60 protein-coding genes and 1 tRNA gene (2 of these 61 running past the window's edge) are annotated in these 57,081 nt (G+C 42.0%); 44 read left to right on the top strand and 17 right to left on the bottom strand.

Features of this window, described 5'->3' with window-relative positions; genetic code table 11:
* On the top strand, nt 1-1,482 hold the 3' portion of the coding sequence (locus AC4HAI_RS05170) for a D-alanyl-D-alanine carboxypeptidase family protein (RefSeq protein WP_491110713.1). It extends 519 nt beyond the left edge of the window; only the last 1,482 of its 2,001 coding nucleotides appear in the window; its start codon lies beyond the left edge, outside the window; it ends in the stop codon at nt 1,480-1,482.
* Nucleotides 1,483-1,496: 14 nt separating this feature from the next.
* Nucleotides 1,497-2,066, top strand: a complete 570-nt coding sequence (locus AC4HAI_RS05175) for a hypothetical protein (RefSeq protein ID WP_491078488.1) — start codon at nt 1,497-1,499, stop codon at nt 2,064-2,066.
* A gap of 656 nt (nt 2,067-2,722) precedes the next feature.
* Here the strand turns inward: AC4HAI_RS05175 and AC4HAI_RS05180 are convergent.
* Together AC4HAI_RS05180 and AC4HAI_RS05185 are read right to left on the bottom strand one after the other, a co-directional pair.
* A complete protein-coding gene (locus AC4HAI_RS05180; RefSeq protein WP_491078487.1) occupies nt 2,723-2,890 on the bottom strand; it encodes a hypothetical protein in 168 nt (55 codons plus the stop codon).
* Nucleotides 2,891-3,130: 240 nt separating this feature from the next.
* On the bottom strand, nt 3,131-4,153 hold the full coding sequence (locus tag AC4HAI_RS05185; protein WP_491079755.1) for an IS30 family transposase: 1,023 nt from the start codon (nt 4,151-4,153) through the stop codon (nt 3,131-3,133).
* Between the two features lie 460 nt (nt 4,154-4,613).
* Here AC4HAI_RS05185 and AC4HAI_RS05190 point away from each other — a divergent pair, with 460 nt between their 5' ends.
* Both AC4HAI_RS05190 and AC4HAI_RS05195 read left to right on the top strand, forming a co-directional pair.
* On the top strand, nt 4,614-5,222 hold the full coding sequence (locus tag AC4HAI_RS05190) for a hypothetical protein (protein ID WP_491110714.1): 609 nt from the start codon (nt 4,614-4,616) through the stop codon (nt 5,220-5,222).
* Between the two features lie 247 nt (nt 5,223-5,469).
* Nucleotides 5,470-5,658 (top strand): hypothetical protein, encoded by a 189-nt coding sequence (locus tag AC4HAI_RS05195; RefSeq protein ID WP_491079372.1) that lies wholly within the window; start codon nt 5,470-5,472, stop codon nt 5,656-5,658.
* Between the two features lie 142 nt (nt 5,659-5,800).
* On the opposite strand, the gene AC4HAI_RS05200 is transcribed toward AC4HAI_RS05195, so the two are convergent.
* Nucleotides 5,801-6,688 (bottom strand): LPXTG cell wall anchor domain-containing protein, encoded by an 888-nt coding sequence (locus AC4HAI_RS05200; protein WP_491110715.1) that lies wholly within the window; start codon nt 6,686-6,688, stop codon nt 5,801-5,803.
* Between the two features lie 568 nt (nt 6,689-7,256).
* Between AC4HAI_RS05200 and AC4HAI_RS05205 the strand changes: the two genes are divergently transcribed.
* The 10 genes from AC4HAI_RS05205 to AC4HAI_RS05250 all read left to right on the top strand — a co-directional run bounded on the left by AC4HAI_RS05205 (nt 7,257) and on the right by AC4HAI_RS05250 (nt 17,585).
* Nucleotides 7,257-7,577, top strand: coding sequence for a hypothetical protein (locus tag AC4HAI_RS05205; protein WP_491110716.1), 321 nt, complete (start codon nt 7,257-7,259; stop codon nt 7,575-7,577).
* Between the two features lie 443 nt (nt 7,578-8,020).
* Complete coding sequence (locus tag AC4HAI_RS05210) at nt 8,021-8,275, top strand: hypothetical protein (protein WP_491110717.1); 255 nt, start codon at nt 8,021-8,023, stop codon at nt 8,273-8,275.
* A gap of 350 nt (nt 8,276-8,625) precedes the next feature.
* On the top strand, nt 8,626-11,295 hold the full coding sequence (gene adhE, locus AC4HAI_RS05215; RefSeq protein WP_491110719.1) for a bifunctional acetaldehyde-CoA/alcohol dehydrogenase: 2,670 nt from the start codon (nt 8,626-8,628) through the stop codon (nt 11,293-11,295).
* 162 nt (nt 11,296-11,457) lie between these two features.
* The gene (locus AC4HAI_RS05220; RefSeq protein WP_491079367.1) at nt 11,458-11,793 is read left to right on the top strand and encodes a hypothetical protein; all 336 of its coding nucleotides are present in this window, start codon (nt 11,458-11,460) and stop codon (nt 11,791-11,793) included.
* A 173-nt stretch (nt 11,794-11,966) separates the two neighbouring features.
* Nucleotides 11,967-14,141, top strand: a complete 2,175-nt coding sequence (pnp, locus tag AC4HAI_RS05225; protein ID WP_491110720.1) for a polyribonucleotide nucleotidyltransferase — start codon at nt 11,967-11,969, stop codon at nt 14,139-14,141.
* A 134-nt stretch (nt 14,142-14,275) separates the two neighbouring features.
* Nucleotides 14,276-15,016: an SseB family protein gene (locus AC4HAI_RS05230; protein ID WP_491110721.1), complete on the top strand. Its 741-nt coding sequence runs from the start codon at nt 14,276-14,278 to the stop codon at nt 15,014-15,016.
* 53 nt (nt 15,017-15,069) lie between these two features.
* Nucleotides 15,070-15,654, top strand: coding sequence for a serine O-acetyltransferase (gene cysE / locus AC4HAI_RS05235; protein ID WP_491079364.1), 585 nt, complete (start codon nt 15,070-15,072; stop codon nt 15,652-15,654).
* A 20-nt stretch (nt 15,655-15,674) separates the two neighbouring features.
* Nucleotides 15,675-15,839: a hypothetical protein gene (locus tag AC4HAI_RS05240; protein WP_491079363.1), complete on the top strand. Its 165-nt coding sequence runs from the start codon at nt 15,675-15,677 to the stop codon at nt 15,837-15,839.
* Between the two features lie 8 nt (nt 15,840-15,847).
* Nucleotides 15,848-17,191, top strand: coding sequence for a cysteine--tRNA ligase (gene cysS / locus AC4HAI_RS05245; protein ID WP_491110722.1), 1,344 nt, complete (start codon nt 15,848-15,850; stop codon nt 17,189-17,191).
* Entirely contained in the window at nt 17,184-17,585 is a 402-nt protein-coding gene (locus AC4HAI_RS05250) for a Mini-ribonuclease 3 (protein WP_491110723.1), read from the top strand. The genes cysS and AC4HAI_RS05250 overlap by 8 nt, the downstream gene beginning before the upstream one ends.
* Before the next feature lie 55 nt (nt 17,586-17,640).
* Here AC4HAI_RS05250 and pbp3 read toward each other — a convergent pair whose 3' ends face one another.
* A complete protein-coding gene (gene pbp3, locus AC4HAI_RS05255; RefSeq protein WP_491079377.1) occupies nt 17,641-18,900 on the bottom strand; it encodes a D-alanyl-D-alanine carboxypeptidase PBP3 in 1,260 nt (419 codons plus the stop codon).
* 178 nt (nt 18,901-19,078) lie between these two features.
* Nucleotides 19,079-20,437 (bottom strand): aspartate kinase, encoded by a 1,359-nt coding sequence (locus AC4HAI_RS05260; protein ID WP_491079360.1) that lies wholly within the window; start codon nt 20,435-20,437, stop codon nt 19,079-19,081.
* Nucleotides 20,438-20,565: 128 nt separating this feature from the next.
* On the opposite strand from AC4HAI_RS05260, the gene AC4HAI_RS05265 reads away from it, so the two are divergent.
* From AC4HAI_RS05265 to AC4HAI_RS05340, 16 genes are all read left to right on the top strand, one after another.
* Nucleotides 20,566-21,213, top strand: a complete 648-nt coding sequence (locus tag AC4HAI_RS05265) for an HAD family hydrolase (protein WP_491079359.1) — start codon at nt 20,566-20,568, stop codon at nt 21,211-21,213.
* 159 nt (nt 21,214-21,372) lie between these two features.
* Nucleotides 21,373-22,164, top strand: coding sequence for an enoyl-CoA hydratase (locus AC4HAI_RS05270; protein WP_491079358.1), 792 nt, complete (start codon nt 21,373-21,375; stop codon nt 22,162-22,164).
* Nucleotides 22,165-22,387: 223 nt separating this feature from the next.
* The gene (gene fabT / locus AC4HAI_RS05275) at nt 22,388-22,822 is read left to right on the top strand and encodes a fatty acid biosynthesis transcriptional regulator FabT (protein WP_491079357.1); all 435 of its coding nucleotides are present in this window, start codon (nt 22,388-22,390) and stop codon (nt 22,820-22,822) included.
* A complete protein-coding gene (locus tag AC4HAI_RS05280; RefSeq protein ID WP_491079356.1) occupies nt 22,822-23,796 on the top strand; it encodes a beta-ketoacyl-ACP synthase III in 975 nt (324 codons plus the stop codon). Before fabT ends, AC4HAI_RS05280 begins: the two co-directional genes overlap by 1 nt.
* A 62-nt stretch (nt 23,797-23,858) precedes the next feature.
* On the top strand, nt 23,859-24,083 hold the full coding sequence (locus tag AC4HAI_RS05285; RefSeq protein WP_491079355.1) for an acyl carrier protein: 225 nt from the start codon (nt 23,859-23,861) through the stop codon (nt 24,081-24,083).
* Nucleotides 24,084-24,311: 228 nt separating this feature from the next.
* The gene (gene fabK, locus AC4HAI_RS05290) at nt 24,312-25,280 is read left to right on the top strand and encodes an enoyl-[acyl-carrier-protein] reductase FabK (RefSeq protein WP_491079354.1); all 969 of its coding nucleotides are present in this window, start codon (nt 24,312-24,314) and stop codon (nt 25,278-25,280) included.
* A gap of 61 nt (nt 25,281-25,341) precedes the next feature.
* Nucleotides 25,342-26,274, top strand: coding sequence for an ACP S-malonyltransferase (gene fabD / locus AC4HAI_RS05295; RefSeq protein ID WP_491079353.1), 933 nt, complete (start codon nt 25,342-25,344; stop codon nt 26,272-26,274).
* A complete protein-coding gene (fabG, locus tag AC4HAI_RS05300; RefSeq protein WP_491079352.1) occupies nt 26,274-27,005 on the top strand; it encodes a 3-oxoacyl-[acyl-carrier-protein] reductase in 732 nt (243 codons plus the stop codon). The genes fabD and fabG overlap by 1 nt, the downstream gene beginning before the upstream one ends.
* Nucleotides 27,006-27,056: 51 nt before the next feature.
* The gene (gene fabF, locus AC4HAI_RS05305; protein ID WP_491079351.1) at nt 27,057-28,289 is read left to right on the top strand and encodes a beta-ketoacyl-ACP synthase II; all 1,233 of its coding nucleotides are present in this window, start codon (nt 27,057-27,059) and stop codon (nt 28,287-28,289) included.
* 33 nt (nt 28,290-28,322) lie between these two features.
* On the top strand, nt 28,323-28,784 hold the full coding sequence (gene accB / locus AC4HAI_RS05310) for an acetyl-CoA carboxylase biotin carboxyl carrier protein (protein WP_491110768.1): 462 nt from the start codon (nt 28,323-28,325) through the stop codon (nt 28,782-28,784).
* Nucleotides 28,781-29,203, top strand: a complete 423-nt coding sequence (fabZ, locus tag AC4HAI_RS05315) for a 3-hydroxyacyl-ACP dehydratase FabZ (protein ID WP_491079349.1) — start codon at nt 28,781-28,783, stop codon at nt 29,201-29,203. Before accB ends, fabZ begins: the two co-directional genes overlap by 4 nt.
* 185 nt (nt 29,204-29,388) lie before the next feature.
* On the top strand, nt 29,389-30,756 hold the full coding sequence (locus AC4HAI_RS05320) for an acetyl-CoA carboxylase biotin carboxylase subunit (RefSeq protein ID WP_491079348.1): 1,368 nt from the start codon (nt 29,389-29,391) through the stop codon (nt 30,754-30,756).
* An 8-nt stretch (nt 30,757-30,764) separates the two neighbouring features.
* Nucleotides 30,765-31,628 carry an acetyl-CoA carboxylase, carboxyltransferase subunit beta gene (accD, locus tag AC4HAI_RS05325; RefSeq protein WP_491079347.1) on the top strand — a complete coding sequence of 288 codons (864 nt, stop codon included), beginning with the start codon at nt 30,765-30,767 and terminating at the stop codon, nt 31,626-31,628.
* Entirely contained in the window at nt 31,625-32,395 is a 771-nt protein-coding gene (locus AC4HAI_RS05330) for an acetyl-CoA carboxylase carboxyl transferase subunit alpha (protein WP_491079346.1), read from the top strand. Before accD ends, AC4HAI_RS05330 begins: the two co-directional genes overlap by 4 nt.
* A 54-nt stretch (nt 32,396-32,449) precedes the next feature.
* Complete coding sequence (locus AC4HAI_RS05335; RefSeq protein WP_491079345.1) at nt 32,450-33,073, top strand: HI_0552 family protein; 624 nt, start codon at nt 32,450-32,452, stop codon at nt 33,071-33,073.
* Nucleotides 33,074-33,215: 142 nt separating this feature from the next.
* The gene (locus AC4HAI_RS05340) at nt 33,216-33,416 is read left to right on the top strand and encodes a hypothetical protein (protein WP_491110726.1); all 201 of its coding nucleotides are present in this window, start codon (nt 33,216-33,218) and stop codon (nt 33,414-33,416) included.
* 433 nt (nt 33,417-33,849) lie between these two features.
* Here AC4HAI_RS05340 and serS read toward each other — a convergent pair whose 3' ends face one another.
* From serS to AC4HAI_RS05390, 10 genes are all read right to left on the bottom strand, one after another.
* Nucleotides 33,850-35,124 carry a serine--tRNA ligase gene (serS, locus tag AC4HAI_RS05345; protein ID WP_491079344.1) on the bottom strand — a complete coding sequence of 425 codons (1,275 nt, stop codon included), beginning with the start codon at nt 35,122-35,124 and terminating at the stop codon, nt 33,850-33,852.
* 322 nt (nt 35,125-35,446) lie between these two features.
* Nucleotides 35,447-35,818 (bottom strand): DUF956 family protein, encoded by a 372-nt coding sequence (locus AC4HAI_RS05350; RefSeq protein ID WP_491079343.1) that lies wholly within the window; start codon nt 35,816-35,818, stop codon nt 35,447-35,449.
* Between the two features lie 72 nt (nt 35,819-35,890).
* Entirely contained in the window at nt 35,891-36,808 is a 918-nt protein-coding gene (locus tag AC4HAI_RS05355) for a PTS system mannose/fructose/sorbose family transporter subunit IID (protein ID WP_491079342.1), read from the bottom strand.
* Between the two features lie 14 nt (nt 36,809-36,822).
* On the bottom strand, nt 36,823-37,635 hold the full coding sequence (locus AC4HAI_RS05360; RefSeq protein ID WP_491079341.1) for a PTS mannose/fructose/sorbose transporter subunit IIC: 813 nt from the start codon (nt 37,633-37,635) through the stop codon (nt 36,823-36,825).
* A gap of 20 nt (nt 37,636-37,655) precedes the next feature.
* Nucleotides 37,656-38,648: a PTS sugar transporter subunit IIB gene (locus AC4HAI_RS05365; protein WP_491079340.1), complete on the bottom strand. Its 993-nt coding sequence runs from the start codon at nt 38,646-38,648 to the stop codon at nt 37,656-37,658.
* 297 nt (nt 38,649-38,945) lie between these two features.
* A complete protein-coding gene (locus tag AC4HAI_RS05370) occupies nt 38,946-39,320 on the bottom strand; it encodes a DUF956 family protein (protein WP_491079339.1) in 375 nt (124 codons plus the stop codon).
* Between the two features lie 17 nt (nt 39,321-39,337).
* Entirely contained in the window at nt 39,338-40,258 is a 921-nt protein-coding gene (locus AC4HAI_RS05375; RefSeq protein WP_491079338.1) for a PTS system mannose/fructose/sorbose family transporter subunit IID, read from the bottom strand.
* Between the two features lie 16 nt (nt 40,259-40,274).
* Nucleotides 40,275-41,075, bottom strand: a complete 801-nt coding sequence (locus tag AC4HAI_RS05380; protein ID WP_491079337.1) for a PTS mannose/fructose/sorbose transporter subunit IIC — start codon at nt 41,073-41,075, stop codon at nt 40,275-40,277.
* Between the two features lie 19 nt (nt 41,076-41,094).
* On the bottom strand, nt 41,095-42,102 hold the full coding sequence (locus AC4HAI_RS05385; protein ID WP_491110727.1) for a PTS sugar transporter subunit IIB: 1,008 nt from the start codon (nt 42,100-42,102) through the stop codon (nt 41,095-41,097).
* Between the two features lie 255 nt (nt 42,103-42,357).
* Nucleotides 42,358-43,170 (bottom strand): Cof-type HAD-IIB family hydrolase, encoded by an 813-nt coding sequence (locus tag AC4HAI_RS05390; RefSeq protein ID WP_491079335.1) that lies wholly within the window; start codon nt 43,168-43,170, stop codon nt 42,358-42,360.
* A gap of 283 nt (nt 43,171-43,453) precedes the next feature.
* Here AC4HAI_RS05390 and AC4HAI_RS05395 point away from each other — a divergent pair, with 283 nt between their 5' ends.
* The 4 genes from AC4HAI_RS05395 to lytR all read left to right on the top strand — a co-directional run bounded on the left by AC4HAI_RS05395 (nt 43,454) and on the right by lytR (nt 47,309).
* On the top strand, nt 43,454-44,875 hold the full coding sequence (locus AC4HAI_RS05395) for an NCS2 family permease (RefSeq protein WP_491079334.1): 1,422 nt from the start codon (nt 43,454-43,456) through the stop codon (nt 44,873-44,875).
* A 290-nt stretch (nt 44,876-45,165) separates the two neighbouring features.
* Nucleotides 45,166-45,624, top strand: coding sequence for a tRNA (adenosine(37)-N6)-threonylcarbamoyltransferase complex ATPase subunit type 1 TsaE (gene tsaE / locus AC4HAI_RS05400; protein WP_491110728.1), 459 nt, complete (start codon nt 45,166-45,168; stop codon nt 45,622-45,624).
* On the top strand, nt 45,599-46,108 hold the full coding sequence (locus AC4HAI_RS05405) for a GNAT family N-acetyltransferase (RefSeq protein WP_491110730.1): 510 nt from the start codon (nt 45,599-45,601) through the stop codon (nt 46,106-46,108). The genes tsaE and AC4HAI_RS05405 overlap by 26 nt, the downstream gene beginning before the upstream one ends.
* Before the next feature lies 1 nt (nt 46,109).
* Nucleotides 46,110-47,309 carry a glycopolymer--peptidoglycan transferase LytR gene (gene lytR, locus AC4HAI_RS05410; protein ID WP_491110731.1) on the top strand — a complete coding sequence of 400 codons (1,200 nt, stop codon included), beginning with the start codon at nt 46,110-46,112 and terminating at the stop codon, nt 47,307-47,309.
* A gap of 467 nt (nt 47,310-47,776) precedes the next feature.
* Here the strand turns inward: lytR and AC4HAI_RS05415 are convergent, their stop codons facing one another.
* Both AC4HAI_RS05415 and AC4HAI_RS05420 read right to left on the bottom strand, forming a co-directional pair.
* Nucleotides 47,777-48,067, bottom strand: coding sequence for a hypothetical protein (locus AC4HAI_RS05415; RefSeq protein WP_491110732.1), 291 nt, complete (start codon nt 48,065-48,067; stop codon nt 47,777-47,779).
* On the bottom strand, nt 48,064-48,483 hold the full coding sequence (locus AC4HAI_RS05420; RefSeq protein ID WP_491079328.1) for an HIT family protein: 420 nt from the start codon (nt 48,481-48,483) through the stop codon (nt 48,064-48,066). The genes AC4HAI_RS05415 and AC4HAI_RS05420 overlap by 4 nt, the downstream gene beginning before the upstream one ends.
* 114 nt (nt 48,484-48,597) lie before the next feature.
* On the opposite strand from AC4HAI_RS05420, the gene AC4HAI_RS05425 reads away from it, so the two are divergent.
* The 10 genes from AC4HAI_RS05425 to infB form a co-directional block, all read left to right on the top strand.
* On the top strand, nt 48,598-49,323 hold the full coding sequence (locus tag AC4HAI_RS05425; protein WP_491110733.1) for an ABC transporter ATP-binding protein: 726 nt from the start codon (nt 48,598-48,600) through the stop codon (nt 49,321-49,323).
* 2 nt (nt 49,324-49,325) lie between these two features.
* Nucleotides 49,326-50,381: an ABC transporter permease gene (locus tag AC4HAI_RS05430; RefSeq protein ID WP_491110735.1), complete on the top strand. Its 1,056-nt coding sequence runs from the start codon at nt 49,326-49,328 to the stop codon at nt 50,379-50,381.
* A 50-nt stretch (nt 50,382-50,431) separates the two neighbouring features.
* The gene (gene ccrZ / locus AC4HAI_RS05435; protein WP_491079325.1) at nt 50,432-51,226 is read left to right on the top strand and encodes a cell cycle regulator CcrZ; all 795 of its coding nucleotides are present in this window, start codon (nt 50,432-50,434) and stop codon (nt 51,224-51,226) included.
* Nucleotides 51,223-51,861, top strand: coding sequence for a tRNA (guanosine(46)-N7)-methyltransferase TrmB (trmB, locus tag AC4HAI_RS05440; RefSeq protein ID WP_491110737.1), 639 nt, complete (start codon nt 51,223-51,225; stop codon nt 51,859-51,861). Before ccrZ ends, trmB begins: the two co-directional genes overlap by 4 nt.
* A 36-nt stretch (nt 51,862-51,897) precedes the next feature.
* Nucleotides 51,898-51,984, top strand: a tRNA-Ser gene (locus tag AC4HAI_RS05445).
* Nucleotides 51,985-52,205: 221 nt separating this feature from the next.
* Nucleotides 52,206-52,688: a ribosome maturation factor RimP gene (gene rimP, locus AC4HAI_RS05450; protein ID WP_491079376.1), complete on the top strand. Its 483-nt coding sequence runs from the start codon at nt 52,206-52,208 to the stop codon at nt 52,686-52,688.
* A gap of 99 nt (nt 52,689-52,787) precedes the next feature.
* The gene (gene nusA, locus AC4HAI_RS05455) at nt 52,788-53,972 is read left to right on the top strand and encodes a transcription termination factor NusA (RefSeq protein WP_491110738.1); all 1,185 of its coding nucleotides are present in this window, start codon (nt 52,788-52,790) and stop codon (nt 53,970-53,972) included.
* Nucleotides 53,973-53,994: 22 nt separating this feature from the next.
* A complete protein-coding gene (gene rnpM / locus AC4HAI_RS05460; protein WP_491079322.1) occupies nt 53,995-54,291 on the top strand; it encodes an RNase P modulator RnpM in 297 nt (98 codons plus the stop codon).
* Nucleotides 54,284-54,586, top strand: coding sequence for a YlxQ-related RNA-binding protein (locus AC4HAI_RS05465; protein WP_491079321.1), 303 nt, complete (start codon nt 54,284-54,286; stop codon nt 54,584-54,586). Before rnpM ends, AC4HAI_RS05465 begins: the two co-directional genes overlap by 8 nt.
* Before the next feature lie 18 nt (nt 54,587-54,604).
* Nucleotides 54,605-57,081 carry the 5' portion of a translation initiation factor IF-2 gene (gene infB / locus AC4HAI_RS05470; protein WP_491079320.1) on the top strand. The gene runs 211 nt beyond the window's last position, so only the first 2,477 of its 2,688 coding nucleotides appear in the window; its start codon is at nt 54,605-54,607; the stop codon falls past the right edge of the window.

Raw genomic sequence — 57,081 nt, forward strand, 5'->3', positions numbered from 1 at the left:
TCCTACGATGCTGGTATCGTAGGGAAGGCTGAGTTTATGCACAATCAAACCCTCTATGCTGGAGCTGTCAATAATACCGATGGCTTATCTACTCTTAAAGCGATTGCAGATGGAGGATGGGCGACAGATCCGAACTACTATAATTCCTTGAAATCTGCTTACGAAATGATTGGACAAAAATATAAGTGGTTGGATAAAAAAGCCATTGACAAGTATGGTGAAAAACCTGCTAAAGCAGCCAGTAAACAATCGGATAAATCTTCAGATGATAATGAAGATGAGGAAGACAGTGAGGAGCCCAAAAAATCTGACTTACCCGATGTTGATTATAAGAGCTGGGAGTTAGTTGTTGTCAATCGAGACAATAAAAAAGATGAGATGAATCCGAAGGTTTCGCAAGTCGGAAATATTGAAGTCGATTCCCGCATTAAAGACGCGACCGAGCAGTTGCTTAAAAAAGCTCAAGAAATTAATCCTAAATTCCATTTGATTTCAGGCTATCGTAGCGTGGCGAAGCAAGAAGAACTCTACAATGGTTACGTTGACAAGGAAATGAAAGACCGTGGGATTTCTAAAGAAGAAGCTGAGAAAGTTGTCCAAGAGTATTCTCAGCCTCCTAGGGCTTCTGAACACCAGACAGGCTTAGCCATCGATATTTCTACTGTCGATTCCCTTAATCAAATGAGTAAAGAAGATGATCAAGCCTTAGAAAAGGCTGCTGCGGAACTCGGTTTTATTAGACGGTTTAAAGATGACTATAAATCTAGTACTGGCGTTGGATCGGAAGACTGGCATTATCGCTACGTCGGTAAAGAAAGTGCCCAATATCTCTACAAAAAGAAAAACAAATCACTGGAAGACTACGTCAAAGAATTAGAAGACTATGAAAATGGAGATGGGGGATCCAGCTCTAGTGATTGTGGTGATGGAGGTGAAGACTCTGATGAAGATGGCGGAGATGCAGCTGATGGTACTGGTAAAGTACCAGGGGATGCAACAGCTTGGGGCTATAAACCTGATGATTTGCCATCGAGTTTGAAGCAGTATGCTCACGATCCAAAAGATGCTGGCTTACAATATGGAGGACCAGGAGGATGGCTTGAACACTCTGGTCAATGTGTTGACTTGACAGAATCGCTTGGTAATGTCATCTGGGGACACGATGGTATTACATCGGGGAATGGAATTGATCAAGTTGCTTCTTGGGCACCTTTCTTTGGGAATTCAGAAAAGAAAACACCAAAAGAAGGCGCTATCTTTTCTTGTGGACCAGCACCATATGGTCATACTGGTATTGTCAGTCACGTGTTTGAAAATGGGGATCTCTTGGTTATTGAGCAAAATACACCTTTATCTGGTGCCGATCATTTTGGAAAATCCGATACTTGGAATTATCGTATTATACGTAAAGAGGAACAAAAAGAAAAAGGCTTTACCTTTGCTTATCCTGACAACAAAAAACCACAATGGAAGAAAAAATAAAGAAAGGTGTTAGTATGAAAAGAAACTCTCCAACAACTTATACAGCCATCATTATGGTATTAGTCATTATGATTTTGGGTGTATTAGCTTGGAATAAAGTTCATAACAATAAAAACCATCAAGCAGGGTCCGCCTACTCCCGAAATCAGCAAAATGGAGGGGGATCAGATTCTCTTAGCGAGAATGAAAAAAACTATTATAAGGCTAAGTCTACCCTTGAAAAAAACAATATACGAGTTCATGATGATAAGACAATCAAAAAAGTAAAATCATCAGTAAGAATTGCACAAAAAGCAGCAGATACTAAACATATAGCAGACTTTAAGGGAACGATCAAAAATCGACTGTTTATGACAGAACCAGCTATGGCTCAGACTTTTGCTATTATTTGTCATACCAATAAATATCGTATGGTCGCTATCGAAGTTTATAAAAGTAAGTCTAGTGATGTCTTACAATATATTATTAAGATGTCTAACCAAAAAGATGCTAATTGCTATGTTGTTGGTAACTATAATATCGATGCGGACTCTCTGCAAATAACATCTTACCATGGTGGAAATGTTGGGGCTACCTATGGCTAGTGTGCATCTTTAATGATTCCCCCTCCCTCCTTAGAAATATATTTATACAAAAAGGAAATAGTCGGATATGTGTATTCTTGTCTTTATCTTATATAGACGATTGGCTAAGCAAAAAGCATTTTGGATGCGTCATCCGAGATCTAAATATATTATAAAAGGTTGGTTTTACCTAGTAGGTAGTATGCTTATCTGGAATGTTGAGAGGAGGTTTTGGTTTAGTATTTTGTCGCACGTAACAGATTTTTCATCAGGAAATGGGAGAATAACGACTATCATAGATAGGTTGTGCCAAAGTGATATGGCCTTAGAGCAATTATTTATTGTATTGGCCATGATAAAAATGCTAAAATGGCATATACTTGAGGAGACTTCGCAGCAACCAAAATAGCTAAATCAGAGCGAAAGTAGGTGCAAGCATTGTAAACATTAGGTATCTAACTTTATTAAAAAGAGAAAATCATGTAAGACTTGAGAAGTCAGCATAAGCATATAAATCCAGACAGTTATTGTATTAAACAGATAATTGCAATTTAAATGCATACTATTTGCTCACCTAGATAAAGGAAAAATCAATAACTGTATTATGCTGTTAAATTTAGTGCCATACAAAAGAGGCTGGACTTTGGTCCGGCCTCTTTATAGGGAAGTCAATTGTTTTAGTTCCAAAAAGCAGTAAAAAATATAAAACTAATACTAGCGATGAGAGGAATAAGAACTAAAGAAAGTATAGGGAACACCTTCTTCTTAACACCGTAACCAGCTATCCCTAGTAAAATAATAGTGAGTATGAGTAATCCCCACAATAATATAACCTCTTCTTTCATATATTCTCCTCACACTTATAACGACCTAAACTTTTCAGATAGTAACACTGAAATAGTGTAATGTCAAGAAAAAAACAATGGATTAAATTTAAGATAGAAATTGGACAAATACCTTAACTTAAGCTATAAAAAGATATTACCAGAATTAAATGAAATATCTTGAATTTATTCATTAAAAAATATTTGACACATTGTCAAGTCAAGTGCAACAAGTTCGTGGATAGACTAGGATCCCATTGATTAGGCTGTTTGGGCTAGCCCAAACAGAAATTTTGCTGTTTTGTAATGATGAAGTCGTCTAGGTCTCTCGTTGATAGCTGAGATATAACGAGCCAGCTCTTCATCAGTTATTGGGTTGAGCGACTGTCCTTTTGGGAGAAATTCTCTCAGTAGACCATTGAAATGCTCATTTGATCCTCTTTCATGGGAAGAATAAGGATGAGCGAAATAAATGTCAACACCTTCTAAGTCAGCTAATAGACTAAACTCAGAGCCGTTATCTGATGTGATAGAAGTAATTGGGTACTCACATAATAGTTCTTTGACAGCTTCATTGATCGTTTCAGCTTGTTTGTTAGGTAGCTTACACGCCAAGGCAAAGCGGGTTTGACGTTCAACTAAGGTCATGACAACAGCTTCTCCCTTAGTTTTGTTACCGAGAACCAGATCAATCTCCCAGTGTCCAAATTCAGAGCGGTTGTTAATCGTTTCTGGACGCTCCTCGATGGATTTTCCAAGAGTCTTCTTATTGACCGTGGATTTAGATTTAGAACGCTTTCTAATGCTCACCATCTTTGGCAAATCGATTGGCTTGATAGCAATAAGACCAGCTCCAATATAGCGATAGACTGTCTTCGTTGAAGGAATGGTCTCTGTTGGATGCTTCTCTTTGTAGTCGTGAACAAATGTATCTACACTATGACAACGAACAGTTGCTTTAACAGCTTTTTCTAGTTCATCAAAAAAATGTGGTGAACACTTATCTAACTTCAGGTAGGTACTATTTTTACGATTTTCTTCGTAGACACGGTGAGCGCTATCAGCGAAATAGGATTGATAATAAGTTCGTTTACCATTCTTATCTTGGACTTGTGTTACTGTACCACGCTTAATCTCACGAGTAATTGTCGAGCGATGTCTCCCTAATAGATGTGCAATTTCAACAAGCTTTTTACCCATTTTCAAATAAGCACTAATTTCACCTCGCTCAGAGGCTGATAAATGAGAATAACGCGACTTTTTGGTAGAATAATTAGTGGACATGTTCATCTGCTTTCTATACTGAGTTGGAGGATTCTAGTATATCAGACGAACATGTCTTTTGTGTTGCACTTCATTTTACAACGCGGGTTAAAAAATATTTACAAATGCTACAAATAATGTTACCCTGTTTCTGGTTGATGATTCTTAAGGATAACTTAATATATAGGATAGATATCTCCCACAATTGGCATATCATCAAGATTCCCCGAAAAATGGGGAGTTCTAGTCGTGAGTGCTCCTTTGATGTATCGTCAATCTGAAGTCTTCCTTTTAAATAATACTGGGATAAAGAATTGATTAATAAACAATTTTTTTGAGTTAAACCATAGTATTTCCACAAACGAGTGAAAATATTAGGTCATTTAAAGGGAAGAAAATGTTTCAGCTAAAAAAGTAATGGAACAACATAAATTCTAATAAAAGAAAAGAAATTTTGGATTGCCTAGAAGGAAAAAGAAATATGTCTCAAGATAACATTAAAGTGATCAGCTTAGAAAGTATAGAAAACTCTCTAAATGTTTACAAGAAGTCAACAAATGATGACATGGTTGTATCTATCATCGATGAAATGGTAGCTGGGGTAAGTCTACATAATATCTGTATTCAGTTTGATTTGAAACCCTATTATGCCAAAAGACAGATCAGATCACTACTAAAGAGAGATGGCTTCTTACAGGAAGAGATTGAAGATATTTTTCTACTAGCAAATCGCATTTTATACTTTGATTTTCTGATAGTAGAAGAGGGATTGACTACCAAGGGATTTAATCAAAAGGTTGAAACTATTTTGGGACACTATTCTTATCTCCAATATCAAAATCTACTCAAAGAACCAGCTGAATTCTTTTCTGAATACGCTCATGATATTTCTCTGTTGAAGCAATTTTTCTCAGATGAGATCCAGCAGCTATCTTTATCGGAAATCGAACAAAAGATTGATATCACCATTCCTCGTAGCTCTAGTCTTATTAGAAGTTGTTTATCCAGTACAGACGTACGCTATAGTAATGGTAAGTATATGATGAAAGTTGATGAAAAAGAACAGCAAGTTAGATTCACTGCAGACTAATGTATGAGTTAATGGCGCCGATAATTAGATAACAATTAGTAACTAGCTATAAAATCATTTCCTCACTTGCCTACCTAACCATGCGGTGAGTAACCATCAGAGCTGCTGAACATAAATATGGTATAATAAAAACAATCTAGTCGAAAAAAGTGTAAAATTTATAATGAATAGATAGACTGGAATAGATTGAAAATCATGAAAAAGAAGATGGACCGATCAGTTAGGAGGTAGAAGGAAGATAGGGAACATGAAAAACAAAGAAAAAGGCATGCTTGTTTTGCATGATAGTCATCTGGCTAAAGAACTTGGTGTAGAGATTCACGAAGTTGATGGCCGAAAGTTTGCAATGATCGAGCCTGAACGATTAAAGCAATTGCGTCCAGAACTTTATCATAGGATGATGAAAAATCGTGTGGAGATCAACAAAGAAGAATGAGTTGCGTTTATCAATTTTACACCCCTTCAAGGGGTGTTTTTCTATATTTGTAAGCTATTGATTAATCATAACTTTTGTTCTATCATCAACAAAAATAGACGAAGCTGGAAAATGTTGATCCAACCTCATCTATTACAATGGATTATGATTTTTTTATAGGAAATTTTTTAATAAAGATCACTGCAGCACTTAGCGCAGATACAATAGCGGCGTATACTGTGAGAGGCGTTTTTGCTTCACCTGTTTTAGGTAAAGTATTTGCCTTATTATTTGATGAGTTAGCTTTATCTGACGGTGCAGAGTGATTTTTAGATGATTTTTCCGCATCACCAGAATCTTGTTTATCTGACGATTTAGAATTCTTTGGATCAGATGAATCTTTCCCACTTTGGTTAGGGACATCTGTACCACTGCTTGGAGCTTCTTTTTCATCAGATGATGAGGAATCTGACTCTGATTTTCCCTTGTCTGCTGAGCCATCAGATCCTTTTTGTGAGGAGGAATCATCAGAATCACCTGCTTGTGATCCAGATTCAGATCCTTGATCTGGAGTATCGGTACCGTCGGAAGGTACCGAATTATCAGATGGTGGCTGAGTTTCTTCTGATGAAGAACTATCATTAGAGTCAGATTCTTCAGATGATGGCTGGGTCTCCTCAGATGGATCACTAGAATCAGGTGCTTCGGATGACGGTACACTATCGTCAGAATTAGGCTGCTCGGCTTCGGATGATGGATTAGAATCAGATTCTGACTGATCAGAATTGCCATCATCGGGTTGATTTTCTTGCGGAGCTTCTTGGTTATTATCGGGTGTTTCTGTGTCGCTATCAGGTACACCTACTTGATCGTCAGCTGATGCAGTAGCTGTTACCAGAGAGTTAATAGATTTGATAAAATGTTTAGGAAGTCGAACAGAAGGTGCAGACAATGTTTCTGCACTAGCCGGGGTAGATGTGGCGAGTGCTAATCCCAAGATACTAGCGGATAATAAGAGACTCGATTTACGAGTGAAAAATGATTTTGACATACTGTAAATATCCTTTCTTTATGATAACTACTTTAGTATAGCTTAAAATACGAGTAGAACTCTTTATTATAAAAAGTTCTACTTCATTGAGGACGTTATCTAACTAAAACTTGTTTTCTTAGATATTATTTAATAAACTAGAGTTAATGGCACTAGCTTGCTGACGAGTTACATTAGAATAGTGAACCGGATGCTTATTATTGGTCTTTGATGCCTTAATTTTTAGGAGTGTGATATGACACGAAGTTATAAGAGTTATTTACTTGTATTTATTATAATGCTGCTATTTTTGTTGATTGGTAGCATCTATTCGTTAAATATTAATGGGCGGATCTTATGGCATCCTTCGGTAATGATCAGTTTATTCTCAATTATATTATTAATAGTTCTTAGTATATATGCACTAAAAGCAAGGGTCTCTTATCGCTATCTTTTATTATTGGCATCTTGTGTGATTTCCTTCTATCTATGTGCTACCCTTTTGACAACACGAATATCTCATTATAGAACTGTACAGACGAATATACTCTTGAATTCTGATCGGTTACTTTTTAGGGATGACACCGCAATGAAACTATTATCTAAGAATTCCAAGGGAAAAAAGATCTTATTTTTTTATAGATATGGGTGTAAACGTTGTAAAGTGGCCGTACCTTATCTGTTAGAGCACATTTCTTCAGAGGACAAAGAAAGTATCTATTTTATCGATATCAGTAGCAAGCGAGGGAAAAAATTAGCTCAGTATTATAACGTAAATTCCGCTGCTACAGTAGTTGTATCCGACCAAGACGAATACAAGGAGTACTCCTTAACAAGTATTAAAAAAGGCAAAGCTGTTATTGATTTTGAAACTATATCTCGAGTTATTGATATAGTGACCTCTCATTAAATTATTTTTTATTATAAAAAATAATCTGAAGGTATTTTGATAATATTAGTGGTGTAGTGATATTGTTGAGGAACGCAAGCTAATGATAGAGTAAATCATTTGCAATAGCTTACCCTGCAATTTTGACTACAGATAAATGTAATCCCTTCTTTGGATTATTTTCTATCTATTCATTTAGATGATACTTGTTTTGTAACAGGTATCATCTTTTGTTTTCTAGGCTCGATAGATTAACAGTAGTGTTTATTGTTGGATAACTTAACCACTTTACAGTCATAATTTTATTTGTTTGATACAGAAAAATACTCTTCTGACTTGAATCTCAGCTAGTAGAAGCCTATAATATTATTAATAATGAAGGTATCTTAGGCAGAGAATATCTATTGTACTAGTAAGATTAGTTGCTTTCTGACTGAAATAATTAATTGTAAAACGAGGTAGTTATGCGTAAAAAAGAAAATGATAAAGCTGATTATGATAAAGATTATGAGAGAATTTTTGACTATTTCTTTATAGGAATTGGCTTGGCTGCTATAGTGACCTTGTTCATTGGTGGCTTGACCCGATATCTTACGTGGACGGTTGTTTTTAAGGTTGTTCTTACAGGACTTATAATAGTAAGTGCGATGCTACTAGCCTCTCATAAGCCATCTTTAAAAGAGCATGTCCTATTTGAAGACCAAGATTTCTTATCATGAAGTCTTTAGCAGTTGATAATTTTCCTTTCTCATAAGATCTATGGAAAGAATGAGTGGATTAGTTTTGAACCTCCAGTCCCATCTCAAGATTGATAGCATCCTTAAATTATTTTCTGAGAGCAGATCTCTCCTTTAACTCTGGGAAGATCTGCTTTTTAATTCCCTCAATCGTTGATGTTCTCCTTATACTTTAATAAGTGAAAAAATTCACATTATCTATTGACAGTAGCTCAGAAATATAATATACTAACATCGTGAAAAAATTCACAATTACAAAACGATAAACGGCTACAGTATTTCTTCTATAGAAATGATCTGATAGATAACCGCTTAAAATGGAGGAGTTTCCTATGGCAAAGGACACAAAGGTAGAGACTATGACGGCTGAGGAAGAAGCACAAGTTTATACAGCTGGCTTGGTTGACAAAGCCCTAGAAGCAGAAAAAATTTTCGCCAATTATACCCAAAAAAAAGTTGACCAGATTGTTGCAGCTATGGCTCTGGCGGGTTCTGAGCGCTCGCTTGAGTTGGCCAAAGAGGCTGTCGCTGAGACCAAGCGTGGTATTGTAGAAGACAAGGACATCAAGAATCACTTTGCGACGGAAAATATCTATGAGCTCATCAAAAATGAAAAGACGGTTGGTATCATTGATGAGGATAAGGTCAAAGGTCAGGTTAAAATCGCAGCTCCTCTAGGTGTGATTGCGGGTATCGTCCCAACGACAAATCCAACCTCGACGACCATGTTTAAGATCTTGGTAGCTCTAAAGACCCGCAATGCCATCGTCTTTGCCTTTCATCCAGGTGCTCAACAGTGCTCGAGTCATGCCGCTAGGATTCTCTATGATGCTGCGATCAAGGCAGGTGCGCCAGAGAATATTATCCAATGGATCGAGACTCCCTCAATCGCTAATACCAAGGCCTTGATTACCAATTCTCATATCGCTTCTATCCTTGCGACAGGTGGGCCTGGTATGGTTAATGCCGCCCTTCGCTCTGGTAACCCCTCTATGGGAGTTGGGGCTGGTAACGGTGCGGTTTATGTGGATGCGACCGCACATTTGGATCGGGCTGTTGAAGACTTGCTCATGTCTAAGCGCTTTGACAATGGTATGATCTGTGCAACAGAAAATTCTGCTGTCGTAGAAGCAGCTATTTATGACGACTGGCTCAAGAAGATGCAAGAGAAAGGAGCCTACCTAGTCCCTAAAAAGGATTACAAAAAGCTAGAAGAAACTGTCTTTAATGACAAAGGCGGGGTCAACGGCCCTGTTGCAGGTATGTCAGCCCGCTGGATCTGTGAGCGAGCAGGCCTTGACTTGCCAGAAGGTAAGGATGTCCTCTTATTTGAGCTAGAGGCAAAAAATATCGGAGAAAAACTCTCTTCAGAAAAACTCTCTCCACTCTTGTCTGTTTATAAGGCTAAGGATCGTGAAGATGGGATTGCTATTGTAGAGGCGCTCCTTGAGCATGAAGGTGCAGGTCACAATGCGGCTATTCAGATTGGATCGCAAGCCGATCCCTTCGTTGCTGAGTATGGGGACCGTGTCAAAGCCTCTCGTATCCTTGTCAACCAACCGGATTCTATCGGTGGTATCGGTGACATCTACACTGATGCGCTCAAGGCCAGCTTAACACTTGGAACAGGATCATGGGGGAAAAATTCATTGTCACACAATCTATCAACTGGCGACCTCCTCAATGTCAAAACGGTGGCTAAGCGTCGTAATCGTCCACAATGGGTGCGCCTACCAGAAAAAACTTACTACGAAAAAAATGCAATTTCTTACTTACAAGATGACTATGAACCAATGAGTCGGGCCCTGATTGTGGCAGACCCTGGAATGGTTCAGTTTGGCTTTGTCGATACCGTTCTCGCTCAGCTAGCTCTGCGTGATGAAAAAGTGATGACTGCCGTTTATGGAACAATCAAGCCTGATCCAACTCTTGGACAAACCATCGAGATTGCCAAGCAAATGCGTGATTTCAAGCCTGATACTGTTATTGCAATCGGTGGTGGATCTGCCATTGACGCCTCCAAAATTGCCCGCCTCATTTACGAAGTTTCACTGGATCGAGACAGTGCTTGGCTGGATTCCTATGATGAAGTTAGTGATTTCTTCTTAGAATTGCAACAAAAATTTATCGATATCCGCAAAAGAATCGTCAAGTTTAAACATCAAAGACAGACCCGCCTCTTTTGTATCCCAACAACGTCTGGTACAGGTGCTGAAGTGACTCCTTTTGCCGTTATTACTGACGACCTGACCCATGTGAAATACCCTCTGGCCGACTATGAGCTGGTACCACAAGTGGCTATCGTTGATCCTGAGTTTGTCATGACTGTTCCTAAACGCACAGCGGCTCTCTCTGGATTAGATGCCCTGTCCCATGCCCTAGAGTCTTATGTCTCAGTCATGGCATCTGACTTCACCCGTCCATGGTCTCTAGAAGCTATCAAATTGATCATGGAAAATTTAGAGGACGCCTATCGTTATGATCCTGCCCATCCAACGCTTCGTGGTGAGCAAGCCAAAGAAAATATGCACTACGCATCGACCATAGCTGGGATGGCCTTTGGAAATGCCTTCCTTGGGATCAATCATTCCCTGGCTCACAAGACAGGTGGTGAGTTTGGGCTTCCGCACGGCTTAGCGATCGCTATCGCCATGCAGCACGTCATCCGCTTTAATGGCGTCGCCGGTAATGTGAAGCGTTCTGTTTACCCACGCTATGAGCAATACCGTGCGCAAAAAGATTATGCTGATATTGCTCGTGCTTTGGGACTCAAAGGCCAATCAGATGCTGACCTGGTTGAGGCCCTCTGCCAACGCATTGATGAGCTTATGAAGGCCGTAGATGTCGATCCTCGTCTCTCTGCTAATGGAGTGAGTCAAAAAGACTTCGATGCGGCGCTTGACCGTCTAGCTAGTCTAGCCTACGATGATCAATGCACCCCTGCCAACCCTCGCCAGCCCTATATCTCAGATATGAGGCAGCTCCTTATTGATCAGTTTTAAGCGTTGAAAAGTAGAGCTTAGACAAATATAGCGCACTCCTATCATTAAGGGGTGCGTTTTGCTCCACGATCATCCACTTATTTCAGTGACCCAAAATTCCCTGTAGTAGGAGTCGTCGACTCTATCAGGGACTCTCTAGGAGCTCTATGCTATAATAATGCTATGTCATTATTCAATCTTATTTTTGGTTTAATCCTGCTCATGCCTGTACTGGGCTGTCTCTTTATCGGGTTAGCCCTGCGTTTGCCCCACCGCCAGACGAGATGGCTTTTACTAATGGGCCTACTCATATTTGTCCTGTCTTTTGTGGCACTGCAGCTAAAGGTAGATGCTATTTTCTATGGCTTTTTCTTACTAGGTCCTACCTTATTTGGTATTGGTCTACCTGGAAACCCTAGTAGGGGGCACCGCATTCAGGCGGGGCTGTCAGGCCTAGGACTTTTGCTCGTTTTCTGGCTTTTTCTCTATCTCTTTGCCCAGATTTTAAACCATGTCTAATTCCAGCCATTAGTCAAATGATAATCCCAAGTGCTTACCTAGAGCGCTTGGGATTTTTGCTAGCTAGACTTTCTGAGGCAAAGCCCAAATAACTATGCTGCCAGGCTTATCAGGAAGGGCCTTTTGTGATAGAATAGAGTCAATCTAAATCCAATGATAGAAAAGGTGGTCCGATGGCAAAACAAACCTTCCAAATGACTTTAGCAGGTAAAAGATTGGTCGTAGAAATTGGTCAGGTTGCTAAGCAGAGCAATGGTGCTGTTGTCATTCGTTATGGTGATACGACAGTATTAAGTACAGCAGTCATGTCTAAAGAACCAGCAAAAACAGACTTCTTCCCCCTGCAGGTCAACTATGAAGAGAAGATGTATGCAGCCGGTAAGCTACCAGGTGGATTCATGAAACGTGAGGGACGGCCTTCAACCGAAGCGATCTTGACCGCACGTCTTATCGATCGTCCTATCCGCCCCATGTTTGACCAAGGCTTTCGTCACGAGGTCCAAGTCATCAATACCGTTCTCTCATATGATCCAGAAGCCAGTGCCCCTATGGCGGCTATGCTTGGCTCGTCCTTAGCCTTGTCCATTTCAGATATTCCCTTCAATGGTCCGATTGCAGGTGTTCAAGTCGGCTATATCAATGGTGAGTTTATTCTCAATCCGACACCAGCCCAAAAAGCCCTATCCCAGCTGGATCTGACCCTTGCAGGAACCAAGGAAGCCATCAACATGGTCGAGTCAGGAGCCAGCCAACTATCAGAGGAAGTCATGCTCGAAGCTCTGCTTTATGGGCATGGTGCCATCAAAGAACTGGTCAGTATCCAAGAGCAGATCGTGGCTCACGCTGGTAAGCCTAAGACTGAGGTGGCATTAGAAGTTCTAGATCCAGAATTGAAGCAAACGATCGCTTCTATCTCCCTTCCTGAGATGAAAAACGCCCTCAAAATTTCAGATAAAAAAGAGCGTCAAAAGGCTATGGAGGCCCTTAAAAAAGTAGTTTTGGACAGTTTTGATAAGCGCTGGACCCAAGATGAAGATAAGGATAACAAACTTGAGATGGTCGCCAAAATCCTTGATGATCTGGAGCATGACGAGGTGCGTCGCCTCATCATTGAGGAAAAAATCCGTCCTGATGGTCGCCGTCTGGAGGAAATTCGTCCGCTAGAAGCCAGTATTGATTTCTTGCCACGTGTCCACGGTTCAGGTCTCTTTACCCGCGGACAAACTCAGGCACTGTCGGTGCTGACCCTAGCCCCTATTAGTGAGAGTAAGATTGTAGATGGCTTGGATCCTGAGTATCATAAGCGCTTCTTGCACCATTATAATTTTCCCCAGTACTCAGTAGGAGAGACTGGACGATACGGTGCACCAGGAAGACGGGAAATCGGTCATGGGGCTCTAGGGGAACGTGCTTTAGCCCGGGTTCTTCCTAGCTTTGAAGACTTTCCCTACGCTATTCGCCTGGTGTCCGAAGTTTTGGAATCCAATGGTTCTTCTTCACAAGCGTCGATCTGTGCCGCTACCCTAGCCTTGATGGCTGGCGGTGTGCCTATCGAAGCACCTGTTGCTGGTGTTGCTATGGGCTTGGTATCTGATGGACTTCAGTATGCTATTCTGACAGATATTCAAGGCTTAGAGGATCATTTTGGCGATATGGATTTCAAGGTAGCTGGTACTCGTAAAGGAATCACAGCCCTGCAGATGGATATTAAGATTTCAGGTATTACGACAGCTGTCCTCAAAAAAGCTCTGGCTCAAGCCAAGCGAGCACGCTTAGAGATCCTAGATGTGATTGAAGCCACAATAGCAACTCCAAGACCCCAGTTGGCTCCAACAGCTCCTAAAATTGATATCATGACGATTGAACCTGATAAAATCAAGGTCGTAATCGGTAAGGGTGGCGAGACCATCGATAAAATTATTGAAGAAACCGGCGTCAAGATTGATATAGACGAGAAAGGTCAAGTCCAGATCTTCTCACCAGACCAAGATGCTATTGCGCAGGCCAAGCAGATGATTGCAGCTCTGGTACGTGAAGCTAAGGTCGGTGAAATTTACGATGCCAAGGTTGTCCGCCTTGAAAAATTCGGGGCCTTTGTCAATCTCTTTGATAAGACAGATGCCTTGGTCCATATCTCTGAGATTTCTTGGGAGCATACTGACAAGGTAGAAGATGTTCTCAAAATAGGAGATACCGTAACGGTTAAGGTTATTAAGATCGATGATAGAGGACGGATCAACGCCTCTATGAAAGCCTTGTTACCTAAGCCTAACCACCTAGGAGAGCAGGACTCTAATCAATCAGCACCTCACTCTCATGACGAGTCAAATAACCCTGCTCAACCCTAGCTCACGACTGACTTGATTGTAAAAAAGGGCTGAGCAGAGGTTCTCTTGGTTTGAGTATAAGCGGCATTATGCCTTGAAGTCTTCCCAGCATCCCATTAGCAGATACACCATGAAGAAAAGGAAAGTAGATAGAGATGAATCCATTTAATTCAGAAATAGATTTTGCCCTGCGTCAGTTTATTGCCAATCCAGAAAATTTTTTGGATGGTCTACGATTGGTTAATAGTTTTCATACCATTCCAGTATTGGCTAGCCGTGAGCCCTATGCTGTAGCCCTAGATGGTCAAAAAGTCATTCCAGTTTTCACCAGCAGGTCAGATCTAGCTAACTTTATCAAGCAGCACGCTAGTGCCAAAGATCAAGATTGGGTTGAGCGCTTGAGCATTGATCTGCTAGAGGAAGCTGTTGAGCACCGCTTGCACGGCCTGATATTTAACATCAAAAAAGCTGGTGACTTTGCCAATTCAACCATCTTTAAGAGCAGTGATATGGTTCAGCTGATCAATATCTATACCAAGATTCTGACTCAAGTACATAACGATGATAACCTTGCGCAAAAGCCTGAGCAGCGCCGTCACTATGTACCAGTTTTAGTGATTGACGATGATAAGGGCAACCACCAGCGCAGCTACCCTACACTCAATTACGAGGAGGATAGCTATATTCCTGTCTTCACTTCGATTTCAGAGTTCTCGCACTGGTACAACGATGGTGAGATGGGCTATCAGTTCCGCTTGGCTAAGGGTATGGTAATGGCTTGGACCATGGATGAGATGGCCCACCCAGCCCAAGGTGAGAGTGGTGTCGGTGATACCAAGGGAATTGTTGTTGACCCCGGTAGCTCAGCAGAAACCTTGGTTCCTTGGCAAGATTAAATGCCTAACCAAGAGAGGCTGGGCAAGAATGAGGACATAGAAAGGAGCTATCTATGGGATGGTGGAGAGATTCGATTAATATTGTGAAAGAAAACGATCCTGCTGCCAGAACTTCCTTAGAGGTTCTTTTAACTTACCCAGGGATTAAGGCCCTAGCCGCCCATCGGCTCTCGCATTTTCTCTGGCGTCATGGTTTTCGCCTCCTGGCTCGTATGCACAGCCAGTTTTGGCGCTTTTGGACCCAGATAGAGATCCACCCTGGTGCCCAAATTGCTAGCGGTGTCTTTATCGATCATGGCTCAGGTCTAGTCATCGGTGAGACAGCTATAGTAGAGCGAGGTGCCATGCTCTATCACGGTGTCACCCTAGGTGGTACTGGTAAGGACGTTGGTAAGCGTCACCCCACAGTTCGAGAAGGGGCGCTGATTTCTGCTCATTCCCAACTCATCGGTCCTATTGAGATCGGTCGTAATGCCAAGGTTGGTGCTGCTGCAGTTGTTTTATCAGATGTCCCCGATGATGTGACCGTTGTTGGTGTCCCAGCCAAGGTTGTCCGGGTGCACGGTCAAAAGGATGAAAAAGCTATCAGAGACCTTCAAGAAGCACGTGAGGCCAGCTATCACTCGTCTCATCTCTGATATAAGAAAGGAAGATAGCGATGATGAATTTCCTAAAAACCAAAGGCATTAACCTACTAGCCAGCCTCTTGTTGCTAGGTTATGCAGGAAAGTTCTTTTGGGACGGTCATCTTGTCAGATCTCTTGTTTGGCTTTTGGTAGCCTTTGCCTTGCTAGTACCACTCGTTAAGAAAAGAAAGAAATAGGAGAAACTGTGATTAAGATTTACGATACCCTAACCCGCAGCTTGCGTGACTTTACCCCCATCACTCCTGATAGGGTTAATATGTATGTCTGCGGTCCAACGGTCTATAACTATATTCATATCGGCAATGCACGTTCAAGTGTTGCCTTTGATACGATTCGCCGCTATTTTGAGTACCGTGGTTATACGGTTAATTACGTTTCCAACTTTACAGATGTTGATGACAAGATCATCAAGGCAGCTGCCCAAGCAGGTATGGAACCTAAAGCTCTGGCAGATAAATTTATTGCCGCCTTTATGGAAGATACTGAGCAGTTGGAGATCAAGCCAGCCACTAAGAATCCCAGAGTTATGGACTTTATGGAGCAGATTATCGCCTTCATTCAAGTCTTGCTAGATAAGGATTTTGCCTATGTATCAGCTGGTGATGTCTATTTCCGTGTCAAAAAATCAAACAACTATGCTAGTCTAGCTAATAAGACATTAGAGGATCTTGAGATTGGAGCCAGCGGTCGACTGGATAGTGAGGCAGCAGATAAGGAAGACCCACTTGATTTTGCCCTATGGAAGGCCGCTAAACCAGGAGAGATTTCTTGGCATAGCCCATGGGGTTCTGGCCGTCCAGGCTGGCATATTGAGTGTTCTGTCATGGCAACTGAACTCCTAGGTGATACCATTGATATCCACGGCGGGGGAGCAGACCTCGAATTCCCACACCATACAAACGAAATCGCTCAATCTGAAGCTAAAACCGGTCATACCTTTGCCAACTACTGGATGCACAATGGCTTTGTCAATGTAGACAATGAAAAAATGTCTAAGTCTCTGGGAAATTTCGTCACGGTTCATGATCTACTAAAGACAGTTGATGGTCAGGTACTGCGCTTTTTCTTGGCAACCCAGCATTACCGTAAGCCCATTAACTTTACAGACAAAGCCCTGCATGATGCCGAGGTCAACGTCAAATACCTAAAAAATACTTTCAATCTTCCCCTGACTAAAGATGTGGATCTAAAGACTCTGGAGCGCTTTCAAAAGGATTTCCAGACAGCCATGGACGATGATTTCAACAGCGCTAATGGAATTACAGTCGTCTTCGACATGGCCAAGTGGATTAATTCAGGAAATTACAGCCAATCTGTTAAGGATGCCTTTGCTCAGATGTTGGCTGTCTTTGGCCTGATCTTCCAAGAAGAAAGCCTGGATCAAGAGATTGAGGCTTTGATTGAGCAGCGTCAGCAAGCGCGTGCCAACAAAGACTTTGCTACAGCCGATCGGATCCGTGATGATTTAGCTGCTAAGGGTATCAAATTGTTAGATACCAAGGATGGTGTGAGGTGGACACGTGACTGAGATAAATGTGAGATTGATCAATGGCATTGCTCTGGCTTTTGAAGGGGATGCTGTCTACTCGCTCTATATCAGGCGTCACTTGATCTTCCAAGGACAGACCAAGCCCAATCAGCTCCATCGTATGGCGACTCGTTATGTATCAGCTAAGGCTCAAGCCAGTTTGATCGAAAAAATGCTAGACAACCATCTTCTAACCGAAGAAGAAGAAGCTATCTATAAACGAGGCCGTAACGCCAATACTCATACCAAAGCTAAAAATACAGACATCATCACCTATAAGATGTCGACAGGCTTTGAAGCTGTCCTAGGTTATCTGCACATGACCAAGCAAATGTCACGCCTAGAACACCTGATTAACTGGTGTATTGAAACAGTTGACAAAGAATCATTATAAAAAAGATTGGGATCTGGACTTTTGTTCCAGACCCCAATCTTTTTTATCAGTAGCATTATAGCTTTTCATTGACATAGCGGACGAAATGATTCCACCAAACCTTTAGAAAGAAGCTCTTTTTTACAGATTTTTGAGCAACCAGTGTCATGCTTGGAGCCTCTTCGATATAGCCTGATCCGATAGGATCAGGGTCGATATAGGTCAAGCTTCCAACCCTTGTTCCCTTTTTGACCTGAGCGGTCACAGACTTAGTGTTGATAGAAGCCTTGGGTTTGCCAGTTGATCCTAATTGTGTAATTACCTTAAAGTCCTTCTTAGCAACAGCCGGGACAAAGGCTGACTTACCATCGATGACCGGAGCTGCGCTATTATCATAAGCTGTCCCAGCTACCGTTAGGGTAGTTACCTGAAAATTATAGGTGACATAGTCTAGCAGGGTGTTTGTAGCGATAAACCGCGCATAGGGATTGTTATTGTCGTTATCAGCTTTCAAGACAACAGTGATGACACGCATGTCATTTTCTGTGGATGTCGCAACAAAGGATTCACCAGCCTTCTCAGAGGTTCCAGTACTCAGTCCATCGACACCGTCCCTAGCATTAGGACGACCATCTAACATATCGTTATAGGTTGTTAGTGTCTCACCGTCAAAATCAATACTCGTTTTTTTAGTGATAGAGAGCACTTCGGGATGTTCCTTGATCAAGTGATAGGCAATCTTGGCTACCGACTTGGCACTCATAGTATTTTCATCATCTTTCTGTGTACCAGGTAAGCGATAGGAATCAAGATAACTATTGTTAAGTCCAGACGCATTGACCAGTTTAGCATCTGTAATTTCCCAATCACGTAGCTGCTTTTCCATCATCTTGACAAAGCTAGCCTCATCACCAGCTATGTACTCAGCCAAGGCGATACTGGCATTGTTAGCCCCGTAAACAAGAGAAGCATCTAGGAGGTCTTTGACGGTGTACTCACGCTTATCCATAGGGACATTGTTGATCTCAGTGTTGAGCGTCAGATCATAAGCGTAGTCAGAAATAGTCACCTTAGTATCCCAAGACAAATTCCCCTTGTCAATTTCCTCGTAGACCATGTAGGCTGTCAAAAGTCTTGTGATAGAAGCGATCGCTTCAGGGGAGTCGGCTTTCTTTTCAAAAAGAATTTTCCCTGTTGAAGCCTCAACAGCAATAGCATTATTGGCAGGGACATCAAACTTTGTCTTATCAGCCTTGACAATTGGACTTGTCCCAAATAGAGTGAGCAGGATAACTAGCCCTGAAATGATTCTGGTTAAAGATTTATATCGTGTCATCATAATCCCTTTCATTATACCATAAACTATTTAGGAGCATGGTAGTCACTTTGGAAAAGGCTAGAAACTGTTATAACAGCTATTCTAAGATTATCTAAAAAGGAGTGGAAAGCCCCCAAGGGCTGAACCTTTAGGGACTTTCTCACTCCATCCAGTTGGCTAGGTCTTGCCCAGCTTTTTAGTCATCAGTTTCAAAAAAGGCTTCATATAAGGCTTTTATGGCAGATTTAGCCTGCTGAGTTTTGATGACGAACATGACAGAGACCTCACTGGAACCTTGTGAGATCATTTCCAGATTGATGTGATTATCAGAGAGAGCCTTGGTAGCTGTAGCAGTGACACCGATATGGTTTTTCATCTTTTCTCCGACAATCATGATAATAGAGAGATCACGCTCAATCTCGACTTCATCAGCTCCCAGATGGCGTGTCAGCTGACTGATAATTTCCTGTTCCTTGATCGGTGTTAATTCACGCTCACGCAAGATAATAGACATGTCATCGATACCTGTAGGGATATGCTCCCAGCGAATATTGAGCTCTTCTAAGACTTGCAGCACCTTCCGACCGAAACCGACCTCACGGTTCATCAGATATTTAGAAACATTGATACTGACAAAGTGGTCATCACCAGCGATACCGACGAGCGGGAGGTCGTGATTGCTATGCTCAAGAACGATACGTGTACCTGGATGCTCTGGATTATTGGTGTTTTTGATGACGAGAGGAATGCGACCTCGATAAGCAGGAATCAAGGCTTCATCGTGAAGAACAGAGAAGCCTGCGTAGGCTAATTCACGCATTTCACGATAAGTGAGCTCCTTGATAGAATGGGGCTGGTGAACCACACCTGGATGGGCTGCAAAAATACCATCGACATCAGTAAAGTTTTCATAGAGATCAGCTTTGACCCCAGCAGCAACAATAGAACCAGAAATATCAGACCCACCACGAGAAAAGGTACAAATTTGACCGTCAGTAGTGACGCCAAAGAATCCAGGGATAACATAAATATCCTCACCCTCGCGCAATTCTTCTAACCTATCATAACTTCCTGGTAAGATACGTGCATTACCAGGCTCACTAGAGACCATGATACCAGCCTTACCGGGATGGAGGTAACGAGCAGGCAACCCATTGTGACGGAAATAAGCTGCAATCAACTTAGCATTGTTGTCCTCACCAGCAGCTAGAAAAGTATCATAAAGGAAGTCATTGCCTTCAATCGGTAGGGTAGCTAGACCTGTGATAGCTGCCGCAATTTGATCGATAATATCCTGACTAAGACCAAGTTCATCAACTATAGCCTTATATCGATCGATAATCCAGCGCTGATCCTCACTGACATCTGCCCCATCAGTATAGGAACGGTAGTAGCGAATCAAGGCATCTGTAACCTTAATATCGTCAGCATAACGTTTACCCGGAGCAGACACCACAACAAAGCGCCGCTCAGGATCGTTTTTGACAATATCAAGAACTTTTTTTAACTGTCCTGAAGAAGCTAGAGAACTGCCGCCAAATTTAATGACTTTCATAGAAAATTCCGTCCTATTTCTCTTTTATTTTTGGAAATTATAGCAAAATTCTGACACTTTATCAATTTGATTTTTCCCCAAAAGGAAATCAGCAATTATGGTAAAATACAGTAGAAAAGAGGGGGATAATGATAAAAGCGATTATTTTTGACATGGATGGTGTCCTATTTGACACAGAGCTTTTCTATTACAAGAGACGAGAAACCTTCCTATCAGGAAAGGGGATATCCATTTCCCACATCGCCCCTAGCTTCTTTATTGGTGGCAATATGAAGCAGGTCTGGCCTAAAATCCTGGGATCGGATTACCAGAGCTGGGATCTTGATCAGCTCCAAAAAGATTATCTAGCTTATAAAGAAAGTCATCCTTTACCTTATAAGGAGTTGATTTTTCCGGATACCAAGGAAGTTATAGAAGATCTAGCTAGTCAAGGGATTGTTTTAGGGCTAGCCTCTAGCTCGACCAAATCAGATATTTTGAGAGCCCTAGAGCAGACCCAGTTGATTTCTCATTTCCAAGTCATTCTATCTGGAGAGGAATTTCCTGAAAGTAAGCCCCATCCTGCTATTTATGAGGAAGCCTCTCGCCAGCTGGGCTTCTCCAAGGATCAATTACTTATTATTGAGGATAGTGAGAAGGGGATCGCAGCAGGCCTAGCAGCTAATATAGAAGTCTGGGCGATAAAGGATAGTCGCTTTGGGATGGATCAATCAGCAGCGAGTCGCTTGCTCAAGGATCTGACCGCTGTCAGACAAGTTCTTGATGGTATGTTATGACTTATAGTAGGACAAATCATAGCCATTTTAGGTTATGACAGGATAGTTTATCTGATAAAACATAGTAAACCCTTGTCAAATAAACAGTTTTCGATATAATAAACACAGTAAACAAGCCTTGTTTTGTTTGAAAATGATGAAAAAAATCGGAGGTTCCTCATGGATTTCTCAACCATTCTATACAGCGTCGAAGACGGTGTAGCAACAATCACCCTTAACCGACCAGAAGTATCAAATGGTTTTAATATTCCCATTTGTGAAGAGATTATTGAAGCCATCAGCTTGGCAGAAAAAGACGATTCAGTCCGTATTCTCTTGATCAATGCCAATGGTAAGGTCTTCTCAGTCGGAGGAGACTTGGATCAAATGCAAAAAGCAGTTGATGCTGATGATGTCCAATCGCTCGTCCGCATTGCTGAATTGGTTAATACCATTTCATTTATGATCAAGCGTTTACCAAAGCCAGTCATTATGAGTGTAGATGGTCCAGTGGCTGGTGCGGCTTTCAATATGGTATTGGCAGCTGACTTCACGATTGCGACAGAAAAAGCCAAGTTCATCCAAGCTTTTGTCGGTGTTGGTCTAGCACCTGATGCTGGTGGGCTTTTCCTACTGACGCGCTCAATTGGTATTAATCGTGCTACTCAAATTACCATGACAGGTGAAGCAGTTAGTGCTGAAAAAGGCTTAGAGTGGGGATTTGTCTACCGATTGGCTGATCCAGATAAGCTAGAGCGTGATACCGATCGTTTGATCAAGCGCTTGAAGCGCAGCTCTCCTAATTCATTTAAAGCGATTAAGGAAATGGTTTGGCAATCTGACTTTGCTGGTTGGGAAGAGTATGCTGATCTTGAGCTAGCTCTCCAAAAATCCCTTGCCTTTACCGAGGACTTCAAGGAAGGTGTTAACGCCTTTACTGAAAAACGCCGTCCAAAATTCACAGGAAAATAATGTGTAAGATAGAAGCAAGATGAGCACTGCTTCAATTTAGTTAAGTATAAAAAGATCAAGAGTCTGGAATCTTATCCCAAGCTCTTGATCTTTTTTTGCTTCAAGTAGATGAATAGCTGTTTTACATAGAAAAGTTGTCAAGAAAGCGTTTTACCGCTCTTGCAATTCATTTTTTGATCTGATATACTTTGATCATCAAACTATTTGAGAAACGAGGTATCCGGTGGACTATAAGCTAGTTAATGAATATTTAACAAAGGTTTTTAACAATGTATTAGTCATTGAAGAGATGAGTTTGCGAAATAGTCGTTTCAGTGATGTCTCTATGAAGGAAATGCATACGGTTGATATTATCGGTCAGATTCCAGAGGCAACGCCGAGTGATATTGCACGTGAGCTCATGGTGACCCTGGGTACTGTAACCACTAGTCTCAATAAGTTGGAGAGAAAAGGATATGTGGAGCGGCACCGTTCCTCGATCGATCGTCGTGTAGTTCACTTGAACTTAACGAAAAAAGGGCGGCTGCTCTATCGATTGCACAGACGCTTTCATAAAAACATGGTTACTCAGATTGTCAAAGGAATGGATGCCAAGGAGGTTGAGAGCCTTGAGGGTGCCTTGTTTAATCTTTATCAATTCTTAGAGGATTTAAAATAATGACATTTGCGAAAATTACTCAGACAGCCTATGCTGTACCTGATCAGATCATCACCAATGATGATTTATCGAAAATTATGGATACGAGTGATGAATGGATTTCAACCCGTACAGGTATCCGTGAGCGACGCATCAGTAAAAACCAAGAGACCAGCGACCTAGCGACCCTTGTTGCCAAAGATCTGCTTGTAAAATCAAATACAGATGCTAGTGAAATTGATTTTATTATCGTCGGGACGATTTCGCCAGATTCCTTTATGCCTTCGACAGCTGCGCGTGTTCAGGCTAATATTGGAGCTAGTAATGCTTTTGCCTATGACCTAGTAGCTGCCTGCAGCGGTTTTGTCTTTTCCTTATCGACAGCTGAGAAGCTGATCAAGTCAGGTGTTTATAAAAAAGGTCTGGTGATTGGCGCTGAAGTTTTGTCCAAGACACTGGATTGGACAGACCGGCGTACAGCCGTTCTCTTTGGAGATGGTGCAGGAGGTGTCCTCCTAGAAGCTACTCAAGAAGAGCATTTTCTGGCAGAGTCACTCCATACAGACGGTAGTAGGGGCGATAGCTTACGCTCAGGAAGAACAGGCCTGGGCTCACCCTACTCCGATCAAGGAGAAGATGAGCCTTATATGGCTATGGATGGACGAGCTATCTTTGATTTTGCCGTCCGTGATGTTTCTAAGAGTATCAAAGCCCTTTTAGAGACATCGTCTATTCCAGAACAATCGATTGACTATGCCTTACTACATCAGGCCAATGTTCGCATCTTAGATAAGATGGCTCAAAAGATTGGTTTAGAGCGTGAAAAGTTCCTTGAGAATATGATGCGCTATGGTAACACAAGTGCCGCTAGTATCCCGATTTTATTAGCGGAATCTGTAGAAAATGGACTCATTAAATTAGATGGCTCGCAGACAGTTCTCCTATCAGGTTTTGGTGGGGGATTGACATGGGGCAGTCTAATTGTTAAAATCTAGGTAGATAACTGTGAACAGCAGTATATTATATATTTCATATTTTTTAAAAGGAGAAAGTTAAAATGGCAGTATTTGAAAAAGTACAAGAAATTATCGTTGAAGAATTGGGTAAAGAAGCAGAAGAAGTACAAATGGAAACAACATTTGACGAACTTGACGCAGACTCACTTGATGTCTTCCAAGTTATCTCAGAAATCGAAGATGCCTTTGACATCCAAATCGAAACTGAAGATGGTTTGAACACTGTTGGTGACTTGGTTGCCTACGTAGAAGGAAAAACTAAATAATGTCATTTAAAAGCTAGGCTAATAGCCTAGCCTATAAATCTTGTAGATTTAGTTACGAAGGTGCAGCGTTGCAATGGTAGTACTTCTGTACGTACTTAACAAATAATAATCAAGGCTGCAAGGTGGACGAGGAGACTCTTCTGCCTTCTTCTTTAGACTGATACTTTGATTTTCAAAGTATGATGATCCAAGTTCATGGAACACTATAGATGAGAAGGTAAGAAATTTATGAAATCCCGCATTACAGAATTATTGAATATTAAATATCCTATTTTCCAAGGTGGAATGGCCTGGGTTGCCGATGGTGACTTAGCTGGCTCAGTTTCAAATGCAGGAGGATTGGGAATTATTGGTGGGGGTAATGCTCCTAAAGAGGTGGTCAAAGCCAACATCGATCGTGTGAAATCAATCACTGACAAACCTTTTGGGGTCAATATCATGCTTTTATCTCCTTTTGCTGATGATATTGTAGACCTCGTTATCGAAGAGGGAGTCAAAGTAGTAACAACTGGTGCTGGGAATCCTGGGAAGTATATGGATCGTTTCCATGAAGCCGGCATCATTGTTATTCCAGTAGTACCAAGTGTCGCTCTAGCTAAACGTATGGAAAAATTAGGGGCGGATGCTGTGATTGCTGAAGGTATGGAAGCCGGTGGCCATATCGGTAAGCTGACAACCATGACCTTGGTCCGTCAAGTAGTTAATGCTGTTGATATCCCAGTTATCGGCGCCGGCGGTGTAGCAGATGGACATGGAGCAGCCGCTGTCTTCATGCTCGGTGCTGAAGCCATTCAAGTAGGAACACGTTTTGTCGTTTCAAAAGAATCAAACGCCCACCAAAATTTCAAAGATAAGTTACTCAAAGCCAAAGATATCGATACAGTTGTTTCTGCTAACGTCGTAGGTCACCCGGTTAGAGCAATCAAAAATAAATTATCATCATCTTATGCTCAAGCAGAGAGAGATTTCTTAGCAGGTAAGATTACTGCTCAAGAGATTGAAGAGCTTGGAGCTGGTGCCCTTCGTAATGCGGTTGTTGATGGTGATGTCCAAAATGGTTCTGTCATGGCCGGCCAAATTGCTGGCCTTGTTTCCAAGGAAGAAACTGTTGAGGAAATTTTAAAGGATCTCTACTACGGTGCAGCAAAAGTGATCAAAGAAGAAGCTGCACGCTGGGCAGATGTAACAACAGACTAAACCTTTGCCAAAAGAAAACCAATCCCCCCTATTTTTCTAAATGAACTTGGAGGAAAATTCTGTGACAAAAACAGCCTTTCTATTTGCCGGACAAGGTGCCCAAAATCTGGGTATGGCCAGGGACTTATACGAGACCTATTCCCTTGTCAAGGAGACCTTTGATACTGCAAGTGATATTTTGGGATATGATGTCCGTGAGCTCATTGATAACGATGAGGAAAAGCTCAATCAAACACGCTATACACAGCCAGCTATTTTGACAACCTCCATTGCTATTTATCGTCTCTTAAAGGACCAAGGAATAGTTCCTGACGTGGTGGCTGGTCTGTCATTGGGAGAATATTCCGCTTTAGTGGCAGCAGGCAGCTTGACTTTTGAGGAGGCGCTTCGCTTGGTAGCTAAGCGTGGAGAGTTTATGGAAACAGCAGCACCAGCTGGTACAGGGAAGATGGTTGCGGTCATGAATACTCCAGTAGAAGTCATTGAGGAAGCTTGTCGTCAAGCTTCTGACAAGGGTTACGTTAAGCCAGCTAATTACAATACGCCTGCGCAAATTGTGATCGGTGGTCATGCAGCAGCTGTGGATCAAGCTGTTGAAAATTTGAAAGAGGCTGGTGCTAAGCGTTTGATTCCCTTAAAAGTATCAGGACCATTCCACACAGCACTCTTGGAGCCAGCCAGCCAGCAATTAGCCAAGGAACTGGAAACAGTGACTTTTGCTGACTTTAAGATCCCTCTGGTGGGTAATACTGAGGCCAAGGTTATGGCGAAAGAAAATATCAAGACTCTCCTGGCTCGTCAGGTTATGGAGCCTGTTCGCTTCTATGAATCCATTGAGACCATGAAAGATCTTGGCGTTACGAACTATATTGAAATCGGTCCGGGTAAAATCTTGAGCGGCTTTATGAAAAAAATTGATAAAACAGCTCCTCTAGCCCATGTAGAAGATGTATCCAGCTTTCAAGAATTATTAGAGAAAATAGGAGAGTTCTAATGGAAGTAACTAACAAGAATGTATTTATTACAGGTTCAACGAGAGGAATTGGTTTAGCTGTTGCCCACAAATTTGCCAGTCAAGGAGCGAATGTCGTTCTAAATGGGCGCTCTACTATCTCCAGTGAGATCTTAGATCAATTCACCTCTTATGGGGTTAAGGTTATTGCTATTTCAGGAGACGTCTCGGATCATGGCGATGCCAAGCGGATGATTGATCAAGCTACAGAGCAGCTAGGTTCCGTCGATATTCTGATCAATAACGCTGGTATCACTAATGATAAGCTCATGCTCAAAATGACAGAAGAAGATTTTGAGCATGTACTCAAAATTAACTTGACGGGTGCCTTCAATATGACCCAGTCTGTGCTTAAACAAATGACAAAAGCACGTCAAGGTGCTATCATCAATATGTCCTCAGTCGTCGGACTGATGGGAAATGTGGGTCAAGCGAATTATGCTGCATCAAAAGCTGGCCTAATTGGCTTTACGAAATCAGTAGCTCGTGAGGTTGCTGCAAGAGGCGTTCGTGTCAATGCTATTGCACCTGGCTTCATTGAATCTGATATGACAGATGCTATTCCAGAAAAGATGAAGGAAGCTATGATTGCCCAAGTTCCCATGAAGCGTATCGGGCAGGGAGAAGAAGTGGCTGATGTTGCCTTATTCCTAGCTAGCCAAGAATACTTGACTGGACAAGTCGTTGCCATTGATGGTGGGATGAGCATGTAAGGCTTGCTCCCCGCATAATATATAAGCTAAAAGAAATAAGAGGATAGATTTATGACTTTTAATCGTGTTGTTGTTACAGGATATGGTGTCACATCACCGATTGGCCATACGCCAGAGGATTTCTGGAAGAGTTTGGAAACAGGAGAAATTGGGATCAAGCCGATCACTAAATTTGATACGTCAGAAATCCCAGTTTATAACGCTGGTGAAATTCAAGATTTCCCATTCGATAAATATTTTGTCAAAAAAGACAAAAACCGCATGGATACTTATTCGCTTTATGCTATCTATGCAACAATGGAGGCTCTTGAAAATTCTAAACTTGATATGGATCAGGTTGATCGTGACCGCACAGGTGTTATCGTATCATCTGGTATCGGTGGTCTGCAAGAATTGGAAGACCAAATCATCCGCATGCACGAACGTGGCATGAAACGTATCCAACCGATGTTTATTCCTAAAGCATTATCAAACATGGCTGCAGGTAACATTTCGCTCAAATTAGGTGCTCAGGGTGTTAGTAAGTCAGTGACAACAGCCTGTGCTTCAGCCAATGATGCCATCGGTGAGGCTTTCCGTGAAATCAAATATGGTTTGCACGATGTGATGTTTGCCGGTGGTGCTGAAGCTTCTATTACTAAGATTGGTATTGGTGGTTTCAATGCCTTGACTGCCCTTTCTACGACAGAAGATCCAACTCGTTCAGCTATTCCATTTGACAAAGATCGTAATGGTTTCGTTATGGGTGAGGGAGCTGCTGTTTTGGTACTTGAAAGTTTGGAGCATGCTCAAAAACGTGGCGCAACCATTTTAGCAGAAATCGTTGGTTATGGTGCTAATAATGATGCCTACCACATGACAACACCAACGCCGGATGGAACAGGTGCTGCCAAAGCTATGCGTTTGTCACTGAAAGAGGCTGGTATTACACCAGATCAAGTTGGTTATGTCAATGCACACGGTACGTCAACACAAGCCAATGAAAAGGGTGAAAGTGCTGCCATTGTAGCAGTCCTTGGTAAAAACGTCCCTGTATCATCTACTAAATCCTTCACAGGTCACCTTCTTGGTGCTGCTGGTGGCGTTGAAGCGATCGCAACAATCGAAGCTATCCGCCACGGATTCTTACCGATGACAGCTGGAACTAAAGAATTGTCAGAAGATATTGAAGCAGATGTTATCTATGGACAAGGTCGTAAGGCAGATATTGAGTATGCCATCTCAAATACCTTTGGCTTTGGTGGTCACAATGCTGTTCTCACCTTCAAGCGCTGGGAGGACTAATTCAAAATGATTATTTCAGAAATCAAAGACTTAATGAGTCAATTTGATCAATCTAGCTTACGTGAGTTTGCTTATCAAAACAATGGGGAATCTCTTGTTTTAAGCAAAAATACAGCAACAGTCCCAGTGGCACAGATGCCATCGCAAGCCCCTGCCCTAGATTCTTCAGTAACGGCGTCAGCTGGACAAAAAGAGCTATCTGCTACAGCTACTGAGGTAGCCACGCCTGCTGCCAAAGAAGCTGAGGCTGCACCTGCAGAAGGAGAAGTTGTAGAGAGTCCACTTGTTGGTGTTGCTTATTTAGCCCCGGCCCCTGATAAACCAAACTTTGTCTCTGTTGGGGACTCAGTCAAAAAAGGCCAAACCTTAATGATTATTGAAGCTATGAAGGTTATGAATGAAGTGCCTGCACCAAAAGATGGTGTTATCACAGAAGTACTTGTAGCCAATGAAGAAGTTGTTGAATTCGGAAAAGGACTGGTACGTATCAAATGATCGATATTACAAAGATTCGTGAAGCTCTTCCACATCGCTACCCAATGCTTTTGGTAGATCGGGTGCTTGAAATGTCTGATGATGAGATCGTAGCAATCAAGAACGTGACAATCAATGAACCGTTTTTCAATGGTCACTTCCCAGAGTATCCAGTGATGCCAGGTGTGTTAATCATGGAAGCTCTAGCACAAACCGCTGGTGTTCTAGAATTGTCCAAAGAAGAAAATAAAGGCAAATTAGTTTTCTACGCTGGTATGGACAAGGTTAAGTTCAAAAAACAGGTAGTACCAGGAGATCAACTAGTTATGACTGCTAAGTTTATCAAGCGCCGTGGTACGATTGCTGTAGTCGAGGCTAAGGCAGAAGTAGATGGAAAGCTGGCTGCCAGTGGTACCTTGACCTTTGCTATTGGAAGCTGATTGTCATATAGAATTTCGCAGTAATGAGAAATACATTAAAGAAGCGAGAGGTTCTCCCCTTGCTTCTTTAGTCGGTCATAGGCCACTAATAAGTTTGTTTGCCAGTTTGTTGCAAGAGCCATGAGCTAAGGCAGAGACTAGGCCTTACCTACAAAAATTTATGATTGCAGGAGAAAGGCAGAAAAATGTTTAAGAAAATTTTGATTGCCAATCGTGGTGAAATTGCTGTCCGGATCATCCGCGCAGCGCGTGAGTTGGGCGTTGAAACTGTAGCTATCTACTCGCAAGCAGATAAGGATGCCCTTCATGTCTTGCTGGCAGATGAGGCTATATGTGTTGGACCAGCACGTTCGACAGATTCTTACCTAGATATGAATGCTGTCCTATCAGCTGCTATAGTCACTGGTGCTCAGGCTATCCACCCAGGCTTTGGATTCCTCAGCGAGAACTCAAAATTCGCAACCCTATGTGAAGAGATGAATATCAAGTTTATCGGACCATCAGGAAATGTCATGGATAAGATGGGCGATAAGATCAACGCCCGTGCTGAAATGATCAAAGCCAACGTCCCTGTCATCCCTGGATCAGATGGTGAGGTTGTCAGTGCTGAAGCAGCTTTGGAAATTGCTGATAACATTGGCTACCCTGTTATGCTTAAAGCCTCTGCTGGTGGTGGCGGTAAGGGAATCCGTAAGGTAACAGGACCAGAGGAATTGGTTCCAGCCTTTGAGTCAGCTTCTCAAGAAGCTCTCGCCGCTTTTGGCAACGGTGCCATGTATATTGAAAAAGTCGTCTATCCAGCCCGCCATATCGAGGTTCAGATTATGGCAGATAGCCACGGCAATGTCATTCACCTAGGTGAGCGTGACTGCTCCTTACAGCGCAATAATCAAAAGGTTCTAGAGGAAAGCCCGTCTATTGCCATCGGTGCAACCCTTCGTCAAGAAATGGGAGATGCTGCTGTACGTGCTGCTAAAGCCGTTGGTTATGAAAATGCAGGGACTATCGAATTCCTTTTAGATGAGGCAACAGGACAATTCTTCTTCATGGAGATGAATACTCGTATTCAAGTTGAGCATCCAGTCACAGAGTTTGTCACAGGTGTTGATCTCGTGAAAGAGCAGATTCGTGTAGCTTATGGTCAGGAGTTGGCCTATAAGCAAGACGATATCCAGATTAAAGGACATGCTATCGAGTGTCGGATTAACGCTGAAAATCCTAAGTTCAATTTTGCCCCAAGTCCCGGTAAGATCACAGATCTCTATCTACCAGCAGGTGGCGTAGGGATGCGTGTAGATTCTGCTGTTTATAATGGTTATACTATTCCGCCTTACTATGATAGTATGATAGCTAAAATTATCGTCCATGGAGATAACCGCTTCGATGCGCTTATGAAGATGCAACGAGCCCTCTATGAATTAGAAATCGAAGGCGTTTTGACCAATGCGGATTTCCAATTGGATCTGATTTCAGATGAAAATGTTATCGCTGGTGATTATGATACCTCTTTCTTGATGGAGACGTTCTTGCCCGCTTATAACAAGGAAGACTAGGAGGTAATATGGCACTGTTTGGAAAAAAGGATAAATACATTCGTATTAATCCCAATCGCTCCTTGCGTAAGACCCAGGAGGTTCAGCCAGAAGTTCCAGATGAGCTGTTCTCAAAATGTCCAAGTTGTAAACACACTGTCTATCAAAAAGATATGGGAAATGAGAAAATTTGTCCTAATTGTGGTTATAATTTTCGCATCAGTGCTGTTGAACGTCTGGCCTTGACAGTTGATGAGGACAGTTTTCAAGAGATGTTTACAGGAATTGAGACCAAAGATCCTTTGAAATTTCCCGGCTATCAGGATAAATTGAATCAGGCTAAAGAAAAAACAGGTCTAGATGAAGCTGTCTTGACTGGGAAGGCCAAGATTGGTGGTCATCCCGTTGCTCTTGGGATTATGGATTCAAACTTTATCATGGCCAGTATGGGTTCTGTGGTTGGTGAGAAGATCACCCGTCTCTTTGAGTATGCGACTGAGCATCGCTTGCCTATCGTCCTCTTTACAGCATCCGGTGGTGCTCGTATGCAAGAAGGAATCATCAGCTTGATGCAAATGGCCAAGATCTCAGCAGCTGTTAAGCGCCATTCAAACACAGGGCTGTTTTACTTAACGATTTTAACGGACCCAACTACTGGTGGTGTCACGGCTAGTTTTGCTATGGAAGGGGATATTATTATCGCTGAGCCCCAAACGCTTATCGGTTTTGCTGGTCGCCGTGTCATTGAAACAACTGTTCGTGAGCAGTTACCTGATGATTTTCAAAGAGCTGAATTTTTGCTTGAGCATGGTTTTGTAGATGCTATTGTCAAACGGACTGAGATGAAAGAGACAATTGCTGATCTGATCGCATTTCATGGAGGTGTCAAATGAGTGATGTTGCCCGTATATTGAAAGAAGCCCGTGACCAAGGACGACTGACAGCTCTTGACTATGCAGCTCAAGTTTTTGATGACTTTATGGAGCTTCATGGTGATCGCCACTTTGCAGATGATGGTGCTGTTATTGGTGGCCTCGCTCGTCTAGACGGCCGACCTGTAACAGTGATTGGTATTCAAAAAGGTAAGAACTTACAAGATAATCTTAATCGTAATTTTGGTCAACCCAATCCAGACGGTTACCGTAAGGCACTTCGGTTGATGAAGCAAGCTGAAAAATTCGGTCGCCCAGTGATTACTTTCATCAATACAGCTGGTGCTTATCCAGGAGTAGGTGCTGAAGAACGTGGTCAGGGAGAAGCGATTGCTCGCAATCTTATGGAGATGAGTGATCTCAAAGTTCCCATTATTGCTATCATTATTGGTGAAGGTGGCTCTGGTGGTGCCCTTGCCTTGGCCGTAGCTGATAAAGTGTGGATGTTGGAGCACACTATTTATGCTATCCTCAGCCCTGAAGGCTTTGCTTCTATCCTTTGGAAAGACGGTTCCCGTGCGACAGAGGCAGCAGAGCTGATGAAGTTGACTGCCGGTGAATTGTATAATATGGGAATTGTCGATAAGGTTATCCCTGAGCATGGCTATTTCTCAAGTGAAATTATTGAGATGATTAAAACTAACCTCATTAAGGAAATCAATCAATTAAGCCAACTACCAGTTGAAGAGATGCTAGATCAACGCTATCAACGTTTTAGAAAATATTAATAAAAGTAGCCCCGTTAGGGGCTTTTTAGCTATAATAAAAAGAGGATAGTAAACATGTACCAAGAAATAAATGATTATTTGAATTACCAGGGCTTTAAATATATCAAGCCTGAAAAAGCAGGCCCCCTAGCTAGTGAGATGATCAAGCTCAAACAGCTGGGACAAAATGCCCGATCAGAATTTACAGGTATTGCTAAATATCTAGCAGATAAAGTAACCCCTTTTGAAATGACCCGAGTCAGTAACTGGGCTAATCAAGCTCAAGTCGCACGGCCGCGTTTTTGGTGCTATTTCAAGCAGCCTCAGGACAATCCATATGATGTTGGCTTGGCTATCCGCCTCTATGGTCACAAGGATAACTTTGGCATCTCGGTAGAGGTCAGCTTTGTTGAACGCAAAAAATCAGAAGATACCTTATCCAAACAAAATAAGGTCTTGACAGTACCAATCACTGAACCGCTTTACTATTTTGCTCAAGAAAATGGTCATAGCTATCTAGTCGATGGAACAGAAGAAAATAGGATAATGCTAAAGAAACAAGTAACCTCTGGACAGGTTCGTAAAGTTTTAGTTAAATATGATATTCCAATAACAGTTGATCTAAGGAGTGAGCAATTGACAGAACTGCTAGCTAAAGGATTTGAGAAATTATTACCTTATTATAATGTCACAAAATAGGCTTTCTGAATACCTTTAAACTCTGTAGAAAGTATCAATTGGACTGCTTATCTATTGTTTTTGTAAATCAAAAGAGATGTCGTTACCAACCTTTGAAAACGCTTGCGTTTTTAGAGGTTCTATGGCAACATAGTACATATAGATGGTAATATTTAAAGTTTTAGTCTTATTATCTTTGATGCTTGTAGTTTCTATTAGTGTAGTCAATGCAGGAACTGATCCTTATTGGGAGAGGCAAAAGCAGTTGAATCATTGGGCAGCTAAAGTACCAGGAACTTTTGAAACTAAAGTTCGTAAAGCTATCTTAAGGAGACATCCAAAGTTAAGCTCCAAAAAAGTATAGGGTACGTTGGCACCAAAAAATAAATCCCGGCGGTAGGTATGGGATGAGTCAGAATGGATCTGCCGTAGGTTTTTATTGCGAAAATTAGGAGGTGAAAATAAGATGTCTACCATAGTTGATATTTTACTTGCTTTCACAGATTTTATTGCTACTGTTCTTGGTATAAACCACCAAGATGGTAAGTGATGGCAGATAAGATCTTAAACTGATGATGCTCATCACAAATGATTATACTCTTGCTTCATGATCTAATTGATTGATATGGACTAATTATAGCTATGATCAAAAGTTAGAAAAGTTGGAGGCTTTGAAAAATTTTAAAAGAAAAAACGAGTCTGGGACAAAAGTCCCAGACTCTTACGTTTAATGCTATGATAGCGAAGAGAAATCAGTAACTTCAACATACTGATTTCTGGCTCACTCTTATTACAATTTATGGCTTGATAACCTCAACACCACCCATGTATGGACGAAGGACTTCTGGAATAGTGACAGAACCATCTTCATTTTGATAGTTTTCCAGAATGGCTGCGACGGTACGTCCAACAGCTAGTCCTGAACCATTGAGCGTGTGGAGCAATTTGACTTTGCCATCGGCTTCATCACGGTAGCGGATCTGTGCACGACGAGCTTGAAAATCTTCTGTATTTGAGCACGAAGAAATTTCACGGTAAGTATTTTGCGCTGGAATCCAGACTTCAAGGTCATAGGTCTTGGCAGCTGAGAATCCCATATCGCCTGTGCAAAGAGTGATGACACGGTAGGGTAACTCTAATTTTTGAAGGATATTTTCAGCATTAGCTACCATTTTTTCTAATTCATCATAAGAATTCTCTGGTTTAGAAAACTTCACCATTTCAACCTTGTGGAATTGGTGAAGACGGATCAAGCCACGTGTATCTCGTCCGGCAGAGCCAGCTTCTGAACGGAATGATGGACTCATAGCAGTAAATTTGATCGGCAAATCTTTACCATCAACAATCTCATCTCGGTAGAAGTTGGTCAAAGGAACCTCAGCTGTTGGAATAAGAACATAGTCGGAATCAGCTAACTCAAAAGTATCTTCTTTAAATTTTGGATACTGACCAGTACCAAACATAGAGTCGTGATTGACCATATAAGGAGGAATCATTTCGGTATAGCCCTCTTTAGAGTGCTCATCCAACATAAAGTTGTAGATAGCCCGCTCCAGACGTGCCCCTAATCCTTTGTAAAAGAGGAAGCGTGATCCAGTGACCTTGGCCCCACGTTCCCAATCAAGGATATTGAGATCTTCTCCCAGATCCCAGTGAGCCTTGATTTCAAAATCAAAATCACGTGGATTGCCCCAGCGACGCACTTCGACATTATCATCTTCGTCAGCACCGACAGTGACATCATCAGCAGGAATATTGGGAAGTGTTGTGATGAACTCAGTGACCTTGTCATCAATTTCTGAGAGTTCCTGATCAATAGCCTTGATATCGGAAGCCACCTTTTGCATAGTTGCAATTTGATCCGTAGCATCTTCCTTATTGCGCTTAGCCTGTGCAATAGCAGCAGAAGCAACATTTCGCTCAGCTTTTAGTTCTTCAGACTTGACGATGAGATCACGGCGTTTGATATCAAGTGCATGAAGATCTGATAAAGTTTCCTGAGCAACCCCACGACTGGCTAGCTTTTCAGCCACAGTGTCAAAGTCAGTACGAATGCGTTTTAAATCTAACATAAGTCCTTCTTTCTAAATAAAAAGCACAGCTAGTATAGCGTTGGAGTGCCCCTGGGGCACGGTTCCATCCAACTTCACTAGCTGTGCACTTAATTGCTATTTAATTGAATTAATAACGGTAGAATTTCGACCAAGCCACTTTATCTGCTCGCAACCCCCGCAGACTTTCTGAAAAAGCAGACTGACCTACTTATCCGTCACCAGTTATTATAGCGAAATTAGGCTAAAAAGTAAACCAAGACCAAGTATTGCGATGAAAAAAGAAGAATGATTGGATAAAAGAATCTAAAAACTAGTAAGTTTTAGTGCCACTAGTTTTAAATCAACGACGAGAAAGTAAATTTTTTAGATATTTAGTTAGCTTTTGAAGTAGGGTTGGTAACCTGACAATTTTATCATCACCTAGTTTTTCACGAGCAATCTTTAAAATCTTGCCAGAGTCCTTGGATGCAAAAAGAAAGGTACCTTCTTCTGTAAACACCTGAAAGTGACGACTGATTTTACGTCCATGGACATTAGCGCCAATTTTGCTAATCGTTGACCAAGGGATTTTAATATAGTCCTCAGGATTATTGTCTCTATAGAACTCTAAAGCTTTATCACCAATCAAAAAATCCCCTACTTTATTGTCCATGCCACGATAAAAGACACCTGAGGTAGAAAAATCAACACTAGTATTGAATGAAAGAGCCATAAAATATTTCCTATTAGTTTTTTTATATCATATTATAATAAAAAGAGGACCTACGCCCTCTTTGATAGATACTTACATCAATTTAACAAGGTGAGCAAGAACACCGATGATAAAGAGACCAATAATCATAAAGATAGGGGAAACTTTCTTCTTGAGTAACCACATGCACAGCAGAGTAAGGAGAAGTCCAGCAAAGCCAGGAATCAATGCGTCTAATTGTCCTTGTAATGATTGTGGTTCCTTTTGAGTCAAGCTCAAACCATCTTTCACATGAGCCAGAATTTCCTGTAGCTGTCCACTATTGATAGTTTCCTTAGATTCTGGGAATTTGATGTAAGCCCCATCTTGGAGAAGTTTATCAGGGAGTGGGAGGGTGAATTTTACAGTTACCCAACGTTCAACCAAAGCCGCTAAGATAAACATTCCAAGAATAGAAGCACCCTTGGTAATTTTTTGAAGAAGTCCACCGGACAAATCCTTAGTAATTTCAGAACCTGCTCTATAACCGAATTCTTGAGTATACCACAAGAAGGCCATACGAATGATGTTCCAACCAAGGAAGAAAATGATCGGACCGAGAATATTGCCGGCTGATGCTAGTGAAGCTCCAAGAGCACCTAGAATAGGGCGGACAGTAAACCAGAAAACAGGGTCACCGATACCAGCCAAAGGCCCCATCATACCGATTTTAACACCTTGAATAGCAGCATCATCGATTTCAGAACCATTAGCTTTTTCTTCTTCAAGAGCTAGAGATACCCCTAGAATAGGAGAAGCTACATAAGGGTGAGTATTGAAGAATTCCAAATGACGCTCAAGAGCGGCAGCTTGGTCTTCTTTAGTAGTGTAAAGCTTTTTAATAGCAGGGATAAGTGCGTAAGCCCATCCCAAGTTTTGCATACGTTCGTAGTTCCATGATCCTTGAAGGAAAGTCGAGCGCCACCAAACTTTACGACGATCAGATTTTGATAATTGAATTCTTTCTGACATTGTATTGCTCCTTTCTAGTAATCTTCCAAGATATCGCCGATTGGGTCTCCAGAACCACCAGAAGAACCAGCTGATCCGCCACCTTTACCAGCCATATCTGAAAGGTTGAGATAGATAAGAGCAAAAGCGACCCCAATTGTACCGAGAGCTATCAATGTAAAATCAGTAACTGCTGCAAAGACAAAGCCAAGAGCAAAGAATGGCCAAGTTTCACGAGTTGCCATCATATTAATAACCATGGCATAACCTACAGCGACAACCATACCACCGCCGATAGTCATACCATCGGAAAGCCAATCGGGAATAGAATTCAACATAGCCTGAACATCCTCGGTACGAAGTGCTAGAAGAAGGCCAACAGGCACAGCAATACGAAGACCTTGCAGAAGAAGAGCTGTAAAGTGAGCACGTTCTACCCCAGCAATATTACCATTTTTAGCGGCAGCATCAGCACCATGAACAATACCAACAGAGATTGTACGTACTAGCATTGTTAGAGCGAGACCTGCAACAGCCAATGGAATAGCAACACCGTAGGCAATAGTAATACCTTTTTGAGTGAAGTCGTTACCTTTGACCATAATGACAGATGCTGCAGTAGATGCAAGAGCGATATCGGGCGCAACAGCAGCTCCGATATTTGCCCAACCAAGAGCAAGCATTTGTAGTTGTCCACCAAGCATTATACCAGCAACAGGATGACCAGTTGCAAGACCGATCAAAGTACATGACACCAAGGGTTGGTGGAATTGGAATTGGTCCAAGATACCATCAAGCCCTGCAAAGAAGGCGATGATAAGGACCAAAATAATTGAGATAATTGACATTATTTTAGTTCCTTTCCTATTTATTGAACATTTGCTTTATCGATAAGATCGAACAAGTCTTTCTTAGAATCATTCGGAACTTTACGAACATCGAACTCAACACCTAGATCACGCAACTTTTCAAAGGTTGCAACATCGTCTTTATCCATAGATAAGACATTATTAACCATCGTTTTTCCAGTTGAGTGAGCCATGGATCCGATATTCAGTTCCTTGATTGGAACTCCACCTTCGATAGCTTGAAGTGCCTCCTGTGGAGTTTCAAACAAAATGAGAGCATGCGTGTTACCAAAGCGTGGATCTTTAGCAGCCTCGATCAATTTCTTGATCGGAACAACATTAGCCCTAACACCATTTGGTGCTGCTTGCTTAATCAAATTTTTACGAAGATCATCCTGTGAAACTGCGTCAGATGCGACGATAATGCGATCAGCTTTAGAGAAGGGTGTCCAGTTAGTAGCAACTTGACCATGCAACAAGCGTGTGTCAACACGTGCGAGATTGATCTTAAGCTTACCATCGCCAATAACTGTTCCCTCAGGAATCGCTCCTTGAGGGCTAGCACTTTCAGCTGCTTGAGGAGCTGCCTCCTCAGCAGGACTGAGTTCTTCTGGAAGCGGCTTGATGCCTTCTTTAGCTTCCTTGATAATGTTAGCTGCGACAGCTTCAACCCCTGCATCCGCTGCCATGAGACGCTCTGTATAGGCCTGTATCAACATTGGCAAGTTGAGACCTGTAAGAATAGCCATTTTGCGCTCAGGATTATCTCCCATGATCCGGCTGGCTTGGTTGAAGGGTGAACCAGACCATAAATCAGCCAAGACCAAGATCTCATCGTCATCATCAAACTGAGCGATAGCCTCTTGGAAGTGGCTGTATAGGTCGTCCGGCCCTTCGTTTGGCATGAAAGTAACAACCTGAACCTTTTCTTGCTCACCGAAAATCATAGAGCCAGATTGGTGGATACCTTCAGCAAACTTACCGTGGCTGGCAATAATAATACCGATACCCATTCTTGAATTTCCTCCTTATTTATAATAGTCGTAAAGATTCGCCATAATCTCATGACAACTTTTCTTTTTGAACCTTAGTGACGGTCAAGAACATTCTAATTGTAAAACGCTTTCAAAAAAATGTCAAGACAATTTGTAGGAAAAATTCTGATATTTTCAAAAATTACCATTTTCTACCAATTAATGACAAATTTGAACTGGTGGCAAGAGAGAAACTAGCCAGCTACTGAGTCAAAAGTTTATAATAAAACCAAAAAGACTGGGCGATTTTTTGCCCAGTCTCATAGCTGTAAGGTGTTATCGTCTTTTAACCAATGCCTTAAAGCGATGCTTTAAAATACTTCCAACGCTACTAGCCTTTCTCAAGCTTTCACGTGGGATATGTTGCTGAATCGCCTTCAGAGTTGCTCGACTATTGCGACTGGCAAAGCGCATAACACCATCGTGTTTAGTACGAATTTCAAAACGTGGAATATAGCGATTGCCGAAATAGGTGTCAGCGACTACATAGGTGATCTCATCCCAAGGAATTTGAATATAATCTTGTAACTTGGTGTCATTGTAAAACTCAAAGGCCACATCACCAACCATAATATTGCCATAGATTGGACCATTGCGGAACCAAGTCCCTTTGGAGGTAAGATCCATTTTTGAATTGAGTGATTTAACCATGTAGTATCTCCGCCTGATTACAAGACATTAATAGCGTGAAGTGCAATAGCAAGAACAAAGATTCCAATGATAATGACAATTGGAGAAACTTTTTTCTTGAGTAGGTACATACACAAGAAAGTCAGACCAAGGGCAGCAAGACCAGGGATCAATTGATCCAAGTTATCTTGTAAAGTAGTGACTTTATTAACATCTAAAGCCTTACCTTTACCTAAGTCATATTGGATCAATGCCTCTTTAATTCCCTTAGCACCAGAAGGGATTTTATCCCAATGAATATAGGCATCGTCTTGTTGTTTAACAGTGGAAACAATAGGTGTGAAGTTAATAGTAACCCAACGTTCGATAAGGGCACCGATAACGAACATACCCATCATAGAAGCGCCACGTGTCACCATCTGGAGAAGGTTTCCTGATAAGTCATCAGTAATTGTTGTACCTGCCCTGTAACCAAATTCTTGGGTATACCATTTGACAACTGCTGCCATGATGTTCCAAAGAACAAAGAAAAGAATTGGACCGATGACGCTACCTGAAATTGCCAAGCTAGCTCCAAGGGAAAGGAGGATTGGACGAAGGGTGAACCAAAAGAGTGGATCACCTGCACCAGCCAAAGGTCCCATCATACCGATTTTAACCCCAGAGACAGCGGCATCATCAACTTTGGCACCGTTAGCTCTTTCTTCTTCGAGAGCTAAGGTTACTCCAAAGATTGGGTTTGCCATAAAGGGATGTGTGTTGAAGAATTCTAAGTGGCGTTTAAGAGCGGCAGCACGATCTTCTTTTTTAGTGTAGAGTTTTTTGATCGCAGGGATAAGTGTATAAGCAACCCCACCATTTTGCATCCGCTCATAGTTGAAGGAGCTAAGCAGGAAGTATGAACGCAAGAATGTTTTGATACGATCTCTTTTTGTTAATGTAATTTTATTATCAGCCATAGTATTTTCTCCTCAATTAAAAGTCCTCAAGAATTTCACCAAGCGGATCACCTGAGCCACCACTGTTTGAAGAACCGTTTGAACCGCTACCTTCAAGGGCAAGGAACAAGACAGCTAGACAGACACCAATGATACCCAAACTGATCAAGGTCAACTCACTAATAGCGGCAAGTGCAAACCCAAGGAAGAAGAAGGGCCAGACTTCACGACTAGACATCATATTGATAACCATGGCATAACCGACAGCTACGACCATACCACCACCGATAGTCATTCCATCTTTGAGTAACTCAGGCATAGACTCGAGTCCTTTTTGCACGGTTTCGACTGGGATAAGCATCAAAAGAAGAGCTGGGATTGCCACACGCAGACCTTGAAGAGTCATACCGATGAAGTGCCATCTTTGGATAGCAGCTATGTCAGCCTCTTCAGCATGACTATCCATAATGTGAGCGATGAAGACCGTTGCTGTACGGACAAGCATAGTCAATCCAAGACCCGCAACAGCCAAAGGAACAGCCAAGGCGATGGCTGGACCAATTCCCTTAGCGCCTTCACCACCAAGGATCAGAATAATAGCAGAAGCAACACCAGCTAGTGAAGCATCGGGAGCCATAGCTGCCCCGACATTAGCCCAGCCCATGGTAATCAATTGCAAGCTACCACCGAGCATAACACCGAGCTCTAAGTGCCCTGTTACCAAGCCGATCAAAGAGCAGGCAACAACAGGTTGATAAGTTTCAATCTGGTCATTAACTGAGCTACAACCGACGATAAAGGCAACAATAACGACTAAAATAATTTGTATTGTACTCATTTATGTATCCTCCGGATTATTAGTTTTCTGAGAGTTTCTTTTCAGCAGATGCGACAAGTTCATCAATGTTGGCTGGACTATCACTTGGGACACCGCGAACGTCAAATGTCACACCCAGTGACTGCAATTCCTTGATGGCATCTACATCGGTTTGATCAAATGACAAAGCCTTAGTAACATTAACTTTACCGTCCTTGTAGGCAGATGAACCAAGGTTGATTTCCTTGACATCGACCCCAGCTTTGACAGCAGTCAGTGCATCTTCCACAGATTCAAAGAGAAGCATGGCACGTGTGTCCCCGAACCGAGGATCATTGTTAGCTTTAACCATATTTTCTACAGGGATAACATTAACACGAACGCCACTTGGGGCAGCCTGCTTGATCATATTTGAACGCAAGGTATCACGACAAACAGTGTCTGATACAACAATGATCCGATCCGGATTAGTTGAGCGTGTCCAGCCGGTTGCAACCTGACCGTGCAGCAAACGTGTATCAACACGTGCAAGCACGTACTCAATTTTACCATCACCCAGAACGGTTCCTTCAGGGATAGTTCCCTGAGGAGCTGAACTTTGAGCAGAAGGCTCAGAAGCAGAAGGTTCGTCCGGTGTCAGTTCGCTAGGAAGAATCTTAACGCCTTCTTTCGTTTCCTTGTAAATATTGGCGACAACAGCCTCAACTCCTGCATCCCCAGCCATCATTCGCTCTGTATAAGCCTGTATCAACATTGGCAGGTTGAGACCCGTCATGATGGCCATCTTGCGATTAGGTGTTTCCTCCATGACACGACTGGCTTGGTTGAAGGGAGATCCAGACCACAAATCAGCCAAGACCAAGATGTCATCGTCATCATCAAATTGAGCAATAGCCTCTTGGAAGTGGCTGTATAGGTCGTCCGGCCCTTCGTTTGGCATGAAAGTAACAACCTGAACCTTTTCTTGCTCACCGAAAATCATAGAGCCAGATTGGTGGATACCTTCAGCAAACTTACCGTGGCTGGCAATAATAATACCGATACCCATTCTTAAAATTCCTCCTTTAAATTATTTCCATGGGATTCCTCACAATCTCCGAATTAATAACCTTTTCGCAGAACCCTATAGGTATTTAAGAACATTATAATTGTAAAACGCTTACAGATTTTTGTCAATATAATTGTCAGAAAAATATGAAAATTAGCAAAAGCCACCAAGATTTTACAGGGACTATTCCAATATTAAGACAGTAAAAAAGTCGAGAACGATAAGATTCTCGACTTTTGATAGATTTTGATAGATTTACAGGAACAACTCCTCTAACTGGCGAGCCACACCGTCTTCTTCATTGGTAAATTTAGTAACAAAGTCCGCATAGGGCAGTAAGATCTCATTAGCATTTTTCATAGCATAACTGCTGGAAGCGAGTGCTAGCATTTCTGTATCGTTGTGCTCATCTCCAAAAGCTATCAGATCACCAATGTCGGCGTTCAGTTCCTTGAGAAGGTGCTTAAGTGCAAAAGCTTTATTGACCCCCTTAGGTGAGAATTCCAAGATATTCATAGGACCACCCCAAGAATCGACTTCGACTTGATGGTCGAAATGCTGGCGGATTTGATCAGCCAGTTCATATTTATCTTGGGCACGTGTTTGCATGAGTAGGGCGTTAGGATCTCGTGTGATTTTTTCTGGAATGAGAGCCATCTGATCAATAATGGCTGGTACACCAAAAATCTCAGGGGGAATGCGATCACGATTATCCATGGTAATATAGAAGTTTTTACGGTACTCGCTGGCAAGAAAATCAATTTCAAAGGCTTCGTAGTTCTTAAGTGTCTCGAAAAGATAGTGTTTATCCACCTTGATATTGAGTTCCCCTGACCATTTGGTTTCAGGGATATGGGTGAGGGCGCCATTGAAGTTGATCATAGGGCCGGTGTGCCCCAGCAGATCATAGATCCCCTTAGCCATACGATAAGGACGGCCAGTAACAATGACAATCCGGTGACCCTGTGCTTCGATCGCTTTTAGAGTAGATAAGGTATACTCAGAGATAGTATTGTCGCTTTTAAGCAGTGTTCCATCTAAATCAAGTGCAATAATTTTCTTTGTCATAGAGTCATTATAACAAAAAAATGCCTAAAAAACTGGATGGCTTCAGCACCTGATCTGTAGGGACCAGCCAAAGTGAAAATCCTAAGAAAGTGCTTGACAAAAATAAAATAGGATCCTGCTTTTTCCTGCTCATTGTTAAGGAGAAAATGGGAAAAAGCAGAGTTGAGGGAGGGGGTAATAAAAAACAGTAGTTGTTTTCCGAACGATTATAAGATATAATGTAATTATCGTTCTAAATTAGTGCTGATGAACGGTGAAGTAGTAGAAAGGATGTTTCCACAAAATGGAAAAATTGTTCAAATTAAGAGAGCATGGTACGGATGTTCGTACTGAAATCACGGCAGGTCTAACTACCTTTTTTGCCATGTCTTATATCCTCTTTGTCAACCCAGCTATGCTGAGCCAAACTGGTATGCCCCAACAAGGTGTTTTCTTGGCCACTATCTTAGGTGCGGTAGCTGGGACCCTGATGATGGCTTTTTATGCTAATCTTCCCTATGCTCAAGCACCGGGAATGGGACTCAATGCTTTCTTTACCTACACAGTGGTTTTCTCTCTAGGTTACAGCTGGCAGGAAGCTCTAGCTATGGTCTTTATCTGTGGCGTCATTTCTCTGGTTATTACCCTGACTAAGGTTCGCAAGATGATTATAGAATCTATTCCTAGCCAGATCAAATCAGCAATTTCAGCCGGTATCGGCGTTTTCTTGGCCTATGTTGGGATTAAAAATGCAGGCTTGCTCGAGTTCGCTATTGATCCAGGTAAATATACCGTCTCTGGTAAAGGAGCTGACAAAGCTCTGGCTTCAATCACTGCTAACTCTGGTGCTACGCCTAGCTTGGTGGCATTTAATTCTCCAGCTGTGATTCTGGCTTTGCTTGGTCTGCTGATTACCATCATCTTTATTGTTAAGAAAATACGTGGTGGTGTCATTCTTTCCATTGCCCTAACAACTCTTATCGGTATTGCTATAGGTGTGGTCGATCTCGGTACTGTGGACTGGCATGCTGCAAGTTTGGGACAATCCTTTAAAGACTTACAGAGTGTTTTTGGAGCTGCTTTGAGTAGCAAAGGACTGGGAGCCTTATTTGCTGATCCTTCTCGTCTGCCAGGTGTGTTTATGGCTATTCTAGCCTTCTCATTGACGGACATCTTCGATACCATTGGAACCTTGATTGGGACAGGTGAAAAGGTTGGTATTGTTGCCACAACTGGAGATAATCATGAATCCACTGGACTTGACCGTGCCCTTTATTCAGATCTTGTTGGGACAACAGTTGGAGCTATTGCAGGAACCTCAAATGTGACAACCTATGTGGAGTCTGCCGCAGGTATTGGAGCTGGAGGTCGTACAGGGTTGACAGCGTTGGTGGTAGCAGCCTTATTTGCTGTCTCAAGTATCTTCAGTCCCTTGATTTCTATTGTTCCTAATGCTGCAACTGCACCAATTTTGATCATTGTTGGTGTGATGATGCTGTCTAATCTAAAGAGTATCAAATGGGACGATATCTCTGAGGCAATTCCAGCCTTCTTTACGTCAATTTTCATGGGCTTTGCTTACAGTATCACCTACGGGATTGCTGCTGGTTTCCTGACCTATACGCTCGTGAAAATCATTAAAGGAGAAGCTAAAGAAATTCATGCCATCCTTTGGATTTTGGACATCCTCTTCATACTCAATTTTGTCAGTCTAGCCATTCTTTAGTATAGTTTAAGCACAAGAATAAGGGGCGGTAATCGATAATGCTAAAATGTGGATTTCCTTAGCTCTCTTATTTTAAGGTCCTGCCCGTAGCTTAAAAATCATCCATAAACTGTACAGAAGCAGTTTTCAGGATTTTGTAGCTACCTTAACCAAATATAGAAAAAAGCTGAGAATTTTTATCTCAGCTTTTTGTTTGTATAGTTAATGAAGAAATTTTCAGATTTTCCAGTCTTTAGGCCCCTCCAGTAAAAAAATTGAAACTGTTTCAGCTTTTTTGGTATAATGGGATCATGTTTTATAGCCATAGCGAAGAGGAATTGATAGCGATTGGTCGCCAAATAGGCTCTCGTCTTAAACCAAGAGATGTTCTTATACTGACAGGAGAGCTAGGATCTGGCAAGACGACATTGACAAAAGGTATTGCTAAAAGTCTTGGCATTAACCAAATGATAAAAAGCCCTACCTATACGATCGTGCGAGAATATGAAGGTGAGCTACCACTATATCATTTAGATGTTTACCGTATTGGTGATGACCCTGATTCGATTGATCTTGACGAGTTTCTCTTTGCAGATGGTGTGACCATTATAGAATGGGGAGAGGTTCTGGAAAGCAGCTTGCCAGATGACTACCTTCAAATCATCATAGATAGACTAGACAATGGACGTCAGGTTTCCTTTCATCCTGCTGGTGCTAGATCGCAAATCTTATTGGAGGAGATCAGTGACGAGTCGAGAAGTTCTTATTGAAGAAGCCAGTTCTAGAGATGCTTCTGCCTTGGTAGACTTTCTAGCTAGAGTTACCCAGGAGACTGACCTGATTTATAAAGAAGGCCCCTCCTTAGATGTGGAGCAGATGGCAATATTTCTAAATCAAAGTTCAGAATCTTTAGGCTGTCTATGTCTTCTTGCCAAGATAGATGAGCATGTAGTTGGTCTCGTTAATGTTGTTGAGGAATCTGGCGCAATTGGGGATGTCTTTCTAGCAGTGGACCAAGACTATCGTGGTCAGGGATTAGGAAATCTCCTCATGGAAGTGATGCTAGATTGGGCTTTAGAAAGTGGTATCCTAGTGGGTTTACGTTTGACTGTCCAAGCTAGAAATACGGTTGCCCTTCATCTCTACAAAAAATTCGGTTTTGAATATGATCGGCTTCTAAAAAAGGCTATCTTAAGTAAAGAGGGCTTGCCCTTAGATGTCTATCAAATGAGTATGCAATTAAGTAAGGAATGATATGAAATTAGGAAGAAAAATTTTTTTGATGCTGACTGCTATTGTTGTGACTACCATGCTTGCTATAGCAGTTTATGGCGGTAGTTTTATCAACTTCTCCAATTTTGAGTTGGCTAAAACATTCGAGCAGTTTGGTAAGAGCAGCAATGCTATTGAAGAGTCAGAGCCTTTTTCAGTCTTACTCATGGGGGTAGATACTGGAGACTCCCATCGTAAAGAAACCTGGGAGGGAAACAGTGACACCATGCTCCTAGTCACCGTTAATCCTAAGACCAAGCAAACAACTATGACCAGTCTAGAGCGTGATATCTTAGTTGATTTATCAGATCAGGAAGGAACACAAGAACACGCCAAGCTCAATGCCGCCTATGCTAACGGGGGGACCAAAGAGGCGCTGAGTAGGATCGGTAACCTGTTAGACATTGATATTGATTACTATATGCAAGTCAACATGCAAGGGTTGGTAGATTTAGTTGACGCTGTTGGTGGCATCAAAGTAACCAATGAGTTTGATTTCCCAATCTCTATCGAAAAAAACGAACCTCAGCACACTGCTAAAGTGGAACCTGGAACCCATCATATTAATGGGGAGCAAGCTTTAGTTTACTCGCGGATGCGCTATGATGACCCTAAAGGGGACTATGGACGTCAGGAGCGGCAGCGTATAGTTATCCAAAAAGTGGTCGAAAAACTGCTCAACATGGGATCTAGCGTAGGAAATTACCAAAAAATTCTCAAAGCTATCAGTGCCAATATGAAGACGGATATTTCGCTTAACAGTAACAATCTTAACAACCTCTTGAAGTACCGTCAGGCTATTAAAAATGTTAAAACCTATCAATTACGTGGATCAGATGCTGAGATTGACGGGGGATCCTACCAAGTAGCTGACTTGGATGGCCTGCTTAAAATCCAAAATAGAATTAAAAAGCAACTGGGACTAAGCCTAGTGACTAAGGACAGCTTGAAGACCAATGCTGTCTTGTACGAAGAATTATACGGAAGTTACGGTAGTTCCAGCTCTCAAAGCAGTGAGGGCTCTAGTCAGAGTGGTTCTGATAATGTTACCCCTTACAGTGAAACAGCACCATCTTATAGTGCTCCATCTGAGTCCTACATAGCTCCAGCACCAAGTAGTCAGGCGCCGGCTTCATCGGTTCCTTCTTCTGGAGCAGCACCTAGCGCCTCGGCAACACCATAAAGAGAGTGGGACTCAATCAGTAAACCGTGAGAAAATCACGGTTTTTATTTACCTCGCTTTCCTATTTTTGGACTCGGAGTTCTGCCACCTTCTTATTTTTAGGTGGCAGGCTTTGGCAGTCTATCCCCAGACTGCCAAAGTCCACTGGAGCATTTTGCCACTTGTTTTGCAAGCTTTATTTCCCGATTAAAAAGCTCTACTGGATCTTTGGAGGTTATCACTTGCATGGTACTTAAACAGTCCAGTGGACTGTTTAAGGGGTGCCTGAAAATAAGAATGCGCCCAAAGATAAGGACTACCAATCAGCAGTGGTTCATTGGTACTAAAGCACCTAATGAACAGAGCAGGGGTAAGACTAAAGTTGGCATAGCCAATAAGTCTTACTCCCAACAACTGCGCCTAGTCAATAAAATTGACCAAATAAATAAGGCTGAGAACTTTTGTCTCAGCCTCTTTAATGAAATTGGCTAATTAGTTTGCCATTTTTTGACTTGCACCTGGATATTTGCCAAGCGAGTCTTGGCTTCTTGTCCAAAGACCTTAGTCTGATAATCAAGATCGTCTTTATAATGATTGATAAGATCAAGCTGCTGTTTAATAGTCGCTGTATTTTTTTGAATAGCTTGCCAATCCTTTTGAATAATCTGGAAAGTTTCTTGGATCTCTGAAAACTGAGCCCTAAGCTCTTTGCGGTGTTGGACAGCTTTGACGCCGCCGTAGCCCAAAAGGACAATAGTTAATATACTTTTTAGTCTCATTGCATTACCTCTTCACTAATCAATGTTGCTAGCTGATTGAGAGCTTCAAAATCAGGTTCATGCTCAGTGAATTGGATAGAAATAGCATCTGTGTCATCATATCTTGGAATAAGATGAATATGCGCATGATAAACAGTTTGTCCAGCAGCCTCTTCATTATTGTTAAGAATATTGAGGCCCTTGGCATTAGTGGCTGCTTTAACAGCGCGTGCTAGCCTAGGAATGCGAGCGAAAAGATCACCAGCAGTAGCCTCGTCCATATCCAGGACATTGCGTACATGTGCTTTGGGGATGACTAAGGTATGCCCCTTGGTAGTCTGTGATATGTCTAAAAAGGCCATCACAAGATCATCCTCATAAATTTTAGATGATGGAATTTCTCCAGCAACAATCTGGCAAAAAATACAATTATCCATACGGGTAACTCCTCGATTTCAGAGAGGCGCATAGCACAGAGCTAGACTAGTTACAATGGCCATCTCTTTAAGATTTTTGTTATAATGATTATATCAAATTTTAGAGAGAATGATATGCTAAAAATAGACAAGATGACAGGTGGTTACCGCAATCTGCCTGTCTTAAAAGAGGTTACCTTCACCGTTCCAGATGGACAGCTAGTTGGACTCATCGGATTAAATGGTGCAGGTAAGTCAACAACCATTAAGGAGATTATTGGCCTCTTGAGACCTTATCAAGGCCATATTTCTATTGATGAGCTCACCCTAGACCAAGATAGTGAAGCTTACCGTAAGAAGATAGGCTATATCCCAGAAACGCCAAGTCTATACGAAGAATTGACACTTAAGGAGCATCTAGAGGTAGTCGCTATGTCTTACGATATACCTATCGAGCAGGCCATGCAAAGAGCCCAAGGCCTCTTGGAGACCTTTCGTCTAGCGGATAAACTGGAGTGGTATCCAGTGAATTTTTCCAAAGGAATGAAGCAAAAGGTGATGATTATCTGTGCCTTGATTGTGAACCCTAGATTATTGATTGTAGATGAGCCTTTCTTGGGACTCGATCCTATTGCGATCAATGATTTGACACATTTACTTGATCAAGCCAAACAAAAAGGAACAGCAATCTTGATGTCAACACATGTCCTAGATGCAGCAGAACGGATGTGTGATAGCTTTGTGATCCTGCACCAAGGAAAAGTCAGAGCACAGGGAAGCCTAGCAGATTTGAGAGACGATTTTGGACAAGCTAGCGCCAGTTTGAATGATATTTATATGGCATTGACTAAAGAGGTCTAGTGATGAAAGAATTATTTGCACAAAGACGTTTTGAATTTCATCAGCAATGTCTAAAGTATCTCCGCTATGTCTTTAATGACCATTTTACACTGGTACTGCTGATATTTTTGGGTTTTTTGCTGGTTCAGTACCAGCAGCTCTTGTCTCATTTTCCAACCAGTCATGTCCCTGTATATCTATGTTTGGTAGCCATTAGTCTGACCCTGCTTTGGCTGGGTCGGATTGCTACTTATTTGGAACCGGCTGATCAGGTCTTTATCTTAAGCAAGGAAGCGCAGATATTAGAACAGGTCAGATCAGCGAAAAGACGGGCCTTTCTAATCTGGGGAAGTCTGATTTTTCTCGTTTATCTTGTCTTGATGCCAGTCTTTTTAGTCCTTGGATTGACTAAGTTTGAATTTATGCTTTGCCTTGTGCTCATGCTGGTCTTGAAGGCTCTCGTTATTCACTTCAAAGGGAGACGTCTGGTTTCAGACAATCACTTGCAATGGGAAGAGGCGATAAATTTAGAAAATAGCCGCAAGCAGTCTATTTTAAAATTTTTTGCCCTTTTTACAACAGTAAAGGGGATTTCAACCAAGATAAAGCGCAGGGCTTATCTGGATCCCTTACTTAACCCCATTCCAAAGACAAGAACCACCCTATGGAGGCATTTGTTCTTACGAGCTTATCTGCGCAGTGGTGACTATTTTGGCCTGAGCTTACGTTTGCTAATCCTAAGTTTGTTGGCCATAATGCTTGTTGCTTCTCCTTTAATTGCAGCGGAGTTGGCTGTTTTGTTTGATTTTTTACTGCTCTTTCAGCTTCTGAGCCTTTATCAGCATTACGATTATCAGTATACGACCGAGCTATTTCCCGTTGGTACCAAGTACAAAAAAAAGCAATTTAAACAGGTCCTACGTAGTGTTCTCTACACTGTTTTGATCTTAGAGATGATCTGTCTACTACTTTTTGCTTTCTCTTGGCAAGCCCTGCTCGTGTTACTAGGAGTTGGTATTCTCTTAGTTGAGGTCTACTTGCCTTATAAACTAAAGAAGGTCATTGACGAGCTATCATAAAACAAGTAAAATAGTAAAACAATCAGTGAAAATACCAGAAAGGAGCTACTGTGTCTAACAACGAATCAGATTTGACCCTAAAACCTTTAAGGGGAAAGAGTGGAAAAGCCTATGTAGGGACCTATCCTAATGGTAATCGTGTATTTGTTAAAATGAATACCACTCCGATTCTTGCTGCTCTGGCAAAAGAGCAGATTGCTCCTCAGCTCTTATGGGCCAAACGCATGGCAAATGGTGATGTGATGAGTGCGCAAGAGTGGTTGAATGGCCGTATTCTCAATAAGCAGGATATGAGCAGTAAGCAGATTATTAATATCCTTCTGCGCATGCACCGCTCACGCCCCTTGGTCAATCAATTATCTCAGCTCAATTATCGTGTGGAAAAGCCTATAGATCTGCTAGCTGATTGGGAAAACAATGCTCCTGAGCAGCTTAGAGCTAACTCTTTTATCCAATTTATCATTCATGATCTGCGTACTCATCTTCCAGAGTTTGACCGAGACAAAGCGACTATTGTGCATGGAGACCTGCGACATAGCAACTGGGTCATTACGACAACAGGTGTCATTTACTTGGTTGATTGGGACTCTGTCAGATTGACCGATCGCATGTATGATGTGGCCTATATTCTGAGCCACTATATCCCTCATGCTCATTGGAACGAATGGCTCAGCTACTATGGCTATAAGAAAAATGATCTAGTCATGAGCAAGATAGCTTGGTATGGCCAGCTATCCTTTCTCATGCAAGTCCTCAAATGTTATGATGAGAATGATATGGAACATGTTAATCAAGAGATTTATGATCTGCGCAAGTTCCGTGAGATGGTTGGTGAAAGTCAATGAGGGTACGAAAGCGCAAAGGAGCTGAAGAGTATCTTGCCACTAACAGCCATATCGTAATTGATAATCCAGAGGACATTAAAGGCAAGTGGCATGAGATTTTCGGCAATACAAACCCAATTCATATCGAAGTTGGATCAGGCAAGGGAGCCTTTATCACTGGTATGGCAGCAGCTCATCCAGAAATTAACTATATCGGTATTGATATTCAGTTATCAGTGCTCAGCTATGCTCTAGATAAGGTCCTTGAAAGTGATTTGGACAATATTCGTCTTTTGCGAGTCGATGGCTCAAGCCTGACCAATTATTTTGACAATCATGAGATAGATCTGCTCTATCTTAATTTCTCAGATCCTTGGCCTAAGAAAAAACACGCTAAGCGTCGCTTGACCTACAAAACCTTTCTGGATACCTACAAGCAGATTTTACCAGAAGGGGGAGAGATTCATTTTAAAACGGATAACAGAGGTTTATTTGAATATAGCTTGGCAAGTTTCTCACAATATGGTATGATTTTGAAACAGGTCTGGTTAGACTTGCACGCTAGCGACTACCAAGGCAATATCATGACAGAATATGAGAAAAAGTTCTCAGACAAGGGTCAGGTTATTTACCGAGTCGAAGCCAAATTTCAATAATAATTTTGGGTAAGGGATGTCCCTGCCCTCAAATATGGAGAGGTCGCATAGTGGCCGAGTGCGCACGCTTGGAAAGCGTGTAGTCCTTAACGGGGCTCGGGGGTTCGAATCCCCTCCTCTCCTTATCTTTTTTGATACAAGTGTTGAGCATGAATCCAAAATGCTAGACAAATAACGTCAAGGATAAGCGTAATGATGGTTATTGACAATCTTTCTTGCATATCCTGATACTTTTTGCTATACTATCTAAAGAGTAAGACATATCGAAAAGGAGGCGAAGTGGTAACTTCGCCTCTTAATGTGTATGCAACTTGTTTTCTTATAAGAACTAGGAAGTTGAGGTAATTATTATCAGTAGTCATTCGATTCCAGATATTGTTACAGATGTAGTCGCTCCTGTTATTCCTGAACCCTTTGAATTAGTCGACCTTGTCTATGAGAAATTAGGGGGAGATTATGTGCTCTCAATTTTAGTCGACAAGCCTGGAGGAATTACGGTAGAAGATACAGCAGAGTTGACAGACATTATTAGTCCCCTTCTGGACACTATCGATCCAGACCCTTTTCCAGATCAGTACATGCTAGAAATTTCGAGCCCTGGCTTAGAACGTCCACTCAAGACAGCTGAAAGTTTAGAAGCGGCTGTTGGTTCTTATATCAATGTCAGTCTTTACAAGGCGATTGACAAGGTAAAAACCTTTGAGGGAGACTTGCTTGCCTTTGACGGTGAAACGTTGACCCTTAGCTATAAAGATAAAACAAGACAAAAAACAGTTGAGATTCCCTATCAGACCGTTGCCAAGGCACGTATGGCAGTCAAGCTGTAGCGTTGACATGAATGTGGTATCTGAAAGGACCTAACCTCTCAGTAAGTCTAAGAATTAGAAAGGACACAAGGCTTTCCTTTAAGGAAAGAAAAAATCACTATGAGCAAAGAAATGCTAGAAGCCTTCCGCATTTTGGAAGAAGAGAAACACATTGATAAAAATGACATCATCGATGCTGTAACAGAATCCCTGAAATCAGCTTATAAGCGTCGCTATGGCCAATCAGAAAGCTGTGAAGTGGAATTTAATGAAAACACTGGGGACTTTCAAGTTTACAGTGTACGAGAAGTTGTTGAAGAGGTATTTGACAGCCGTCTTGAAATCAGCCTATCAGAAGCTTTGAAAATCAGCTCTGCTTATGAACTTGGAGACAAGATTCGCTTCGAGGAGCCAGTAAAAGAGTTTGGTCGTGTAGCGGCCCAATCAGCTAAACAAACAATCATGGAAAAAATGCGCCGTCAGATGCGTGAAGTTACTTATAACGAGTACAAAGAGCATGAAGGCGAGATCATGACAGGTACGGTTGAGCGTTTTGACCAGCGCTTCATCTACGTCAATCTTGGCTCCATCGAAGCCCAGTTATCTCATCAGGATCAAATTCCAGGTGAATCCTTTAAATCACATGACCGTATCGAAGTTTATGTCTACAAGGTGGAAAATAACCCTAGAGGTGTCAATGTATTCGTGAGCCGCAGCCATCCTCAATTCATCAAACGCATCATGGAGCAAGAAATCCCTGAAGTTTTCGATGGTACTGTCGAGATCATGAGTGTCTCTCGTGAAGCAGGCGATCGGACCAAGGTAGCTGTTCGCAGTCATAATCCTAATGTAGATGCCATTGGTACGATTGTCGGTCGTGGCGGGGCTAATATCAAGAAAGTTGTGAGCAAGTTCCACCCTATGCGTATAGACAGTAGAACGGGTCTTGAGATTCCAGTCGAAGAAAATATCGACGTTATCCAATGGGTAGAAGATCCAGCAGAATTCATCTATAATGCTATTGCGCCTGCCGAAGTGGATTATGTGATCTTTGATGATGAAAACAGTAAGCATGCGACAGTCGTCGTGCCTGATAGTAAGTTATCACTAGCTATCGGACGTCGTGGACAAAACGTCCGACTGGCTGCTCATCTGACTGGCTATCGCATTGACATTAAGTCAGCTAGCGAGTATGAAGCAATGGAAGAAGAGCTAGAAAAAGAAACCATCGCCGAAGCTGAAGAAACCATCGTCGAAACAGCAAATGCCTCAGATGTGGCAGCTGAAACTGACGACCAAGAGTAACCCTAATAAAGGAAGGTGTTTGATGGCTAAAACAAGAAAAATACCTTTGAGAAAATCAGTTGTATCAGGTGAATTGATCGACAAGCGGGACTTACTTCGCATTGTTAAAAATAAAGACGGGGAGATATTTATCGATCCGACTGGTAAAAAAAATGGGCGAGGCGCCTACATCAAATTGGATAATGAAGAAGCCCAGCTAGCTAAGAAAAAGCGTGTCTTTAATCATAGCTTTTCCATGGACGTCCCAGAGGATTTTTATGATGAATTGATTGCTTATGTTGATCATAAGCTAAAAAGAAGAGAGCTCGGTCTTGAATAATCATGAAAAATTATCCAATTTATTAGGTATCGCTCAACGAGCAGGAGCAGTAACATCTGGTGAAGACTTTGTACTAAAGGCTGTGCAAACCCATAAAGCCAAGCTAGTCTTTCTAGCTGATGATGCCGCTTCTAACCTGACAAAAAAAATAACTGATAAATGTCACTATTATGATATAGAAGTCTCCACAGTGTTTACAACACTGGAATTAAGTGGCGCCATTGGTCGAGCCCGTAAGGTCTTGGCTGTGACGGACACTGGATTTGCAAAGAAAATGAGGACTCTTATGGATTAAAGGATAGGAGGACAAGATTTGTCTAAAAAAAGATTGTATGAAATTGCCAAAGAAGTCGGCAAACCAAGTAAAGAAGTTGTTGAACAGGCTAAGAGTCTGGGCTTGGCTGTCAAGAGCCATGCATCTAGCCTTGAGGAAGCGGACGCAAAACGTTTGACGGATAGCTTTTCACAAAAAGCACCAGCTCCTCAAGCTAAAACAGAAGTAGCTCCACAAAAAGCCAAGACTGTGGAACCTCAAAAAGAGGTTTCAAGTTCTAATGCAACAAGTGCGCAAGCTCCCTCTAAACCAAAAATTCGCAATTTTAAGGCAGAACGTGAAGCCAAAGCCAAAGCCGAAGCGGAACGTCGTCAAAACCAAAACAAGCGTGATGGTCAAGGTAAAAACCGCAAGCGTCGCCATGAGGATAACCGTCCAGCGAATCGTCAGCGAAATAATGATCAAAGAGGAGCAAATCGCAACCAGCAACAAGGTCCACGTATCGATTTCAAGGCAAGAGCTGCCGCTTTAAAAGCCGAACAAAATGCGCAGTATTCCCGTGAAAGCGAAAATCGTTTCCGTCAGGAGCAAGAGCGTAAGGCTCAAGAAGCCAAAAAGGCCCAAGAAAACCGTCAAAATAACAAGAAAAAGGCTGAGCAAGAAGTTAAAGATAACCCAGCTGTCGATGTGGCTTCACCCTCTCCTGCTCCAGCTGCAATTACAAGTCAACCAGCTCCGGCCAAGGATAATCGTCGTAAAAAGGGGAACCGCTCTGAAAAGTCTCGTGATTTTTCAGATAAGAATGAAGATGGACCAAAGCAAGCTAGAAATAAAAAGTGGAATAATCAAAGCCAAGTGAGAAATCAAAGAAATAGTAACTGGAATAACACTAAAAAGAATAAGAAAAATAAAAATAATCGCCATAACGAAGCTACGAAACCAGTAACTGAACGTAAATTCCACGAGCTTCCAAAGGAATTTGAATATACAGAAGGAATGACGGTTGCAGATATTGCAAAACGTATCAAGCGTGAACCAGCTGAAATCGTCAAGAAACTCTTTATGATGGGAGTCATGGCCACTCAAAATCAAAGTCTAGACGGCGATACCATCGAACTCTTGATGGTTGATTATGGGATTAATCCTAAGAAAAAAGTTGAAGTGGACAATGCGGATATTGAGCGTTTCTTCGCAGACGAAGGCTACCTCCATGAAGAAAATATGGTTGAGCGTGCCCCTGTCGTGACGATTATGGGTCACGTTGACCATGGTAAGACAACCCTTCTGGATACCCTTCGTAATTCTCGAGTGGCTACTGGTGAGGCTGGAGGAATCACTCAGCATATCGGTGCCTATCAAATTGAAGAAAATGGTAAGAAAATCACCTTCCTAGATACACCGGGTCACGCAGCCTTTACAAGTATGCGTGCACGCGGTGCCTCTGTCACAGATATTACGATCTTAATCGTGGCAGCTGATGATGGTGTTATGCCACAGACTATCGAAGCCATTAACCACTCTAAAGCTGCTGGTGTGCCTATTATCGTTGCGATCAATAAAATTGATAAACCAGGGGCAAACCCAGAGCGTGTCATTGGTGAGTTGGCTGAACATGGTGTCATTTCAACAGCTTGGGGCGGCGATTCTGAATTCGTTGAGATTTCTGCCAAGTTTGGTAAAAATATTGATGAATTATTAGAAACGGTACTTTTAGTAGCTGAAGTTGAGGAACTCAAGGCTGATCCAACGGTGCGTGCCATCGGTACGGTAATCGAAGCACGTCTGGATAAAGGAAAGGGTGCTGTAGCGACTCTCCTTGTACAACAAGGAACACTGAATGTCCAAGATCCTATTGTTGTTGGGAATACATTTGGACGTGTCCGTGCTATGACCAATGACCTCGGTCGTCGTGTTAAGGTAGCAGAACCTTCTACACCAGTTTCTATCACAGGATTAAATGAAGCGCCTATGGCTGGTGACCACTTTGCTGTCTATGAAGACGAAAAAGCCGCACGTGCAGCTGGTGAAGAGCGTGCCAAACGAGCTCTGCTCAAACAACGTCAAATCACTCACCGTGTCAGCTTGGACAACCTCTTTGACACCCTTAAGGATAGTGAGGTTAAGTCTGTTAATGTCATCATCAAGGCTGATGTGCAGGGATCTGTTGAAGCCTTGGCAACCTCTCTTCAAAAGATTGAGGTTGAAGGAGCTAAGGTAACCATTGTCCATTCGGCTGTTGGTGCTATCAATGAATCAGATATTACTCTGGCAGAAGCATCTGATGCTATTGTCATTGGCTTTAACGTCCGCCCTACTCCACAAGCCCGTATCCAAGCGGAATCTGATGAAGTCGAAATCCGTCTCCACAGCATTATCTACAAGGTTATTGAAGAAATTGAAGATGCTATGAAGGGAATGCTGGATCCAGAATATCAAGAAAAAATTCTTGGAGAAGCGCTTATTCGTGAGACCTTCAAGGTTTCAAAAGTCGGTACCATTGGTGGATTCTTAGTCAC

The sequence above is a fragment of the Streptococcus sp. ALY_208 genome (assembly GCF_058314295.1).

What these genes read in the sequence shown, in the direction of transcription:
- AC4HAI_RS05175 (WP_491078488.1), top strand. Translation starts at nt 1,497, where the DNA reads ATGAAAAGAAACTCTCCAACAACTTATACAGCCATCATTATGGTATTA.
- AC4HAI_RS05180 (WP_491078487.1), bottom strand. Translation starts at nt 2,890, where the DNA reads ATGAAAGAAGAGGTTATATTATTGTGGGGATTACTCATACTCACTATT.
- AC4HAI_RS05185 (WP_491079755.1), bottom strand. Translation starts at nt 4,153, where the DNA reads ATGTCCACTAATTATTCTACCAAAAAGTCGCGTTATTCTCATTTATCA.
- AC4HAI_RS05190 (WP_491110714.1), top strand. Translation starts at nt 4,614, where the DNA reads ATGTCTCAAGATAACATTAAAGTGATCAGCTTAGAAAGTATAGAAAAC.
- AC4HAI_RS05195 (WP_491079372.1), top strand. Translation starts at nt 5,470, where the DNA reads ATGAAAAACAAAGAAAAAGGCATGCTTGTTTTGCATGATAGTCATCTG.
- AC4HAI_RS05200 (WP_491110715.1), bottom strand. Translation starts at nt 6,688, where the DNA reads ATGTCAAAATCATTTTTCACTCGTAAATCGAGTCTCTTATTATCCGCT.
- AC4HAI_RS05205 (WP_491110716.1), top strand. Translation starts at nt 7,257, where the DNA reads ATGAAACTATTATCTAAGAATTCCAAGGGAAAAAAGATCTTATTTTTT.
- AC4HAI_RS05210 (WP_491110717.1), top strand. Translation starts at nt 8,021, where the DNA reads ATGCGTAAAAAAGAAAATGATAAAGCTGATTATGATAAAGATTATGAG.
- adhE (WP_491110719.1), top strand. Translation starts at nt 8,626, where the DNA reads ATGGCAAAGGACACAAAGGTAGAGACTATGACGGCTGAGGAAGAAGCA.
- AC4HAI_RS05220 (WP_491079367.1), top strand. Translation starts at nt 11,458, where the DNA reads ATGTCATTATTCAATCTTATTTTTGGTTTAATCCTGCTCATGCCTGTA.
- pnp (WP_491110720.1), top strand. Translation starts at nt 11,967, where the DNA reads ATGGCAAAACAAACCTTCCAAATGACTTTAGCAGGTAAAAGATTGGTC.
- AC4HAI_RS05230 (WP_491110721.1), top strand. Translation starts at nt 14,276, where the DNA reads ATGAATCCATTTAATTCAGAAATAGATTTTGCCCTGCGTCAGTTTATT.
- cysE (WP_491079364.1), top strand. Translation starts at nt 15,070, where the DNA reads ATGGGATGGTGGAGAGATTCGATTAATATTGTGAAAGAAAACGATCCT.
- AC4HAI_RS05240 (WP_491079363.1), top strand. Translation starts at nt 15,675, where the DNA reads ATGATGAATTTCCTAAAAACCAAAGGCATTAACCTACTAGCCAGCCTC.
- pbp3 (WP_491079377.1), bottom strand. Translation starts at nt 18,900, where the DNA reads ATGACACGATATAAATCTTTAACCAGAATCATTTCAGGGCTAGTTATC.
- AC4HAI_RS05260 (WP_491079360.1), bottom strand. Translation starts at nt 20,437, where the DNA reads ATGAAAGTCATTAAATTTGGCGGCAGTTCTCTAGCTTCTTCAGGACAG.
- AC4HAI_RS05265 (WP_491079359.1), top strand. Translation starts at nt 20,566, where the DNA reads ATGATAAAAGCGATTATTTTTGACATGGATGGTGTCCTATTTGACACA.
- AC4HAI_RS05270 (WP_491079358.1), top strand. Translation starts at nt 21,373, where the DNA reads ATGGATTTCTCAACCATTCTATACAGCGTCGAAGACGGTGTAGCAACA.
- AC4HAI_RS05280 (WP_491079356.1), top strand. Translation starts at nt 22,822, where the DNA reads ATGACATTTGCGAAAATTACTCAGACAGCCTATGCTGTACCTGATCAG.
- AC4HAI_RS05285 (WP_491079355.1), top strand. Translation starts at nt 23,859, where the DNA reads ATGGCAGTATTTGAAAAAGTACAAGAAATTATCGTTGAAGAATTGGGT.
- fabK (WP_491079354.1), top strand. Translation starts at nt 24,312, where the DNA reads ATGAAATCCCGCATTACAGAATTATTGAATATTAAATATCCTATTTTC.
- fabG (WP_491079352.1), top strand. Translation starts at nt 26,274, where the DNA reads ATGGAAGTAACTAACAAGAATGTATTTATTACAGGTTCAACGAGAGGA.
- fabF (WP_491079351.1), top strand. Translation starts at nt 27,057, where the DNA reads ATGACTTTTAATCGTGTTGTTGTTACAGGATATGGTGTCACATCACCG.
- accB (WP_491110768.1), top strand. Translation starts at nt 28,323, where the DNA reads ATGAGTCAATTTGATCAATCTAGCTTACGTGAGTTTGCTTATCAAAAC.
- fabZ (WP_491079349.1), top strand. Translation starts at nt 28,781, where the DNA reads ATGATCGATATTACAAAGATTCGTGAAGCTCTTCCACATCGCTACCCA.
- AC4HAI_RS05320 (WP_491079348.1), top strand. Translation starts at nt 29,389, where the DNA reads ATGTTTAAGAAAATTTTGATTGCCAATCGTGGTGAAATTGCTGTCCGG.
- accD (WP_491079347.1), top strand. Translation starts at nt 30,765, where the DNA reads ATGGCACTGTTTGGAAAAAAGGATAAATACATTCGTATTAATCCCAAT.
- AC4HAI_RS05330 (WP_491079346.1), top strand. Translation starts at nt 31,625, where the DNA reads ATGAGTGATGTTGCCCGTATATTGAAAGAAGCCCGTGACCAAGGACGA.
- AC4HAI_RS05335 (WP_491079345.1), top strand. Translation starts at nt 32,450, where the DNA reads ATGTACCAAGAAATAAATGATTATTTGAATTACCAGGGCTTTAAATAT.
- AC4HAI_RS05340 (WP_491110726.1), top strand. Translation starts at nt 33,216, where the DNA reads ATGGTAATATTTAAAGTTTTAGTCTTATTATCTTTGATGCTTGTAGTT.
- serS (WP_491079344.1), bottom strand. Translation starts at nt 35,124, where the DNA reads ATGTTAGATTTAAAACGCATTCGTACTGACTTTGACACTGTGGCTGAA.
- AC4HAI_RS05350 (WP_491079343.1), bottom strand. Translation starts at nt 35,818, where the DNA reads ATGGCTCTTTCATTCAATACTAGTGTTGATTTTTCTACCTCAGGTGTC.
- AC4HAI_RS05355 (WP_491079342.1), bottom strand. Translation starts at nt 36,808, where the DNA reads ATGTCAGAAAGAATTCAATTATCAAAATCTGATCGTCGTAAAGTTTGG.
- AC4HAI_RS05360 (WP_491079341.1), bottom strand. Translation starts at nt 37,635, where the DNA reads ATGTCAATTATCTCAATTATTTTGGTCCTTATCATCGCCTTCTTTGCA.
- AC4HAI_RS05365 (WP_491079340.1), bottom strand. Translation starts at nt 38,648, where the DNA reads ATGGGTATCGGTATTATTATTGCCAGCCACGGTAAGTTTGCTGAAGGT.
- AC4HAI_RS05370 (WP_491079339.1), bottom strand. Translation starts at nt 39,320, where the DNA reads ATGGTTAAATCACTCAATTCAAAAATGGATCTTACCTCCAAAGGGACT.
- AC4HAI_RS05375 (WP_491079338.1), bottom strand. Translation starts at nt 40,258, where the DNA reads ATGGCTGATAATAAAATTACATTAACAAAAAGAGATCGTATCAAAACA.
- AC4HAI_RS05380 (WP_491079337.1), bottom strand. Translation starts at nt 41,075, where the DNA reads ATGAGTACAATACAAATTATTTTAGTCGTTATTGTTGCCTTTATCGTC.
- AC4HAI_RS05385 (WP_491110727.1), bottom strand. Translation starts at nt 42,102, where the DNA reads ATGGGTATCGGTATTATTATTGCCAGCCACGGTAAGTTTGCTGAAGGT.
- AC4HAI_RS05390 (WP_491079335.1), bottom strand. Translation starts at nt 43,170, where the DNA reads ATGACAAAGAAAATTATTGCACTTGATTTAGATGGAACACTGCTTAAA.
- AC4HAI_RS05395 (WP_491079334.1), top strand. Translation starts at nt 43,454, where the DNA reads ATGGAAAAATTGTTCAAATTAAGAGAGCATGGTACGGATGTTCGTACT.
- tsaE (WP_491110728.1), top strand. Translation starts at nt 45,166, where the DNA reads ATGTTTTATAGCCATAGCGAAGAGGAATTGATAGCGATTGGTCGCCAA.
- lytR (WP_491110731.1), top strand. Translation starts at nt 46,110, where the DNA reads ATGAAATTAGGAAGAAAAATTTTTTTGATGCTGACTGCTATTGTTGTG.
- AC4HAI_RS05415 (WP_491110732.1), bottom strand. Translation starts at nt 48,067, where the DNA reads ATGAGACTAAAAAGTATATTAACTATTGTCCTTTTGGGCTACGGCGGC.
- AC4HAI_RS05420 (WP_491079328.1), bottom strand. Translation starts at nt 48,483, where the DNA reads ATGGATAATTGTATTTTTTGCCAGATTGTTGCTGGAGAAATTCCATCA.
- AC4HAI_RS05425 (WP_491110733.1), top strand. Translation starts at nt 48,598, where the DNA reads ATGCTAAAAATAGACAAGATGACAGGTGGTTACCGCAATCTGCCTGTC.
- AC4HAI_RS05430 (WP_491110735.1), top strand. Translation starts at nt 49,326, where the DNA reads ATGAAAGAATTATTTGCACAAAGACGTTTTGAATTTCATCAGCAATGT.
- trmB (WP_491110737.1), top strand. Translation starts at nt 51,223, where the DNA reads ATGAGGGTACGAAAGCGCAAAGGAGCTGAAGAGTATCTTGCCACTAAC.
- nusA (WP_491110738.1), top strand. Translation starts at nt 52,788, where the DNA reads ATGAGCAAAGAAATGCTAGAAGCCTTCCGCATTTTGGAAGAAGAGAAA.
- rnpM (WP_491079322.1), top strand. Translation starts at nt 53,995, where the DNA reads ATGGCTAAAACAAGAAAAATACCTTTGAGAAAATCAGTTGTATCAGGT.